At 40.4% G+C, this 42,627-nt stretch carries 33 protein-coding genes and 1 pseudogene; 11 read left to right on the forward strand and 23 right to left on the reverse strand.

Features of this window, described 5'->3' with window-relative positions:
* Positions 1-106: 106 nt before the first annotated feature.
* The 4 genes from B4U84_RS11980 to B4U84_RS11995 all read right to left on the reverse strand — a co-directional run bounded on the left by B4U84_RS11980 (position 107) and on the right by B4U84_RS11995 (position 6,539).
* Positions 107-1,834 carry a diflavin flavoprotein gene (locus B4U84_RS11980; protein WP_131118070.1) on the reverse strand — a complete coding sequence of 576 codons (1,728 nt, stop codon included), beginning with the start codon at positions 1,832-1,834 and terminating at the stop codon, positions 107-109.
* 390 nt (positions 1,835-2,224) lie between these two features.
* Positions 2,225-3,907: an alpha/beta hydrolase gene (locus B4U84_RS11985; RefSeq protein WP_131118073.1), complete on the reverse strand. Its 1,683-nt coding sequence runs from the start codon at positions 3,905-3,907 to the stop codon at positions 2,225-2,227.
* 327 nt (positions 3,908-4,234) lie between these two features.
* Positions 4,235-5,227, reverse strand: coding sequence for a DMT family transporter (locus B4U84_RS11990; RefSeq protein ID WP_131118075.1), 993 nt, complete (start codon positions 5,225-5,227; stop codon positions 4,235-4,237).
* A gap of 136 nt (positions 5,228-5,363) precedes the next feature.
* Positions 5,364-6,539: a GNAT family N-acetyltransferase gene (locus tag B4U84_RS11995; protein ID WP_131118078.1), complete on the reverse strand. Its 1,176-nt coding sequence runs from the start codon at positions 6,537-6,539 to the stop codon at positions 5,364-5,366.
* Between the two features lie 218 nt (positions 6,540-6,757).
* Here B4U84_RS11995 and ligA point away from each other — a divergent pair, with 218 nt between their 5' ends.
* A complete protein-coding gene (gene ligA, locus B4U84_RS12000; protein WP_131118081.1) occupies positions 6,758-8,818 on the forward strand; it encodes an NAD-dependent DNA ligase LigA in 2,061 nt (686 codons plus the stop codon).
* A 343-nt stretch (positions 8,819-9,161) separates the two neighbouring features.
* Here ligA and B4U84_RS12005 read toward each other — a convergent pair.
* The 4 genes and pseudogenes from B4U84_RS12005 to kdpB form a co-directional block, all read right to left on the reverse strand.
* Positions 9,162-10,659 (reverse strand): annotated as a pseudogene (locus B4U84_RS12005) (hypothetical protein); the annotation flags it as partial.
* A gap of 319 nt (positions 10,660-10,978) precedes the next feature.
* The gene (locus B4U84_RS12010) at positions 10,979-12,088 is read right to left on the reverse strand and encodes a universal stress protein (protein ID WP_131118910.1); all 1,110 of its coding nucleotides are present in this window, start codon (positions 12,086-12,088) and stop codon (positions 10,979-10,981) included.
* A 90-nt stretch (positions 12,089-12,178) separates the two neighbouring features.
* Positions 12,179-12,781 (reverse strand): K(+)-transporting ATPase subunit C, encoded by a 603-nt coding sequence (gene kdpC / locus B4U84_RS12015; protein ID WP_131118084.1) that lies wholly within the window; start codon positions 12,779-12,781, stop codon positions 12,179-12,181.
* 186 nt (positions 12,782-12,967) lie between these two features.
* Entirely contained in the window at positions 12,968-15,076 is a 2,109-nt protein-coding gene (kdpB, locus tag B4U84_RS12025) for a potassium-transporting ATPase subunit KdpB (protein ID WP_017313088.1), read from the reverse strand.
* An 851-nt stretch (positions 15,077-15,927) separates the two neighbouring features.
* Here kdpB and B4U84_RS12030 point away from each other — a divergent pair.
* The gene (locus B4U84_RS12030; protein WP_017313086.1) at positions 15,928-16,152 is read left to right on the forward strand and encodes a Calvin cycle protein CP12; all 225 of its coding nucleotides are present in this window, start codon (positions 15,928-15,930) and stop codon (positions 16,150-16,152) included.
* Here the strand turns inward: B4U84_RS12030 and B4U84_RS12035 are convergent.
* From B4U84_RS12035 to apcB, 4 genes are all read right to left on the reverse strand, one after another.
* Positions 16,149-16,985 (reverse strand): TlyA family RNA methyltransferase, encoded by an 837-nt coding sequence (locus B4U84_RS12035; RefSeq protein WP_026082131.1) that lies wholly within the window; start codon positions 16,983-16,985, stop codon positions 16,149-16,151. The two genes, B4U84_RS12030 and B4U84_RS12035, sit on opposite strands and share 4 nt — an antisense overlap.
* Before the next feature lie 258 nt (positions 16,986-17,243).
* Positions 17,244-19,436, reverse strand: coding sequence for a Z1 domain-containing protein (locus B4U84_RS12040; RefSeq protein WP_131118090.1), 2,193 nt, complete (start codon positions 19,434-19,436; stop codon positions 17,244-17,246).
* Between the two features lie 8 nt (positions 19,437-19,444).
* Positions 19,445-19,909, reverse strand: a complete 465-nt coding sequence (locus B4U84_RS12045; RefSeq protein WP_017313083.1) for a hypothetical protein — start codon at positions 19,907-19,909, stop codon at positions 19,445-19,447.
* Between the two features lie 272 nt (positions 19,910-20,181).
* Positions 20,182-20,691 (reverse strand): allophycocyanin subunit beta, encoded by a 510-nt coding sequence (gene apcB, locus B4U84_RS12050; RefSeq protein ID WP_017313082.1) that lies wholly within the window; start codon positions 20,689-20,691, stop codon positions 20,182-20,184.
* Positions 20,692-21,054: 363 nt separating this feature from the next.
* Between apcB and glnA the strand changes: the two genes are divergently transcribed.
* Positions 21,055-22,470, forward strand: a complete 1,416-nt coding sequence (gene glnA, locus B4U84_RS12055; RefSeq protein ID WP_017313081.1) for a type I glutamate--ammonia ligase — start codon at positions 21,055-21,057, stop codon at positions 22,468-22,470.
* Between the two features lie 157 nt (positions 22,471-22,627).
* Here the strand turns inward: glnA and gifA are convergent, their stop codons facing one another.
* Positions 22,628-22,828 carry a glutamine synthetase inactivation factor IF7A gene (gene gifA / locus B4U84_RS12060; RefSeq protein ID WP_016859834.1) on the reverse strand — a complete coding sequence of 67 codons (201 nt, stop codon included), beginning with the start codon at positions 22,826-22,828 and terminating at the stop codon, positions 22,628-22,630.
* 350 nt (positions 22,829-23,178) lie between these two features.
* Here gifA and B4U84_RS12065 point away from each other — a divergent pair, with 350 nt between their 5' ends.
* Positions 23,179-24,234, forward strand: a complete 1,056-nt coding sequence (locus B4U84_RS12065; RefSeq protein ID WP_017313080.1) for a class I SAM-dependent methyltransferase — start codon at positions 23,179-23,181, stop codon at positions 24,232-24,234.
* A 921-nt stretch (positions 24,235-25,155) separates the two neighbouring features.
* Here B4U84_RS12065 and patX read toward each other — a convergent pair.
* Positions 25,156-25,461, reverse strand: coding sequence for a heterocyst-inhibiting protein PatX (gene patX, locus B4U84_RS12070; protein ID WP_131118093.1), 306 nt, complete (start codon positions 25,459-25,461; stop codon positions 25,156-25,158).
* Positions 25,462-25,570: 109 nt separating this feature from the next.
* Positions 25,571-27,355, reverse strand: coding sequence for an FAD-dependent oxidoreductase (locus B4U84_RS12075; RefSeq protein ID WP_131118096.1), 1,785 nt, complete (start codon positions 27,353-27,355; stop codon positions 25,571-25,573).
* A 345-nt stretch (positions 27,356-27,700) separates the two neighbouring features.
* Between B4U84_RS12075 and B4U84_RS12080 the strand changes: the two genes are divergently transcribed.
* Positions 27,701-28,096, forward strand: a complete 396-nt coding sequence (locus B4U84_RS12080; protein WP_131118099.1) for a VOC family protein — start codon at positions 27,701-27,703, stop codon at positions 28,094-28,096.
* Between the two features lie 39 nt (positions 28,097-28,135).
* On the opposite strand, the gene B4U84_RS12085 is transcribed toward B4U84_RS12080, so the two are convergent.
* The 3 genes from B4U84_RS12085 to yidD all read right to left on the reverse strand — a co-directional run bounded on the left by B4U84_RS12085 (position 28,136) and on the right by yidD (position 32,575).
* A complete protein-coding gene (locus B4U84_RS12085; protein ID WP_131118102.1) occupies positions 28,136-30,328 on the reverse strand; it encodes a lytic transglycosylase domain-containing protein in 2,193 nt (730 codons plus the stop codon).
* A gap of 260 nt (positions 30,329-30,588) precedes the next feature.
* Positions 30,589-31,632, reverse strand: a complete 1,044-nt coding sequence (locus tag B4U84_RS12090) for a DUF1350 family protein (RefSeq protein ID WP_242677612.1) — start codon at positions 31,630-31,632, stop codon at positions 30,589-30,591.
* Positions 31,633-32,275: 643 nt separating this feature from the next.
* The gene (gene yidD / locus B4U84_RS12100; RefSeq protein ID WP_165490297.1) at positions 32,276-32,575 is read right to left on the reverse strand and encodes a membrane protein insertion efficiency factor YidD; all 300 of its coding nucleotides are present in this window, start codon (positions 32,573-32,575) and stop codon (positions 32,276-32,278) included.
* A gap of 62 nt (positions 32,576-32,637) precedes the next feature.
* On the opposite strand from yidD, the gene B4U84_RS12105 reads away from it, so the two are divergent.
* Positions 32,638-33,354 carry a diacylglycerol/polyprenol kinase family protein gene (locus tag B4U84_RS12105; protein ID WP_131118108.1) on the forward strand — a complete coding sequence of 239 codons (717 nt, stop codon included), beginning with the start codon at positions 32,638-32,640 and terminating at the stop codon, positions 33,352-33,354.
* A 113-nt stretch (positions 33,355-33,467) separates the two neighbouring features.
* Here B4U84_RS12105 and B4U84_RS12110 read toward each other — a convergent pair whose 3' ends face one another.
* Positions 33,468-33,881 carry a hypothetical protein gene (locus B4U84_RS12110; RefSeq protein WP_044446871.1) on the reverse strand — a complete coding sequence of 138 codons (414 nt, stop codon included), beginning with the start codon at positions 33,879-33,881 and terminating at the stop codon, positions 33,468-33,470.
* A gap of 442 nt (positions 33,882-34,323) precedes the next feature.
* On the opposite strand from B4U84_RS12110, the gene B4U84_RS12115 reads away from it, so the two are divergent.
* Positions 34,324-35,019 (forward strand): hypothetical protein, encoded by a 696-nt coding sequence (locus B4U84_RS12115; RefSeq protein ID WP_044446869.1) that lies wholly within the window; start codon positions 34,324-34,326, stop codon positions 35,017-35,019.
* A gap of 121 nt (positions 35,020-35,140) precedes the next feature.
* Positions 35,141-35,290, forward strand: a complete 150-nt coding sequence (locus tag B4U84_RS30540) for a hypothetical protein (RefSeq protein ID WP_165490271.1) — start codon at positions 35,141-35,143, stop codon at positions 35,288-35,290.
* Positions 35,291-35,780: 490 nt separating this feature from the next.
* On the opposite strand, the gene B4U84_RS30545 is transcribed toward B4U84_RS30540, so the two are convergent.
* From B4U84_RS30545 to B4U84_RS12125, 3 genes are all read right to left on the reverse strand, one after another.
* Complete coding sequence (locus tag B4U84_RS30545; protein ID WP_017313070.1) at positions 35,781-35,918, reverse strand: hypothetical protein; 138 nt, start codon at positions 35,916-35,918, stop codon at positions 35,781-35,783.
* Positions 35,919-36,292: 374 nt separating this feature from the next.
* Positions 36,293-36,688 (reverse strand): RidA family protein, encoded by a 396-nt coding sequence (locus B4U84_RS12120; protein ID WP_017313069.1) that lies wholly within the window; start codon positions 36,686-36,688, stop codon positions 36,293-36,295.
* A gap of 146 nt (positions 36,689-36,834) precedes the next feature.
* Positions 36,835-37,260 carry an NUDIX domain-containing protein gene (locus B4U84_RS12125; protein ID WP_017313066.1) on the reverse strand — a complete coding sequence of 142 codons (426 nt, stop codon included), beginning with the start codon at positions 37,258-37,260 and terminating at the stop codon, positions 36,835-36,837.
* A 108-nt stretch (positions 37,261-37,368) separates the two neighbouring features.
* Between B4U84_RS12125 and malQ the strand changes: the two genes are divergently transcribed.
* Positions 37,369-38,868, forward strand: a complete 1,500-nt coding sequence (gene malQ, locus B4U84_RS12130) for a 4-alpha-glucanotransferase (protein WP_131118111.1) — start codon at positions 37,369-37,371, stop codon at positions 38,866-38,868.
* Positions 38,869-38,976: 108 nt separating this feature from the next.
* Complete coding sequence (locus tag B4U84_RS12135) at positions 38,977-40,146, forward strand: homocysteine biosynthesis protein (protein ID WP_017313064.1); 1,170 nt, start codon at positions 38,977-38,979, stop codon at positions 40,144-40,146.
* Between the two features lie 137 nt (positions 40,147-40,283).
* Here B4U84_RS12135 and patR read toward each other — a convergent pair whose 3' ends face one another.
* Positions 40,284-41,351 (reverse strand): heterocyst master regulator PatR, encoded by a 1,068-nt coding sequence (patR, locus tag B4U84_RS12140; RefSeq protein WP_242677613.1) that lies wholly within the window; start codon positions 41,349-41,351, stop codon positions 40,284-40,286.
* A gap of 382 nt (positions 41,352-41,733) precedes the next feature.
* Here patR and B4U84_RS12145 point away from each other — a divergent pair, with 382 nt between their 5' ends.
* On the forward strand, positions 41,734-42,588 hold the full coding sequence (locus B4U84_RS12145) for a tetratricopeptide repeat protein (RefSeq protein ID WP_131118114.1): 855 nt from the start codon (positions 41,734-41,736) through the stop codon (positions 42,586-42,588).
* The last annotated feature ends 39 nt before the right edge of the window (positions 42,589-42,627 follow it).

Here is a 42,627-nt window from a genome sequence, read left to right on the forward strand (position 1 = left end):
AAGGGGGACAAGGGGGACACGGGAGACAAGGGGGACAAGGAAGTAATTTTTCTCCCCACACCCAGACGCGATGAATCGCGTCTCTACATTACTCCCCATACCCCTGTTAATAATGATTTCCCACCTTACGATGATGAACAGCTGTGAGGGCGTCTAGTTTGGCAACTCTACCAGTGTGGACACTGCTGTAAATAATCCAGTGATCGCTGCACTCCATGCGGGTTGTAACTTCGCATTCCATGTATGCTAAAGCGTCTGCCAAAATGGGACAGCCATTGCTAGCGGCGTAAGTTTTGATATCTGCAAACCGGTCTGCACCAGGAGAAAAACGCTTGAGGAAGTGTTTCATTAAGCTTTGATAGTTGTCTTCCTCTAATACATTCAGAATAAAGCGATCGCCTATATGTAATAAAGATTCTATGGCGCGATCTTTAGCAACTGCAATAGCGACTCCTAAAGGATTCATGCTTGCTTGCATCACCCAAGAAGCTAACATGGCACTATTAACATCGCCTTTTTGGGCAGTAATAATATAGAGTCCACTACTAAGTCTTCCTAATGCCCTTTCTAAATCATTATCTAAAGTTTTAATTTGTTTAATCGTGCGATCGCGTGTTAACCATTGTCCAATATCAGTACCCGCTTCATCACACATTTGTTCAGTTACCTGAAGGGGCGGTTCTTTAATCAAAATCGGTGGAAAGGCTTCGGTAAGTCCAATTTCAGTAAATTTATTCCGCAAAGGATAAATTGGTTCATCTTCCCCAGCACCAGTTTCAAATAATCCTACTGCTTGTTTATTGTGAGCAGCTGCGAGAATAGTACTTAAAGCTGCATGGGCATTTTGATCAGATTGAGATGGCATTCCAATAACTATACCACTGGCTTGACTCACCAATTCTCGGACTTCCTGGGGTTCAGCAGTACTTAAATCTACCAGTTCAACTGCAACACCATTTCTGGTAATCCCGTGAGCGATCGCCCTTGCTAATTGGTCACTATATCCGTAATCTTCACAGTAAAACAGAGCCACAAAGGTATCTGCTTTTGCTTGTTCCTGGCTCCATTTTTGATAGGAATTTACCCAGTCTGACACATAATGTTGCAATAAAGGACCGTGTCCTGTGGCAATCATCCCCACATCTAATTTTTCCATCCGCTTGATTGCAGACAACACAGAACGAGCATTTGGCCCCATCAGGCAATCATAGTAATATCTAAAGTCTTTTTCTATAAGTTCTCGATCTTCGTCAAAAGTATAGTCATCACAATAGTGCATCCCAAAAGCATCACAAGTATAAAGGATGCGAGTTTTACTATCGTAGGTAAAAATGGTATCCGGCCAATGAAGATTGGGAGCCGAGACAAATTCTAACTGATGTCCATTGCCTAAATCCAAGCGATCGCCATTCTTGACGATTAGAGATTGGAATGGTTGATGTACCATGTTTTCCAAAAATTGGATGGCAACTTTTGCCCCAACTACTGTGACTTGAGGAGCTAACTGTAATACCTCTTTTACTAAGCCACTGTGGTCTGGTTCAGTATGGCTAATAATCAAGTAATCCAAGGTTGAGAGGTCGATTAAGCCTTTGATCGCTTCTAGATATAATTCCTGGAACTTACGGTGGGAAGTATCAATTAATGCATTTTTTTCACCTTGAATCAGAAACGAATTATAAGTTGTGCCATTCTGCAATCCAAACTCAATATCAAAGCGATCGCGATCCCAGTCAAGAGAACGAATCGCGGTTGTTTGCGATCCAATCTCAATCGTTTGTGTGGTCAAGCGACCAGGCGATTTTATATTCTCGCGATCAGTTAGTGCAACCATACGCTGCTGCCTCCAACACTTTTGTGGTGTAATTATGCTTACTTATTAATATTTATCTGGACGCACTAGATTTGTAAAATGTCAATTTTTAAAGTTTGTGATTAGTTATTTTAAATTGTTAAAGTCTATTAATTAATTTATGCTTATCATAAGGTTTGTGCGAATCACAAGCTATAAAATTTTGCGATAAACCACTAGTACTTCGCCACGCAAATTTTGACAGGTTGCGAGGGGTTAGATCCCCGACTTTTTTGAAAAGTCGGGGATCTAGCTCACCTATCAAAATCAATTTGGTGAACTACTAGTACTCTGTCACACAAACTTTAAAGGGTTCGTAGTGAGCGCTGTCTTCGCTCAAAAAGGACTAAAGTCCTCACTACGAACCTCAAATTACTTTGCTGTAGCTCTTGCCAATTCATTAGGAGTCAAAGACTCAATTAGACTCAAACTCATGTTCTGATCAGAAATAGATTTAGCATAGGCAGCATTTAGATAGGGAGAGTATTTTGACATGCCACCCACATAAGTTTGCAAGAAAGGTACACTCAAAATACTGAGATAACGACGTGCTTGTCTGAGATTTTCTCCTACTAAGTTTGATGGTAATGGTATTTGTTTAGAAGGATTACTACTCTCGCCAATAGCAGAAAAATGTGTACCACCAGTAAGCACAACTAGATACTTTTGAGAATTGGTAATCCAGGAGAAGGGTCGTATTTGTTCATATAAAGCTGGTGCAACTGTATCATTACTCCCAGCAACTATCATGACCGGAATTTTAATTTCACTGAAGCCTGCTTCACCAAATATGCTGCTACTAATTGGATTAATGGCGATCGCAGCTTTGACTCGCTCATCCCGCAAGTTATAGTTAATACCATATTTCTTGCCATTTAATTCTAAAGCGCGACACTGGAATATCAAAGATATATTCCAAGTTTGCTGGAGTCTTTTGGGATTGCAATCTTTGTTTAGTTGTTCAAAGTTAATCTTGGCGCCAGCTAAAGCCAAAGCTGTATAACCACCAAAGGATTGTCCAATGACACCGACTTGTTGTAAGTTAAGTCGATTCTTAAATTCAGGATCATTCTCTAGGCGGTCTAGTATATATTTTATATCTAGGGGACGGTTGTAAAATTCGTCTGCTTGTACTAAATCTTTGGTACTGCCATTAAGTAGCGATCGCAATTGTTGAGTGTCACTACCTGGATGATTGGGAACGATGACAGCAAAACCGTGGGAGGCTAGATACTCTGCTAAATATTGAAAGTTGCTGCTGTCTGTCCCTAATCCATGAGAAATGACGATTACGGGAACTTTGGTGCGAGTCTTGGGAAGATAAACATCGCTTAACAAAAGTCTTTCTCGCCCTCTTGCACCACCTATTTTATTAAACGGCTTTGGCTTTGATTGCACTACAAATTTTCCCTGACGCCGTATATCTGGTAATCCGGAGAGATTAAATGGTGGCGCAATACTAGCAGCTTCTATTGCTGATTTTTGAGAAACTGCTTCTACAGCGCGCTTGCTGTCATTCACCATTTTTTCCAATTCTGCTGCCATACCAAGGGTACCCGCTAAGTCAACGTGAATACTGGGGTTGGGATACTTCCGTACCAAATTTAATAGCGTTAAACCCTCTGGTTCATTTGCAGCTAAAATCAACGCTGCACGCAAAGCATGAAATCCTGGTTCTGGTTGGCGAGATTCGGTTCTGATGACTTCTCCCAACCGTTTGAGCAAAAATTCTCCCTGCGGTGTATAAAGAAACTGTGACACTGCTACGGGATGAATTTTAATCGGACTAACCAATGTTTGACGCAATTCCTGAAGCTGTTCCGGTTTCAAAAATTGCGTGTAAGCTGCTAGTTCTTCGTCTGCTACGCCATTGGTGGCGAAGTTTTCTAAAGCTCTCACAGACACAGAACGTTCTATAGCCGAATAAGAACCATAAATCCGTTCTGCGCTTGAGGCTGAATAACTCAGGCCAAATGTTTGTAGCACTGTCGAGAGAACCAGCAACAGCCAATATTTTTTTAGGGTGCTGACCCACTCACCAAACAAGCTATTCATCGTTCGATGATACACAATAATGTTGTTGATAAGGCGCGTAGTGTGGTATTCATTTCTACACCCTGATTTTAGTTTTTGTGATGCGCCTCTGAAGATATTAGATTTTTGCAGTTCGTGGAATTTTGAAATTCAAAATTGAAATTTTGTCAAGTCTAATGGGCAAGTTTAGTTACTTACCTAGTCGTCAATCGAAGCAGTTAACTGACCCTAGCCATGTGATCATATCAAAGAACAAAAACATCTGCTTGCGTTATCCAAATCATTATTATTAGAATGCTAATAACTTGATTTACGCAACAGTAAAAGTACTTAATAAATAAAATTTAACTAGCGTTTATTCGAGGCGATCGCTACTGAACTAGTGACTACTAAAACTGCTCCTAATATGCCTACCAAAGTTAATTGTTCAGAAGCGATTAAATTAGGCGCAATTCCCGATACAAATCTGACTGACAATAAAGTGACAATCGGCGTACAAGCCAAGACAGCACTGACTCTTGAAGCTTCCCAGTGTTCCAAAGCTTCCGAAAAAGCACCATAGGCAATGAGAGTGTTTAAAGCGCAAAAAAATAATATTCCAAAATTCAAACCGTCAAGTAGCAAAATTGTTTTTGGTTTGGCAAATATCAAAAAAAATAAACTACATCCTCCATAAATAATCAACATGATATTGGCAGAAGATAAGTATTTTAATAATTGTTTTTGGGCTAAGGCATAAACTGCCCAAGTAGCTGCTGCTAATAGAATAAAACTAGTGCCAATTAAATATTTTTGATAAGAATGAAGAATAATCTTATAGCCGTTAAATTCTAGATATAGCTGAGAGGAATTAGTGTATTGGGAAATACCTATAAATGATTGCAAAAGTTGTTCGTGAAAAAACAAAATAAAACCTAAACTGAGAGTTCCTAAAGCAAGCCATTGCGCCAGTGTATATTGTTCTCGGAAAATCACTAAACCTCCCAAACCCATGAGCAAAGGGGCTAATTGGATGAGTACTTGGGCGTTGGAAGGTGAAGTTAACATCAAACCTTGTAGGAAAAAAATGTAATTACTAGCTAAGAAAATAGTTGCAATGGCTAACAGTTTCCAAGAAGTAGAACGTAGTCGTGTAAGTGTAGGTAAATTCCCTTGTACACCTAAATAAATTGCTAGCAAAACAAACGCGATCAAAAAACGAAACCAAGTGATTGTATATACATCTAATTTTTGTAATGCTACTGATAAAGTGATCGGTAGAATTCCCCACAAAAAAACAGTCACTAGCGACAATGTTAGCCCTAAACGCCAGCGACCAGATATTTGATGAATTTTAGTCATGGGTTATTAGACGCGATTTATCGCGTCTTTACAATAGTTATTGGTTATTGGTACAGACGCGATTTATCGCGTCTGTACTTAGTTTATCTCCGTGTTCCCTATCCACTGACAAATGACAAATGACAAATGACAAACTTCAAAAGAAATCTGGTATCCAAGGAAATGGGCTTGTAAATATTTGTGTAGCTGCTAGAAGTGCTGATTCTGTTGCAGTCAATTTTCCGGCTAGTTGTAACTGCTGGGGTGTAAATAAGCCTGTGTAGAGGGGTGCTAGTCCTTTAATCTCTAACTGTAACTCGCCTTTACCGCCACTCGTTACTTCCCCACGCCCATTAGAGACAGCAAGAATAAATTTACCGTTATTTTCAGCAAACAAATCATCTTGAATTTCCAGATGCAGTTCAGCTTCTATTCCCGGTGGATAACCTCGCATCTCTAGCGCTTTCACAACATCGATTACCCGCAGCATCCAGCGCATTGTTGATTTGATCTTGGCTGTTTGCTCTGGTAGCCCTAATCCTAGATCATCAATAATAGAACTGCGCCATCGTAGTTTGTCTATTTGCGATCGATGGCTGGCTATAAAATTCCAGAAAGATTGTATAGCCGCAGTTGTCAGCAATACCCAATCTTTAATTCTCAAAATCGAACCTTCTTCTGTCCGGTGTTGGCTGAAAATTATGTAACCCTCAGGTTGATTGATTGAACCTATTAAATAAGTGTAGACTGCTTCGTTTTCATCTGGTTCGCCTAACCTATCCCAAATTGCTTGATATCGGTCTAGATGTCCATTAATTAATCTGGCTTTTTGCTGATACAGTTCATCCAAGACTTTCATCTCAAATTCAACCCGTATAACTGGAAGTGGTTGTTTTGTGGTTGGGATAGTCTCACAAGCAATTTCCCAAGTACAAAAGCTTCCTGCTTGTTCATATCCTGCTTTGCGATAGAGGCGTTGAGTGGCAGGATAAAGAACAGAAATAGGTACACTCCTTGTATGGAGTTCTTTGAGAGTCTGTTGGATCATCGTGATGGCTGCTCCCGTTCCACGATATTCTGGAGCAATACCAACAGCAGCAATTCCCCCCATCGGTACACGCTGACTACCCCACCATTGTCCCATCGGAAGGATTGCCAGTCCACCAGCAATTTGTTCTTTTTGATGGAGGATACGGAAATTGTCTACACCAATAATATTAATGTAACTTTCTTGATCTTCTAGCGTGCCAATAAAACACTGACCAAGGATTTCCCCTAATCTTTTCACATCTTCTGCATTGGCAAGCTTGCTGTATTCATATACAGATGTCATACTAACTACCGCCTAGCATCAACAAACTACAAGCATACTACAAAAGAGGTTAGTATGAGCGCATCATCCTATAGCAATTTTGGATTTTGGATTTTGGATTTTGGATTTTGGATTTAAAAGGTAAAAAAGATAAAGGGTAAAGAGAAAAATCAATCCTTTAACCCTTTGGCGACTTCTGCAAGAAGTTTATAGTTTGGGTGAGAAAGGAGATACGTTTGGTGGAACCAATAAAAGCGGAAGTAAAACAAAGAGTCCAGGAATTGCGACAGCTATTACAACAGGCTAGTTATGCTTACTACGTCCTTGATTCTCCTATGATGGAGGATGCAGTTTATGACCAGTTGTATCGAGAACTGCAAGACTTGGAAACCCAGTATCCAGAATTGGTGACACCGGATAGTCCGACTCAACGTGTGGGTGAAAAACCTGCTACGCAGTTTACTTCGGTTCGCCACAACATTCCACTTTACAGTTTAGAAAATGCGTTTAATGTCGATGAGTTACAGGCTTGGGATCAGCGCTGGCGACGACAAGTACCTCCACAAACAGTAGCAGAGTACGTTTGTGAATTAAAGATAGATGGTAATGCTTTGGCTTTAACTTATGAAAATGGTGTTCTCACCAGAGGTGCAACTAGAGGTGATGGAGTCATGGGTGAAGACATCACCCAAAATGTGCGGACAATTCGTTCAATTCCCTTACGGTTAAATGTAGAGACGTTACATGTAGAGACGTTACATGTAACGTCTCTACCAGAACGGGTGGAAGTGCGGGGCGAAACTTTCTTACCCTTGGATGTATTTAAACAAATTAACGAAGAAAGGCAAAAAGCCGGCGAGTCGTCATTTGCTAATCCTCGGAACGCCGCCGCTGGTACACTCAGACAGTTAGATTCTCGCATTGTGGCGCAAAGAAGATTAGATTTTTTTGCCTATACGCTGCATATTCCTGGTATGGACGACGCGAGTATTGCTAGTAGTCAGTGGGAAGCTTTGGCGTTACTGCAAAAAATGGGTTTTCGCGTTAACCCTAATCAAAAATTATGTGCTTCTTTGGCAGAAGTAGCAGAATATTACCAACACTGGGATACGGAACGGCTGAATTTACCCTACATGACAGATGGGGTAGTGGTAAAGATCAATTCTTTTAAATTGCAAGAACAGCTAGGGTTTACACAAAAGTTTCCTCGGTGGGCGATCGCACTCAAGTATGCTGCCGAAGAAGCACCCACCCGTGTAGAAAATATTGCCGTCAACGTCGGACGTACAGGCGCACTCACTCCCCTAGCAGAAATGCGTCCTGTACAATTAGCAGGAACAACTGTATCTCGTGCTACTCTCCACAATGCCGATCGCATCGCTCAATTAGATATCCGCATCGGTGATACTGTAATTGTCCGCAAAGCTGGAGAAATCATTCCCGAAGTTCTGCGTGTCCTCAAAGAACTCCGTCCCCCAGACACAGAACCCTTTGTCATGCCTAGCCATTGTCCAGTATGCGGTCAACCGGTGGTGCGGGAAAAGGGAGAAGCCGTAATTCGCTGCGTCAATACTTCCTGTGCTGCAATTCTCAAAGGAGCAATTGAACATTGGGTAAGCCGTGATGCTTTGGATATTCGCGGTATCGGCGAAAAGCTGGTACATCAACTCGTTGATAAAGGATTAGTACATTCCGTTGCCGACTTATATAACTTGACAAGTGAGAAGTTACATGCGTTAGAAAGAATGGGAAAAAAATCGGCAGATAAAATCATAGATGCGATCGCTCAATCGAAAAACCAACCTTGGTCAAGAGTATTATATGGTTTAGGCATTCGTCATGTTGGTAATGTCACAGCCCAATTATTAACCGAGAAATTCCAGAGTGTTGAACAGATACAAACAGCACGAGTTTCTGATATCGAAGGTATTTATGGTATTGGTGCAGAAATCGCCGATAGTATCTACCAATGGTTTCATATCAGCGCCAATCAAACATTAATTCAACGCTTGCAAGCAGCAGGGTTACAATTTACCACTACAGCAGACACCACAGTTACAGGTGATGGTGACAATCAAAAATTAGCAGGTAAAACTTTCGTGATTACTGGTACTCTTCCCACTTTGAAACGCGATGAAGCCAAGGCGTTAATTCAAAAAGCAGGTGGAAAAGTTACTGAGTCAGTTAGTAAAAAAACAGACTATGTAGTTGTAGGAGAAGACGCAGGTTCTAAATTAGCAAAAGCAGAAGCACTGGGAATTACACAGTTGAGCGAAGCGCAGTTATTGGAACTTTTGTAACCCAGCTTCCGCCTTTGCGCTTTACTTTAGTTAGAGTAGTATTTGTAGAATTTGACCATCAATACATCTTGTACCAGACGATTGTAAATCGTCGGGCTAGATGCAGAAGAGTTAGGACTAGTCCTTTCAAGGTGACTCATAAAATCTCTTTTTTCCTCTCTGCGCTCTCTCTCTTGAAAAGCTTTGATCGGAGGAAACCTCCGCTCAAACTTTTCGCTGCGTTCTCTGCGGTTTAAAAGTTATTTATTTAACCGCAGAGGCACAGAGAACACAGAGATAAGAACTTACAGAGGAGTTGATTGTCGAGAATTTTGCTCCACCTTGAAAGGGCTAGTCCTATGAGTTAAAATGCCCTGCAACCGGCAGAATTTTGGCGCAGATACTGACGCTGAAACTCTATGCTATTAACATCGTAGGCAGTCAGAACAACTTCTCCTTTCTCATTGAAAATCCATCCGCGAGCAGGGACAATCTCTTTAGTCGTAGCAGAGGCTTTTGGCTGGTTGCTTGTCACAGCTTGCGAACTACTACTATTGCTAGCTGGTTGAGCTAAATCAATACGCACATTGTCACTAGTAAAACTATCATTGGGACTAGAAGGTACACCACCCCGTCCGGTGACAGTAAATGAACTACCAGTACCTTTTTGACAAGGATTTTGAGCAATTTGATTACTTGGATCGGTTGGATTCTCTGGTAATTGCATTAATCCTTGACTGGGGTCAACATCTGTATTATTAATTTGTGCGGTGCCACTAAAGTCTGTGCCAAGGTCAGAAGTAGCGGTGATATTACTGTCTGGGCTACTGAACCGATAAGCCGCTTTGATAAATATATTGCCTCCAAACCCTTTTTCAGCATTTGCACTAATGTTACTGTTTTCTAAAGCAACAAAGTTACCAGTCACAATCCTGATGTTTCCACCTGTGGCTGTATCAGCGGCTTGAGTGGTGATGATGCTATTGCGACGTAAAATTAAGTCACGGGAGTTAAGGGTAATATTACCTTGACCGCCTGTAGTAGTGGCAGTAATTGATGCTCGATTGTCTAGCCGGATGTCTTTTACTGTTGTGACTTCGATGTTACCTGCTGGGGCAATTTCTACACTATCTGTAGACAATCTACCACCATTAGAAAGGGAAAGCGATCGCGCATTAATTTTAATCCCACCAGCATTGCCCACACCTGATGGTGCAACAGCGCTAAAAATACCACTTATGGCTCCATTTTTAACCTCGCCGGAAGCAGAGATATCACCAGTCGCATTAATGTTCACACTGCCAGCATTTCCTTTTCCAAGGATGCTGGCACTAATTCGTCCACTATTAACCAGAGAGAGATTGTTGGTATTAATTTCGATACCACCAGCATCGCCCACACCTGACAATTCAACGACGCTAAAAATACCACTGTAATAATTCTGACTCTGACCCGAAGCAGAGATGTTACCAGTGGCATTAATGATAACTCTACCAGCATTTACCACCAGCATCTCCCTGTGCGTTTTCGTTGACTTCGCTAAAAATTCCACTTAGCAACCCTTGCTTATCCTCACCGGAAGCAGAGATATTGCTTATATCTAACCCTACTGTCCCTGCGGTTGCTAATCCTCCTAATTCAATGCTGCCTCCTGATGCTGTTAATCTACCCCCATCTGATACAGTAATATTGCCACCTACTAGCGCTAACGAGTTTCCTGGTTGCACCTGAAGTCCAAGCAAGTTGTTGTTTGTATCGCGGAATGTCGATTGACTGGCTATACTTCCAGGGTTGTCCCGAAACCGCAAACCAATGGGAATATTTACACTTAACAGTGGTACTGCTTGGGGATTTGTCGCACTTATGACGCATGTCGTAAATTTTCTTAAGAATAGAAAGATAAATAATACTTTCATTCGTATTTTGGGGAGCATCCCAAATCTTCAAAAATCGCCTGCGATTGAAATCGCAGTACCAAACGCGATATATCGCGTCTCTACAGGGTCTGTATTTGTATCAGATTTTTTGTGAAATGGTATAACACATAGTTAATTATCACTAGATGTCTATTGAGTGATCAGCCCAAAATCTTTTGTACCAGACGCGAAATTACCCTACGGGATCTTGCTACGTGTCTCTAAATACCCGTTTTTTAAGCACTAAAGTGCTTACTACAAACCGTTAATTATTTTTTTTATCCGTAGCGATAATATGCAAATCGGTATTTTTTAGTAATCGCAGTAGTTTATGGGTGAGAGAACCTTTGAGGAGAATTTGCCAACGCGATCGCTGACTAGCACCAATGACTATTTGAGTAATATGATATTGCTCGGCTACTTGTGCGATCGCTTCCGCAATATCATTACTAGAAACGCGAATAAAATTACCTTCAAATTCCTTACACAGCTTTTCACACATATCTATGTGCAAACTTTCTTCTTTAGTGAGAAAGCGGTCAGGAGCAGCGACAAATAAAGCAAAGAAAGGGGCATTCATATAATTCGCTATTCTCGCACCCCGACGTAATAGTTGCAACGAATTCGGGTAAGTTGAAATACATACTAATACCCGTTCTTGAATATTACAGAATTGACCTTGCGGATTCACACCGTTTGTCAACCCTGCACTCATTTCTCTGGCTTCTTCTTCAACGTTGTCTGCAATCTCTCGCAACGCTAATTCCCTTAAAGCAACTAAGTTGCGACGTTGGAAAAAGTTATCGAGTGCTTGTTGAATTTTTTGTGACTCGTAGATTTTACCTTCTACCAACCGCTCCTGCAAGGTTTCTGGTGTAACATCTACTACTACAACTTCATTAGCATCATCTAAAACCCTATCAGGGACTCGTTCTCGGACTACAACCCCAGTAATTCTTGCTACTAAATCATTGAGACTCTCCAGATGTTGAATATTCATCGTCGAGTAAACATCAATGCCATTTTGCAAAATAATTTCTACATCTTGGTAACGTTTTTCGCGGATTGAACCGGGGACATTGGTATGAGCGAGTTCATCAATTAAGACTAATTGAGGCGATCGCGCCAAAATTGCGTCGGTGTCCATCTCTGTCAACATCAAATTACCCCGCGGAATTTGTTTGCGGGGTAATATTTCCAATCCCTGAGCCATCTGTGCTGTTTCTTTGCGTCCGTGGGTTTCCAACAACCCAACCACAACATCAATTCCTTCTTCTTTAAGCGCATGACCTTCTTCGAGCATCCGGTAAGTTTTACCTACACCAGGAGCCATACCAATAAAGATTTTGTGTTTACCACGACGTGCTGGATACATGGGGAAGGGGATCGGGGATCGGGGATCGGGGATCGGGAAGAGTGTAGGAAGTGTGAGGAGAATAACCAATGCCCCATGCCCCATGCCCAATTATTGATTTTGCCTACGGTTAATTTCTTGGAGGTCGAGGGCGTAATTTAATTTCAAGATATTTACTCCAGGTTCGCCGAAAATACCTAAAAATCTTCCCTCTGTATATTGTTTAATAAACGGCAGAATCTCTTCTCTGGTAAGATTACGCGCACGAGCTACCCTTTCTAGCTGTTCTTGTGCTGTTCTGACAGAAATATGTGGGTCTAAACCAGAACCAGAAGTGTAAACAATATCAGCGAAGGGTTGAATACTTTCATCATTAAGTTCATTAGACTTCTCAACCACACGCTGAAGCAAGTCTGGATTACTAGGAGCTAGGTTGCTTGCACCTGATATACCGTTCGGTCTACCCAATTTTCCTTGACTATATCTGACAGCACTGGGACGACCTTGAAAATACCTTTCAGAACGAAACTGTTGACCAATCAAAGCTGATCCAATAGCTTCTCCTTGGATATTTTGCATAATACTGCCGTCTGCTTTTTCTTTAAAAAAAGCTTGACCAACTCCCAAAACTGCAACAGGATAAATAACGGCTGTCACCAACCACAGTAATATAGTTATACGAATTGCTCTAGTAATTTCTCGAATAATAAACATAATAATTTAAGTCAATTTGTCATAGGTCATTTGTTATTGGTCATTGGTCATTGGGCATTGGGCATTGGGCATTGGTTATTCTCCCCACACTCCCCACACTCCCAGACGCGATGAATCGCGTCTCTACATTACTCCCCACACTTCCCACACTCCCCACACTCTCCCCGCCGATCCCCGATCCCCTCCCTACGCTAATCCTATAGCGGTAATGATTAAGTCAATTAATTTAATCGCAATAAAAGGTGCAATCACACCACCTAAGCCATAAATCAATATATTGCGTTGTAATAACTTATTAGAAGTTAAAGGTCGAAATTTTACGCCTTTGAGTGCTAGAGGAATTAAGACAGGAATAATTAATGCATTGTAAATTAGCGCTGACAGCACAGCAGAATTGGTGCTGGTTAGCTTCATGATATTTAAATTTTGTAGGTTTGCAGCAGCAAATAATACTGGAATAATTGCAAAATACTTAGCAATATCATTGGCGATCGAAAATGTTGTTAATGCTCCTCTAGTGATTAATAATTGCTTACCAATGCCAACTATATCGATGAGCTTTGTCGGATCGGAATCTAAATCCACCATGTTTGCTGCATCTTTGGCAGCTTGAGTACCTGTATTCATTGCTACTCCGACGTTAGCTTGAGCCAGGGCTGGTGCGTCGTTTGTACCGTCTCCGGTCATTGCTACTATTTTGCCTTTTTCCTGTTCTCCTTGAATTACAGAGATTTTGTCTTCTGGGGTTGCTTCGGCAATAAAATCATCAACTCCTGCTTCTTTGGCAATCACAGAAGCAGTAATGTGGTTATCGCCCGTTAACATGACCGTACGCACTCCCATGCGTCGCAACTGATCAAAGCGATCGCGTATTCCTGGCTTAACTATATCTTTGAGATAAATTACGCCGTAGATATCCCCATCCAAGCATACTGCTAGGGGTGTGCCGCCTTGCTGGGAAACCATTTCGTAAGCAGCATCTAATTCTGGTGTGTCTTGACCGTTGCGTGTACGCACAAATCCTTTAATTGCATTTACTGCACCTTTTCGCGCCTCTTGACCATTCGGTAAATTTGTGCCACTCATGCGAGTTCTAGCGGAAAATTCTACCGCTTCGGCTTTTTGCGGATCAAAATCAATTTTTGCCCCTAATTTTTCCGCTAGTCTGAATATGGATTTCCCCTCTGGAGTTTCATCAAATATACTAGCTGCCAAAGCCACGTAAGCAATTTGTTCCATGGAGTGACCATTGACAGGAATCAACCCTTCTGCTAAACGATTGCCTAAAGTAATCGTACCTGTTTTATCCAGAACCAGCGTGTTAACATCACCACAAGCTTCCACCGCTCGTCCAGAGGTAGCAATCACGTTAAATTGAGCAACCCTATCCATCCCAGCAATCCCGATCGCACTGAGCAACCCGCCGATAGTTGTGGGGATCAATGCTACCAATAGCGCGACTAAAATTGCCACACTAACTTGAATTTGCACATAATGAGCAATAAACGGCAGAGTTGCCACTACAAACAGAAATACTAAACTCAGAACAGCAAGTAATACCGTCAGAGCAATTTCATTAGGTGTTTTGCTGCGTTCTGCTCCTTCTACCAAAGCAATCATTCGGTCAATAAAACCTTTACCTGGTTCAGCAGTTATCCTGATAATTAGTTCATCAGAGATAATCCGCGTCCCACCAGTGACAGAACTTGCAACATCAGAACCAGTTTCTTTTAGTACCGGAGCAGATTCGCCAGTAATTGCTGATTCATCTACACTCGCAGTACCCATAATTACTTCACCGTCAGCGGGAATCGTGTCACCAGCAACCACGTAGACAGTATCGCCCTTTTGCAAACTTGTGGAAGAAACTTCCGTAATTGCACCATCAGGAAAAAGTTTTTTGGCGATCGTTTCTGACTTAGTTGAACGCAAAGCATCAGCTTGAGCTTTACCTCTACCTTCAGCAATTGCTTCGGCAAAATTAGCAAACCAAACGGTAAAGAATAAAATTGCCGTGATGATCCCGTTGAATAATCGCGGGTTTTTCTCAGTAACTTGTCCAAATAAATCAGGTTCAATTGTCACCGCAAGCGTGATCAGTGTCCCAACCCAGACTAAAAACATAACTGGGTTTTTCACTGCTTGTTGAGGATTGAGCTTGACAAAAGCATCTTTGATCGCTCTCAAATAAATACTAGAGGTATTTATCCGTGACTGTTTGCGTTTATGACGGCGATCGCTCGAACGGGGACGTCCAGGTTTGGGAGGTTTAGGGGTAGTAGCAGCTGGATTCATAGATATCGGGGATTGGGGATTGGGGATCGGGGATCGGGGAAGGTGAGGCCTTTCAAGGGTAGGTTTTTTAGCAGAGCGAAAATAGTTGAGAATTTTCTCAACTGTTTAACGTGGTTTGGTCATTTAAGGATTTTTAAATCGGCTGAAATAATCAAAATACCTACCCTTGAGAGGAAGGTGGGTCCCCCTCTGGGAAACTCCGAACCCCCACTCCCCAAGGGAGTGGGGATTAGGGGCGAAGGGGTAACGGGGATTAGGGAGCAGGGAGACAAATGATAAATGACAAATAACAAATGATAAATGACAAATGACAAATAGTCATAAGCTGATGTGCGCTTAGATTAAATATTCTTGCGTTAGGACTGTCCAGGGTCAACAGTCCAAAGTCCAAGTTAGTCTTTGACTCTGGACTGTTGACTTTTGACAACCTGATCGCAAAATATACAATTTAAATGCATAACAGCTTAAAATTTACCCATCGAAAAAATCTGTAGAGACATTACAATGTAACGTCTCTACATAACCAGAAAACCATACCAATAACCTTAACTGAAACGTATTAATTTATAAATCTGTTAAAAGTTTCTTAATTTTAATTAATAAACTACGTCTACGTTGAGAACCGTAGTTTTTTTGTGATTAGGGTAAAGCATATAACTCAGGCTAGAAGCAAATTATAAGCCCTTATATAAAACTCCAGCTTTCAAAGTGGACGAGGTTTAGTATAACTTTTTATATAGTGAAAATTATTACCCCTGCACTTTTTTATTTTTTCTATCTACGCTATAAATAAAGGCTCAAGCATCAACAAAACTTTGAGTCCATTTTGTGCAGTCCAAAAAGGGTAAACTATGACATCACAAACTTTAGACGTGTTGCAAGCTCTAGATGAAGCTCGGACGATTTGTGAGCAAAAAGGCAGTAATTCCAATGAATGTATTTTAGCCTGGGCAACAGTTGAAAAACTACGAATTGAGCAATCTCAACAACAGCAAATCACAAAACGCAAAACAGATTTAGAACGTTATTGTGAAATTCATCCAGAAGCAATTGAATGTCGTATTTATGACGTTTAATTATCTCGAAAATCAGTAGTAGCAGATTTCGTAATTTGTTGAATAGTTTCTAAATTTGGCGGTGCTATCTCACTATCCATTCTTAACCACAAAAGGTACTCAATATTTCCAGCTGGACCAGTCACAGGCGACCAAGTTAGACCTTTGTAATTCCATCCTAATTCAATAGCTGCTTGTAACACCTGAGCGATCGCATCAGCATGATCTTTTGAATCACGTACCACTCCTTTTTTCCCGACACGACTTTTCCCGACTTCAAATTGAGGTTTCACCAACAAAATCGCTTCACGTTGAGGTTGAGTTAATCGCCACAAAGCAGGTAAAACTTTCGTTAACGAAATAAACGAAACATCTACCACCACTAAATCAGCATAATTCCCCCCCGTCTCTGCTAGGGGGGACACACCATACAATTCATCAGGGGTTAGATAGCGTAAATTCGTGCGTTCTTTCAAAATTACCCGTGGGTCGTTACGTAACTTCCAGTCAACTTGTCCATAACCAACATCCACACCATAAACTAACTTTGCTCCAGCTTGCAGGAGACAATCAGTAAAACCGCCTGTAGAAATACCACCATCCAAACAGATACGGTTTTCTATAGCGATCGCAAACTCTTGTAGCGCCTTTGCGAGTTTTTCACCTCCACGAGAAACAAAACGCGATCGCTCCTTAATTTTAACCTCAGCTGCAACCTCAACCTCTGTCCCCGCCTTATCAACAAGCTTACCATCAACACTCACTTCCCCAGCTTGAATCAGCCGTTGCGCTTGCTGACGAGACACACACAACCCCAAATCTACTAACAAAGTATCTAATCGTTGCTTCACCAAAATTCTAAATCCTTATTTATTACCTTTTTTCTAACCCTATTTACAACTGCTACTTTTCCTTAATTTTCACCAAGAAGGATCTACTTTTATAAATTCTGTAGGGTGCGTTACGGCGTTTGTGATGTATAGTTTTTAGCGATAAATTACATGTTACGCCGTAACGCACCACATTAGCTTGATGCATAATACTACATTAACTTACCTATTTTTATTTAAAAATTACTTTATAAATCGTTTATAAAATTTTATTCTTAAACCTTATTCATCCTCATCATAATTAAACATTAAAACAAATTTTTGTTTAGGTAAAATCAACATAGGTAGATATATAGGATGCTCATCCCATCCTTTACTTTTCTCTCCTTTTTGATAGCAAATAATTAAAGTTGGAACATCAGGATATTTCTTTTTTGCTTCTATTGACCACTCACCTGATCCAAAACCAAATCTCCATTGAAAAGGATCTTTTCTTGGCATATCTAATCCTTTACTTTTATTCTTTTTACCTCTACGAACATTTAAACGCCCTTTTGTTATACCCTTTGATTTTAGATCTGTTAATCCTTTAACGATACGTTTAGATTCCCATTCTTCACCGGGAATATAATAACTCTTTGTGTAACTGATAACTTGAATTATAAACTCTATATCCACCTCATAATAGCGATCGTCATCCTGATAATCAATTAAAATATTTTCGATATTGTGAAAATTCTCCTTAATTTCTTCTTTCTTATAAGCTGGATATTGAGGAAAAATCAATTTTCCTGGTGCTAATACACCAATAACTGTGGGGTCTAAAACATTAGAGCGAGTTGGTTTTAGAGCTCCTCCTACCCAAACAGGCTGAAGTTGAATATTATCAATATCATCTCCAATCGCTTGACGCATTGCTTCATCCGCTTCATGGATAGAACGAAAAGTGTATAGTATATGTTCCGGTAAAAAGAGACGAGTAACATCTTTTAAATGTGGCCGATAACCATACATTCGAGCGTGTTGATGAACTGTATCCACTACTTTTTGTTTGGCATCACGTCCATAATAAGTTACCATTAGCCCATCAATCGTTACACCCCTACCTAATCTATTTCCTCCGATTAATATATTCATACCAGGATTATAGTTAGGCTCTTTATCTGAATTCTTTGCATTAATTATTTTAGGGGTGATTACGCTCCCTAATTGAATTTTTAACTCATCTACTAATTCATGAAGCGTAGGTAAATTATCCGCAGTTTTATTTAACTCATTGTAAGCTTGTTCTAGCCATTTTCGGGCTTGTTTATTTTCCGTTTCTGAACTTTTTTCTCGAATTGCTTTATCTAAATTAATTACAAATTGACTAATAACTTGATCCAAGACACTATGAATATCTTGTTTATAACAAATATGAGCGAGAAAAGAATATTTCGCATCTTCTTGTTCCGAAGATAACATTTTGTATGTTGAACCTATAAAAAAGCAACACAGCGCAAACCTTAGTCCTTCAGGAATTACCCATTTATTACCCGGATTACCCGGATTAATTGCACCTTTTTGTTTCTTTAATTGCTTAATTTCTTCAGCATCTACAATACAACAATAGTTACTGTTTTCTGAAAAGAACAGTTCTCCTCCCATATAACTATTTCCCGGTTCTGGTAGTGCTGCACAAAATTGTGGTTTACAAGGATGAGAGAGATTTTGTAGTAATAGACTTTGGGGAGTTGCTGTGATTTGAATATAAATATGATTAGCAACTTCTTGACGAATTTTACCTATTTTCTCAAAAATTGTGCTATCAGGAATAATATCTTTTCCTTGTTTAGCCTGTTTAGATTCATTCGTATTTAAACTAGCGTTATCAGCTTCATCATCAAAAATTAAGGTAGGAACATATTTGACTTTAGCTGCTTTTAAAACCTTTAGTAAATTGTCCAAATGATGAACATTTTTTGTAGAGATTAATACAACGCCTCTATCTTTTATATAGGGTGTAACTTTATTTTCTGCAAAATCAATGGGGTCTTGTTTCCATGCTTCCCAATCAAAAAAAGCAGGACCACTTTCTCCTTTCACTTGATTATTAAAACGATTAGCTGTTTGTTTTCCTAACCAAGTATTATCAGAAGTTAATATAATAAAACAACGAAAATTATTTTCATGAGCCAGTGCTAAGGTTGCAATAGTGGTGTTAGTTTTCCCACTTTGAACTCGACCATAAATCAATCCAGTTGTACCATTGGGAATAGGTTCTTGTCCCTTATAAGGTTTACTCACTAAACCTTTACTGTTTTCTCCTACATCACCATAGCCAAAATTTTCTGAATAAACATTGACACAGTTTTGGACGATGTCAATAGCAGTTCCTTTAAGTTGATTGGCTTCTTTGAGTCCAATTTGTTTCTCTAATTTAGAAATTAATCTATCAATACAGGAACCATTAATGTTAATAGGAGTATTTGTCATAAATTATTTCATACTGATAAAATTACGTCCGGCCAATTATTTTGGGGTATTGTCCGCTCTAAGGGAACTCTTCCCGTACCTTTAACATAATAACTACCTCTTAGTTCTCTTTTTACAGAAATACGCTGCTTGGCTAAACCTTCACTAGGATTAAGAATTGTCCATAGTTGTTCTTCTGATATACAACAAACACCATCTCGATGACAAATCAATACTATAAATACTTTGACATCAGGATAAGTTTGATGAAATATTGTTAGTGCAATTTCTTCTTGTGAACTAAAGCTAAATGACCAGGAAGAAGTGGGTTTTCTTGATATTTTAAATAAGACAGCTGATTCTTGATTTGTGTTTTTTACAAGATAAAGGCATGGATGAATAGAAGATAAATAACTTATAGATATATAAGATGTTCCTTTGAGGAGTCGAAGAAAAGCCGCGCCGTGCAAAAATTCTAGATCATTAATACTCATGGAACTACTGCCAACAATCATCCATCTAAGTAATATATTTTACAAATTTTTTAAGTAGTCATCCAGTGAAAAGTAATCAATTTTTAGTATTAAAAAAAGTGAACGCACCTTGCCAATAAAGGCAAAGTGCGATAAACACAGCTTTTTATATGTGGAACTAGCTAGTAGATAGCAGAAATAACTAAACAGAAAAAACTAGACAAAAAACACAGATTGTCTAAGTCTAAGCATGACAATTTCCTGTCTCTTGCCTTCTGCCTTATGCTGAATTACTAAATATCCTTCTCGCTCAACTCTCTGGTCATGTAGTCAAACGGCTCATCTACGAAGCTAGTATTAGTAACACCAGCATCTGCTAATTGCAGCTTGACAATATCCTTCATAAGCTGGATACCGCGAACTGTAGGGCCAATGGGAACACCCAAAGAATTATAAGTTTCCCGCAAACCTTGCAGCACGCGCTCATCCAACACATCCATACTGCCAGCTACAATAGCATAAGTAGCATAACGCAGGTAGTAATCCATATCCCGTAGACAAGCCGCATACCGCCGAGTAGTATAAGCATTGCCGCCGGGACGAATCAACTCTGGCTGTTCATCAAATAATTGAGAGCCAGCCTGCTTGACAATTGCTGCTGCATTTGCATTAATAGCTCCTGCGGCTTGTACTCGTGCCGTCCCGCTTTCAAAATAGGACTTGAGACTGTCGATCGCATTCCGGTCAAAATACCGCCCAGCAACGTCATAATTCTTAATTAAACTTGTGACTGCATCCCTCATTCCTTTATCTCCCAATCATTGCTATTTATGGTTTGATATTTATTTGACTGCTTTTGCAAGCGGCTAATTTTTGTGCCAATGAATATTAAAAGAAGCTCAAGCACAAAAACAATAAATGCGCTACTTAAAGGATTCTATGCCAAAGTTGACCCCAACAGATGAACTGTCAAGTTTTGTAGAGTTAGTTCGGCAAAAGTAAACATAACCTATAAACATGATATTCTGTAACAAAAAATACAAAATATCTCAAATTTATATCATTAGGATATTCCAGGTGTCTTTAATGATTTGGGTTCATCAAGCAAGGTCAGCGTGCATTACACTAGTGGTTTACTGTACTAAATTGGCGGAGAAGGAGTAACCATGACAACCCCACAAGAAGTCCTGAATATGATTCGGGACAACAACATTCAGATGATCGATCTGAAATTCATCGATACGCCAGGAACTTGGCAGCACCTGACAGTGTTTCATAACCAAATCGATGAAAGTAGCTTCACAGACGGCGTACCGTTCGATGGTTCTAGTATTCGGGGTTGGAAAGCAATCAACGAATCAGACATGGCAATGGTACTTGATCCAAACACTGCCTGGATCGATCCATTCATGAAAGAACCGACCCTCAGCATTATCTGTAGCATTAAAGAACCCCGGACCGGTGAGCCTTATAATCGTTGTCCTCGCGTCATTGCTCAAAAAGCAGTTGACTACGTAATTTCTTCTGGACTTGGCGACACAGTATACTTTGGTCCGGAAGCTGAATTCTTCATCTTTGATGATGTCCGTTTTGACCAAACTGCTAGTTCAGGCTATTATTACGTAGACTCAGTTGAAGGTCGTTGGAACTCTGGTAGAGAAGAAGGGCCTAACCTGGGTTACAAACCCCGCTTCAAAGAGGGTTATTTCCCAGTCCCTCCCACTGATACCTTCCAGGATATTCGTACAGAAATGCTACTGACAATGGCAGAGTGTGGTGTGCCGATTGAAAAGCAGCACCACGAAGTAGCTACAGGTGGTCAGTGCGAACTCGGTTTCCGCTTTGGTAAATTGATTGAAGCTGCCGATTGGCTGATGACTTACAAGTACGTCATCAAGAATGTTGCTAAGAAATATGGTAAAACCGTTACTTTCATGCCTAAGCCTATCTTTGGCGACAATGGTTCTGGTATGCACTGTCACCAGTCCATTTGGAAAGACGGTCAACCTTTGTTTGCTGGCGATAAATACGCTGGCTTGAGTGAAATGGCACTACATTATATTGGTGGCATTCTTAAGCACGCGCCAGCACTATTGGCTATTACCAACCCCACCACCAACTCTTACAAGCGCCTAGTACCTGGTTACGAAGCACCTGTGAACTTGGCTTACTCCCAGGGAAACCGTTCTGCTTCGATTCGGATTCCTCTGTCTGGTACTAACCCCAAAGCCAAGCGCTTAGAGTTCCGTTGTCCTGATGCAACTTCTAACCCCTACTTGGCATTTGCTGCTATGCTGTGTGCTGGTTTAGATGGCATCAAAAACAAAATTGATCCTGGTGAACCTCTGGATAAAAATATTTATGAACTCTCTCCAGAAGAACTGGCGAAAGTTCCTTCTACTCCAGGTTCTCTAGAATTAGCATTGGAAGCACTAGAGAAAGATCATGCTTTCTTGACCGAACCTGGTGTCTTCACCGAAGACTTCATTGAAACTTGGATTTCCTACAAACTGGATACCGAAGTTAACCCAATGCGTCTACGTCCTCATCCCTACGAATTTGCTCTTTACTACGATTGTTAATTTCAAAGGGTTAGTGGTTGGTAGTTAGTGGTTTATAAATAACTACTAGCGATTCTCCATAAAACCAGACGTATTATTTAAAAGCATAAATGCAGCCACCCAAACTGGGTGGCTTTTTTTAGCTTTCTCTAGCACTGTAGGGGCGTAGACACGAGTTTTAACTCATCGCAGCATTACTGCGGTCATAGTTCATACGAGCATTATGGTCTATTTTCCCCTGAGTCGGGTTCCAGTAATGAGATATTTCTCCAGGAAGACCCAATTCTTCCCCTGCACGTTCTAGCATCGATTGTTGCCGATTTTTGATCAGCTGATAATGACGCATCATTAAAGCACGAGCTTTGTCTTGGGTAGACATACCAGAGTCCTCCCTGTAGTTTTAATTTGATTTATTTGTTTGTCTCTATTAATAAGATAGCAGGGTAATTCTGTATCAGAAGTTACGGAATGATACACTTTAACAAAAATTAATATTTTATGAACTAGTACTCTGTCACATTGAAGGGTTTGTAGTGAGCGCTTAAGCGCTCAATTCAGCACTAAAGCGCTCACTACAAACTCCTCAATTTTTATTTTTGTTGCTTCTTCTTAGTTACCTTCATTGGTTTGACTTGCTTAATCAACAGATCATTCTTAAGAATCATGAATTAAGAGTTACAATTATTTAAGTTAAATAAATAAAAATCAAGACAAGCTTAAGCCATTCACATGTCCGACACATTAACGAAGCTGACTTATCAAACATTTCAGCAGGGTAAAAACTATTTTGGTTTAGCTCATAAAACATTAAGCCTACGGTTGTTGAATTTCATCTCTCCTTTTGAGCAGCAAACCAAACCCATCCCTATGGAAGTTTTACTCAACTTTCAAAAAAAACTAGATAATTTACTAGAAAGTGACTGGCAAGATGCAGAGCAGGGTGTATATCCTACGAGCTTGCTGTTTGATAATCCTTGGCAAGAGTTTTTCCAGTACTATCCACTAGTGTGCCTAGATTTATTACAAACGTGGGAGCGGGCTAAACAGAAGAAGTATCAAGACTTTCCCGCAGATGTGGAAACTTCTGGTTATCCGAGTTATTACGTACAGAACTTTCATCATCAAACTGATGGGTATTTGAGCGACTGGTCAGCCAATCTCTACGATTTACAGGTCGAAATTCTGTTTGGTGGTACAGCTGACCCAATGCGACGAAGAATTCTTGCACCTCTTAAGAAAGGGCTAACATTTTTTGCTGATTTACCACACCGCCAAATACGCATCTTAGATGTAGCTTGTGGAACGGGTCGGACTTTAAAAATGATTCGTGCAGCTTTCCCGCAATCATCACTGTTTGGTACGGATTTGTCACCAGCTTATTTGCGAAAAGCAAATGAGTTATTGAGCCAAATTCCAGGAGACTTACCACAATTATTGCAGGCTAACGCTGAAGAGTTACCCTACCTGGATAATTATTTTCACGCAGTGACTTCTGTGTTTCTTTTCCATGAATTACCTGCGGGAGTACGCCAGCGAGTCATTGAACAATGTTACCGAGTCACAAAACCCGGAGGAGTGTTCATTATTTGTGACTCTGTGCAAATGAGTGATTCTCCAGAAATGGAACCATTCATGGAAAACTTTCACCAAATGTACCATGAACCCTACTATAAACATTACATGACTGATGATTTAGTAGAGCGTTTGGAAAAAGCAGGTTTTGAGAATGTTGAAATACAAGTGCATTTGATGAGCAAGTATTTGATTGCTCACAAGCCAGTTTGAATACTTTAGGATGGGTGTAATACCATTTCACAAAAAATCTGATACAAATACAGACCCGTAGAGACGCGATATATCGCGTCTGGTACAAAATTTATATGTATCGCGATTAACGTGAAATGGTATAAGGGTGTTCCGGGTGTGGAGGTGTCAGGGGAAGAACTAGCTGTTTTCTTTTCCCTACACTCCTAAACCCCTATCCCCCTACACCCCCATGTGTTATTTTTTGGTACAAAGCAAAATAGTTTTGCGAAATGATGGTAGCGGAACCAAGATGACTAGCACTTGTTGAAATATTTCTGAGCAAGCACAGGTTTTGATTAGCTAAAAGTAATGTTGTTTGCAACCTCAACAAAGTTATTTTTTTCCCCGATGCAAGATACCAGTAGTAGTTCACCACATTGATTTTGACAACTTGGCCAGATCCCCGACGTTTTAAAAAAGTCGGAGATCTAACCCCTCGCAAAGAGTCAAAATTTGCCTGGCGAAGTAGTAGCTCAACACAGAAAAAAGCCTGAGTAAGATATCAGGGAGTTGCTTTTTTGCCCATTTCCCTAATAATCGAGATATATCAGCAAATATATGTGCTGACGCTGCACTGGTAGACGAAGTGACACCCTTTTCATAATTATTTGAGGTTTGCGGTCGGGATACACTTACTTCTTTGAAGAGTGATGCTGTTTGCACTACGGATTTTGATTGATTTTGCCTTCTGTTCGCAACGGTGGAAGACCCTTTATTTGGACGGAGATTACAGAATTGATACAGAGCGATTACCTGAGTTAGTTGTGTTTCAACTGTTATATACTTGCTAGAGAAGGTGTGTAACAGATGTTTACGCAAAACATCGTGTTGGGGTGTAATCTGAATTCCTTGCTACCAACAAAACTACTAGCCTAAAAGATTATCTTCAGTATGTCGTTGTTAAGCAACAACATGCTTGTTACCAGGATGTTGCATTAAATCTCTACGTGAACCACCCCTAGCAGGACGGTTCTTGGGAGTAGTCTTTGCAGATAGCAAAAGATAAGACACTCTTTGTCTGTCTCTATCGCGTCCGCTACCCCGATAAGGGGAGGACTTTTGAGGTTTAGATTTTGCCGACATTAACAAACCCGAATTCGAGTCAGATGTCAACATATCGGATAGGGAACTAGTTACTGTTTGGCTGTGAACAGCGAAACTGCTCAGTAACAGACCTGTAACTAAAAGTGAAATGGCAGCACGCATAACAAGTGTCTATTTTAGAACTCTTCATTTACTTGATACTGAGTTTGTTTTACTGCTTCCGGACAATTTCGTCAAAAAAGTATTGTTTTTAACTGAAAAAATATTTGAATCATTCATGAGTACTTTCTATTAGTAACCAACGACCAGCGTGATTGAGATAACCCCAAAGATTGATCTGTTGCCCATGGGATGCGGTTTTTAGCAGTTCGTTGATTGGCGATCGCAAAGTCACAAGCTGCCAAATTTGGCCTTTGTATGAAGCTGGGATCGCAATTGTGAAGTTGTAATCTTGTTGGTTTAGGCGGTGAAAAATACCTTGAAAACAGTTAAAATTTTCTTCTATTCCAGTTTTTTTACTGCCGTGATAGTACTGATAAGCAGAGTCATCAGGACAATAGCCACTACATTGATATGCTTCAGGATTATCTAAGTAATATTGTTGCCAATGTAGCCAATTAATACTAGTAGGCGAGAGATTGAATAACGGAATTACTGCTGTAGGTGCTATTTGATCTAGCAGTAAAGCTGTTTGCAGAACTCTAACGGGTAATTCTCTGGGTTGACAATTCAACTCTACGCAAATAGCAGCAGCCATCCCCGCTGCTTGACCAATACCCATAACAACAGGTTGCAATCTAGTTGCACCATTGGCAATATGAGACACAGAAATATTCTTTTCACAGACTAATAAACCATCAGTCTCTACCGGAATCAGACAACCATAAGGAATAGTGAAGGGAGTTCCCGTCCAGCGACCTCCCCAACGAATTGATTTTGGTTGTAAGTCAAAGTTCACACCAGGATAATGATGATCGTTGGCGTAGTTACCAATGGCGATCGCATCTATATTTAATGCTGCTACCATACCCCCTGGTACTGGCAAAATATCCTGTTCTGTTATAGTAGTTAGCCCTACTAGACGGCGACTTTCTCGGTAATAAGGATGTAATGCATAACCAGCTGTGCGATTTTGGCTTTTTGGGATTTGGGGAAAGATACCATCTGCTAAACCATAACGACGACCAAGCTGATTTTGAATAAAATGGGCAAAATTTTGACTATGCCAAAAACATTCTTGGTGAAATTCTTGCTTTGCTGCTTCAGACTGAATCAATCTACCCACACCTTCACCATAATCGTTACCGTGAATCGGCCAATTGATCATGAACCTATTTCCTGGTAAGCGCCCGTAGTGCAAAAAATTCTCAACCCCATAGTCATCCCAAGCACCAGTAAATAGCGATGGATCGTAGTTTGGTGCAGATGGAATTTCTGGAGCAATGGCTTCACCGTAATCTTGCATCACTACTACCCAAGTAGGGGCTTGCACAGGATATTTTGCTATGAGAGAATTAAGATCAGCTGGGGCGCTAGTTTCTCCAAACTCCGACTGCAACTCCCAACCCCAGCGATGAGATATTTCAGCCAAAGCTAATAAATCTCCTAATTCTGTAGCGTCGAGAGTTACCTTGGCTTTAACAGTAAAATCTGTAAATCTAGCGCCACTTATACAATCTCCTTCTCGCAAAACCTCCAAAGGCACATATCCAGGAATCCAAAGCAGATTTGGTAATTCACTCACCCAATCTGCAAAAATCTCCGCACCTATACGCGGATCATAACTAAAAAAGCTGACCCAACTATTATTCAATCCTCCTGGTTGTCGCTGCTGCAATTCTTGTAAAAACGCCCCCCACAAACCTGTTTGAAACGCTTCTAATTCATTCCCATCCGGTGCAGATACACCCGCAGACGTCAGCATTCCTCCTAACCAAGAAAATTCGCTGACGAGAATAGTTTTTACTCCCCGTCGCGCTGCTTGGATAGCAGCTGCGGTTCCACCTGTTCCACCACCGACGACTAATACATCAGCTTGATATGTCTGATTCACCATCTTCTAACCTCATTAGATTTCCGAATATATTTTCACCAATTGCTTGGGAATTAGACACTTGCAAAACAAACTCATAACGATTATGATTTATTTACAAGAGCTAGATTAAAAATCCCAGATATGGAAAACCTTGTTATCGGTGCGATCGCCAGTTTAGGCGCAGGACTTGCTCAGAAAGTTAGGAATTAGTTCTTGAAGCAAAATGTTTGGAGAATTAATTAATAGCGGGACTTAAACAAAATTTCTGACATATTCTTTAACCTGTTTCCTGTTTCCTATTATTGTCTTTTCTCTATAAATAAATTTAATTTTGCCTAATCACTTCTCAAATCACTGGAGTCAAATATGAGCTTGATTCGCTTTGAACACGTTAACATTTCTTGTAAAAATCTAGACGCCAGCCGCAATTTTTACCAGAATTTATTTCCTGATTGGTATGTACGTGCAGAAGGTGTATTTAATGGTCGGCGTTGGATGCATTTTGGCGATCGCCAATTTTATTTAGCATTAAATGATCAGCATGGTCAAGAACGTGTACATACTTCCTATGAAAATATTGGTATCAACCACGTTGGTTTTGTGATTAAAGATGGCGAAAGCATGAAAAATTTGCTTGAGGATAAAGGTATTGAATATTACACAATGTCATCACCAGAAACAAAGCATAGAATTTATGTTAATGATCCTGATGGTAACGAGATTGAGCTAGTGGAATATAACCAAGACTATGCTTTGAAATAATTGTTTTTGAGTGTGCCTGATCGCTCAGACACACTCTCGTTACTGTTGTGGTAATGGTGGATGTTTGGCTGAATATTGTTTGACTAACCGAGAAATTTCGGGGTTGTAAAGTCGCAAATAATTCCAGTAATTACCAAATACTTGACGTACATAATTTTTAGTTTCATCAAATGGTATTTCTTCAACAAACTCATCTGGATCTTGTGTTGGTATAGTTTTCAACCACTTAGCGACGTTACCGGGGCCAGCATTATAACTTGCGATCGCCAGCAACGAGTTATTACCATATTGCTCATGAGTATGATCCAAATACCAAGTACCCAACATGATATTGTCGTTGGGGTCTTCGAGGTTAATTTTTTTACTATCCTCTTTAATTTGAGGAGCAATCCACTTAGCCGTATCTGGTAATACCTGCATTAAACCAGTCGCATTCGCCACAGACTTAATTTTTGGTTGAAATCGTGACTCTTGGCGAATCAATGCTGTTACCAATAAAGGATTTAGCTGGCGTTGTTTTGACCAATATTCTATTTCTTTAAGATAAGGAAAAGGATAACGAGCTTGCCAGTAAGTGATTTGTTTACTTAAATTTTCATATTCAGTTTTTTCTTCTGGTTTTTCTCGGTCTTCCAATTTAGAGATGGCGTCAATTCCCCGTAAATTTTCTCCTTGAGTCAGCAGCATCAACCCTTCAGTAAATTGTTGTGCTACCGTAGGTTGGGCTTTGTTGTTAAATTCAGCTTGCCATTGCAACCAAGCATCACGGTCTTGACCAAGCAAATATAATTCTTTGAAGGTTTCAGAACCAGCTGTGGGTACAGGGCGCACAAGAGGAACTACTTCTGGTATCAACTGACGAACGTTGTTGAAGTTGCCGACATTTAATCCCAGAGTCACTGCCGATCGCCATGCATAATAAGACTGGGGAAAATTGCTAATTACATACTCATAAGCTTGTGTAGCTTCCTGCATTTTCCCTAAATTTGTTGCCCATCTCCCGATCCAAAAACCTGCTCTCGGAGCCAAAATACTATTAGGGTTACTACTAGGAATTGGTTCTGCCCATTGCCATGCAGCTTGGTAATCCTTGGCTTCAGCTTTTTCTAATGCCATTTTCCAACGGTATTGTGCTGCTTCTTCAGTATTACCGTACTTGCTCATCAGTAATTGCAGCGCTGTATTTGCTCCGTTGGTGTCATTTTGGGCTTGTAAAATTTTGACTTTTGCTACCAGTGCTTCTCCTGCTAAATCAGGAAATTTGCTGATAATTTGGTCAAGATAAGATAGAGCATTTTGACGTGGTTTGCTCAGTTCTGCCAAACGCAGCAAAGCTGTACCTGTTTCTTGGGTTTCTGGGGAAGCACTAATTAGTTGTTTGTAGATCGCGATCGCTTGATCTCGTTTACCATCTATTTGTAATCCCCGCGCCAGACGATAAAGGTTACGCGGTGTCTTTGCTGATTTAGTGTAGACATCTGCTGCTTTGGCAAATTGATTATTTTCCCAATAGGCGTGAGCAACAATTTCCCATTCTTCTGGCTTCAAAGTCGCATTTTTAACTAGTTCATCTAAGACTGGTATAATTCCTGGTTGGTCATAGGCGTGTTTTGCCAAAATTAGTTGTAATTGTGGCTGATTGGGATTTGTTGCCAAGCGTTTGTTAATAATATCCCAAGTTAGGGGATGGGAAGGAAAAGAGGCGATCGCTTTTTGGTGATATTCGGGTAACGCTATTAAATAAAGTGCTTTCACACTGGCTGGATGTGTAGGGTAATTTTTTACCACAGTCTGTCTATCATCAGAAGCTTTACCCGCTTCTCCTAAAATGTCATAGGTCTGGGCCCTTTTGAGCAAAATATAAGGCGCTAGTTGTGGATAGTCTTTTTCCAGACCTTCCAGGAGACTTAACGCCTGTTTACCCTCATTGCGTTCCACTAAATCACTGGCTAGCAAATAACGAGCGCGGTTCCGATCTCGTGACGGAAACCCTTTGGCTAATTCCTCAAGTTTTTCTGCTCTGTCAGGAGCAGATTGGAGTACCAAAGAGAAAACAGCTGACTCAGCTTTAGTTGCTTCTGTCAGTTGTTCAGACTGATTATTAAATTGCTTGAGCCATTGTCCGACATACCTTCCCATCTGAGGGGCTGAAACCATAGCCCCAGCGAGAAAGGCACATATTCCTGCACCCACAATCAGAGAGATTTGTTTTTTCTGTAGCTTCTTCAGCATTGAGACCCGCTGAAAGTTTGACATTAATTTCTTGCCACTTTAGCATTACTAATGCAGTGGAGAACCATTTTTGCCTTTCAATTTTTTATTGAACAGGAAAAATTTGCGATCGCTATTTTTTTACTTCTGTCAAGAAAAAAATATCAACATAATTTGAGATTCAGCATCATCCAATAGGCATATTTTTTTGTTTGTTCTGAACTCTCTACCTTCGCGATACATCAACCAAAAGCGATCGCATATTCAACAGACCAAGCTAATTAACTTACTTTACTTGTAACTACAGGTGTCGTCTCTTGGGATGGTGTTACTACCGATGCAGTCGATTTTGCTGAACTCAGTAGCTGTTCTTTTTGTCTAAGATCATGTAAAAATTGCAACGCCACACCTTCTAGTTGTCTATATTTGATCGGTTCAATAAATTTGTCCAGTGGGTTGAAATCAACAACATATTCACCGATTTTATTACCAATAGGTTCTAAGTGCTTACAATGTCTACCTTGTACAGTTCGTGTATCTGGTAATTCTTGATGAATGATTTTCTTTAAGTTTTGCAAGAACCATAATACATCACTATTTTCTTGAGTTTTCTGATCTTTGTCTTTGTCAGTCTCACTACCAGCAATTGTATCTCGGTCAAAAGAAATGATTCCTGTTAATTTAAATAACTCACTTTCTTGAATAAAAAATTGAGTTTGTTTTCTAGTAGGTAGAACACCGAGTCCCAATCTGTCTAGCAAATGGGCGATAAACGCCAAAGGTTGGGGAACTGCACTTTCTGTATCACTGATATCTGGTGCAACGAGTAAAGATGGTTGACCTTTAATATTGCGTCTTTCCACAGGAATTTGACTGAGATACTTTTTAATTCTTTGTATTTGACCTTGACAAGTTTTTCCCGAACATTTATTTAAAATAGGTTCCCAATCGTTACTCAAAAACTCTAAAAGAGTAATATATTTACAGCCCAAGCTATGAGCAAGCCAATAGTATTTTTTCTTATCCTGATATATTTCGGATTGATAATTCAGTGATTTAGCGATTTGAGTAATAGCGTCTGCTAGTACCCCTTGTTCTTGTAACAAACTAATCGCAATCGGCCAATGGCGAAAACTGAAACGAAACGGTAACGCAATGACTGTATAACCTTCTTCAAAAATCTTTCTTAAAAAGTATCGATAAAATATTGTTGGGAAAGTTCCAAAAAAAGCTCCACCAATAAATTGAACTACACCTTTTGGTTCATGGTGAATTGCAACCCAACTATGAGAAACAGGATAAAATTTAAATTTTGCATTGCTCATTATATATGCTCCATCAGTATAAAAAAATAGTGAGTATAGTAATTTAACCCATACTTGCAAGATGATTTGCACAGAATATTGTCTTAAAAATTTACAAAATCTGAGTATGGATTATCTGATTTAGTTATCTCTTGAACTACAAAATAGAACTATTTAATTCCGGATTTTGGCTAATATTTTATGAATAAAAATAATTTTGGGCATGTAGAGACGTGCCATGGCACGTCTGGTACAAGGTTTTAGATGTCAATCGATTTGTCTTATCTGAACCGTATTGGGGGTATGGGGGTGTAAGGGTTACGAGGAGACAGATCCCCGACTTTTTTCAAAAGTCGGGGATCTTGCAGTCGGGCGCTCACAGGCGAGAGAGTTAAACCCCAACATTCAAGCGTTAAGACTTAATGTTCAAGCTTTAAGACTTAATGTTCAAGCTTTAAGACTTAATGTTCAAGCTTTAAGACTTAACGTTCAAGCTTTAAGACTTAACGTTCAAGCGTTAAGACTTAACGTTCAAGCTTTAAGACTTAACGTTCAAGCTTTAAGACTTAACGTTCAAGCTTTAAGACTTAACGTTCAAGCGTTAAGACTTAACGTTCAAGCGTTAAGACTTAATGTTCAAGCATTAAGACTTAACGTTCAAGCTTTAAGGCAATTTCTTCTCCCTTGTCTCCCTTCCCATGTCTTCCTTGTCTCCCTTGTTTCCCTTCCCGTGTCCCCGCTCCCCATTTTCCACCTCTGGTACAGGGTCGTAACCACCTGGATGAAACGGATGACAACGTAGTATACGTCGAATTGCTAACCAAGAACCACGCCAGGGACCAAAACTTTCAATGGCTTGAATAGCATACATAGAACAAGTCGGTTGGAAGCGACAGGTAGGGAGAAATAAAGGTGAAATGAACACTCGGTAGAACCGAATCAGCCAAATCAATAATAGTTTCATCAAGACCACGTTTTTCTAATAAATTGATATGGTAACAAAGGTCAAGTTTTTTATTTAAATCTTTGCTGTTGTTAAGTTTGTTTTCCGATCAAGTGTTTATTCCTTCTTTAGGACTCCAACTTGCTAGCGTTGTAGCTTGGTTGTCCCTCGTGATGTTAACTGCATGGGGGGTTAATCGTTTTGCGAAACCAGATTCAGAAATTGTGCGAAAGATTGTACATATCGGAACTGGTAATGTGATTTTGCTAGCTTGGTGGCTAAAAATTCCCGCGATCGCAGGAATTACAGCCTCAGTTTTAGCCAGTGCTGTGACTTTATTGTCTTACCGTTTTCCTATTCTTCCCGGTATTAATAGTGTAGGACGTCGAAGTTTTGGGACTTTCTTTTATTCTATGAGTATCGGTGTTTTGGTTGCTTGGTTTTGGTCTGTGCAACAACCTCATTATGCAGCACTAGGTATTTTAACAATGGCTTGGGGAGATGGACTGGCTGCTATCATCGGACAGCGATTTGGTAAACATAAATATCAACTCTTTGGAGGACAAAAAAGCTGGGAAGGTTCTTTGACAATGGCGAGTGTCAGTTTTATTATCTGTAGCTTGATTTTGTTGAGTGTACAAGGTAACTCTTGGCAGGTTTGGATAATATCTGTGGTAGTCGCTTTAGTAAGTACTGGCTTAGAAACTATTTCTTTTGCTGGGGTTGATAATTTGACAGTTCCCTTAGGTAGTGCGGCCCTGGCTTTTGTGTTAACGAAACTATTGGTTAGTGGTCATTAGTCAATGGTCATTAGTCATTGGTCATTGGTCTAGAGACGCGATGAATCGCGTCTGTACAATGATCATTGGTCATTTCTCCCTTGTCTCCCCACTCTCCCTTGTCTCCCTTGTCCTCAATATCTACGGTAAAAGGTTTTTTGTGGAAAATTGACTCCGTGACGATAAGTTCTACGGTAGTTTACTCTTGGATGATAATAATAAACCCTTTGATAATGAGGTCTATAGTGATAGCGTCTGTTATAACGCTGTCTATAATAAGGTTGTCTATAATGACGACCTCTATAATGGGGATTTCGTCTGTAGTGACGATTTTGTCTGTAGTGGCGTGTTCTTCTGTAGCGATAGTGTCTGTGTCGTTGACTAATTTTGTAATCTTGATTATGTGTTGTTTGTTCTAGTTCTACTGCATCAACTTCTTGTTGTGAAATGATGGGTGTTTGAGTGGCTGATAAGGTATGTGCTGCGGCTACTTCTAATCCCAAGCTGATAGGCAATACTAAAGTACTGACTAGGAACTTCCAAAACATTATTTTACGCTCCTAATTTTTGTGTTTTTGGCTCAACCTTTCTCAATCCTTGGTTTACTCCCAATACGGTTCGGATAAGACAAATCGATTGGTATCTAAACCCTGTAGAGACGTGCCATGGCACGTCTCTACATGCCCAAATCATGACGAAAAATTCTTAACCGAACCGTATTGGGTTTACTCCTCAGTGACAAGGTTGAAAGGTTAATTTTTATGCTTGGTGATTCACGCAGTTCTTGTTTACTACCAATAAATGGCTAGTTTGAGATTCCATACAGTTTTCAAGACCAAGTTTTGGTCTAGGAAACGATTATCATCAAATGTTTTTACAAAAATAGTTCGTGGTGAACTGACATCTAAAACAATTTTATTTATTGTTAAAACTTTACAAAAATATATAAACTAATAGAAGCGATTAAACAATGACAGCAATAAAACTTAAATGACTTTTTTGCCATTATCTCAACCACTCCTACGTGAGAAACAAGAAGAGTTAGATATTCAAGATTTAGAAGGTTTATTACGCCTTGATTGGAAATTTGGTAAATTTAGTCTTTGGTCAGGTTTTTATACCCGAATAGATCAAGTATTTATCCTTTGGGGTTTGATTTGTGCTGGTATTTTTCTCACAGCTCAATTTTTACCTGTTAGCTGGTATACACAAGCGATTTTGTGGTCAGTACTTACCTTTGTCGCTAGTATAAGCATGATAGTTTTGACATGGTTTTGGGTAAGTGTAGAAAGGCTACGTTGGCTGTTATATGGTTGGGTAATCTTAATGGTTGCAGGTGTTACCCTGACTGATTTGGGAATTTTTTGTGGTTGGGGTACAGTCTTGATGCACCTCTGTCCTTTGTGGTTAACAATAAGTGCTGCTGGTTACTTATTGACAGCTTGGGGTGTGCGATCGCGTACCTTTTTAATCATGGCTATAATTCACCTTACTAGTATTGCTGTTTTACCCTTATGTAGTGGTTGGCAATTTTTCGCTACTGGAATTGTTATGGCAGCAAGTTTACTAGTATTAGCAGAATGGCAATGGGATATGCACCAAGCACTCAAAGATTACGCTATCTTAACCCCAGAACAAAAGCTATTTAATCAACAACAACATGAACTTCGGATGACCAAAAAATAAAAAGTTTAATTTTTCTGTACTTTACACTACAGATACTAGATTTTATTTCAAAATAAAGATATGCAGCATATATAAAAAAAGTAGAGTGCTTATAAAAATCACTTTTGCAAGAACTCTAATAATGAATATGTTGCATGGTCGGCGCAGGATTTATGCTGTTTGTCCTGTTCATCGCTACCCGAAGGAGAACGGCGTCAGGGTAGTGAGCGATCGCCTATGTGCAAATAAAAATCAACAGTCAACACAACCCGTTTATTTACTCACTTTTTAGGTGTGTGGAGAAATTTAATCAAGAAGTATGAAAGACTTATAAGTCTGTTTTCCTTGATGCTTGGTAGACTTCTTGCACTCATGAAAGAAGTACAAGAGTTAGAATGCATGTTTTAGGGTAAAGAGGAAAAGGAAAGGATTTTTCAATCCCTTTAGACCTTTCCCTTTAGTTCTTTCCGAACTAATGCAAGAAGTCCAGTTTGTGGTGTAGGGTTTTTGCCGTTTCCCCTGCTTTGCAGTCACCAGAGGGATGCTAAAACATCTATAAAAACAGCCTGAGGTTTCTGACACTAATCAGAAAAAACTTTAAAATCGGGGTGTTGATTTATAACAAAATTCTTGTAATTGATAAGAATTTACCCCGCTTGGTTGATTTATTCACAAGCGGGTTTATTCATAACATAAAAAATATCGGTGGATTTCATTTTTTCCACCGATGTTGAACTGATTGACTCATCTTAATCTTTTACTAACTACTGATTAATTTTTATTTACTCAGAATAAACATCTCCTGTATATGGTTGGATGCCAATATTCGGATAAGCATCATCATTCGGGCCAAATATCCGTACTGCTGCTTCAGTAATATAGCGAGTTATACTAGCGATGATATTGGAGATAGCCTTCATAATTAGACTCCCTCTTTTGATTAGTTTTATTGGAATATTTCTACTCTAATCGAGACTTTTTGATTTGCTCATATATTCAATATATTGACATTGAAGGAAATATTACTTGATAAATATTTTCATAGCTTTAGCAATAAAAATAGTAATACTTTATTGGTCTAACTATGAATGTAAACCAAAATAGTTTAAAAGCGAAAAATAAAAAAAATAAAATATATGTGAATTAATTTGTCTGTTGACCAAAAACAGCGATCGCACTAGTAACAGTTATCAGTTATTAAATTAAACTGTTAACTGATTCATGCCCAATGACCAATGACAAATGACAAATGACAAATGACAAATGACAAATGACATTGATCATTGACCAACCACTAATCACCAACCACTGCAATACAATCAATCTCTACCAACACATCCTTGGGTAAACGCGATACCTGTACACAGGCTCTTGCTGGTGCTGTCGCTTCGTCAAAATACTTTGCATATACTGCATTCACCGCCGCAAAATCATTCATATCAGCTAAAAACACAGTTGTTCTCACCACATCAGCAAAACTAGCTCCTCCAGCTACCAAAATCGCCTCTAAATTTGCCATTACCTGCTCAGTTTGTTTTTTGACATCCCCCTCACCGACAATTGCAGCAGTCTTTGGATCAAGCGCAATCTGTCCCGCTACAAACAGCATCTTTCCAGCAGCAGCGATCGCCTGATTATAAGGGCCTACTGGTGCTGGTGCGTTCTCAGTACGAATAATCTCTTTACTCATGGTTTTTATGTTGTTTGTCATTTGTCATTGGTCATTATAGAGACGCGATGAATCGCGTCTGTACAATAGTTATTTGTCAATTGTCAATGGTCAATCGCCATTGATCATTGAGAGAAATTCTTCCTTGTTTCCCCGATCCCCGATCCCTACCTCGGACGTATTCCATAATGTCGATATCGCCAATAATCTCGCAAAATTGTATCGTGATCGAAACACAAATTATCAGGTACACGCCAAGATTCAAAAATTTCTATTCCTTTGGCATCATCTCCCGCATGGGGTTCTCCTTTTGCAGTTGCTAAAAATACAATACTGATAGTGTGCTTGCGGCGATCGCGTGCTGGATCAGAATAAACATGAAATTGTTCAATTAACTCTACCTCTAAACCAGTTTCTTCCAGGGCTTCGCGCCGCGCTGCTGCTTCTGCTGTTTCTCCATAATCGACAAAACCACCAGGTATGGCCCAACCTAACGGTGGATTATGTCTCTCAATTAACACTATTGGTCGATGAGGTCGGTCAAGCAATTCGATGATGATATCAACAGTCGGAATAGGATTTTGATAACTCATAAAACATCAATTGTGACATCAAATCTGGTTTTCAGATAGCTGAAAGTCAACAACTGTTCCATGTTAAATTCAGTGCATATCTTTGCTTTTGTATAGTTCAGGATATTTATGCCTTTTCCCAGAACCAGTGGTATTTTACTACATCCAACTAGTTTCCCCGGTCGCTACGGAATTGGGGATTTGGGGTTGGAGGCTTATGAGTTTGTAGATTTTTTGGCTCGCAGTGGTCAGCGTTTGTGGCAGATATTGCCCTTGGGACCTACAGGCTTTGGCAATTCACCCTATATGTGTTTTTCTGCTATGGCAGGAAATCCTCTGTTGATTAGCCTGGATGTACTCAAAGATCAAGGCTTTTTGAGCGAAGATGACCTGCGTGATGTGCCAGACTTCCCATTAGATCACATAGATTTTGAGCGAGTGATTGCTTGGAAAATGCCTCTATTGCGGAAAGCTTGTGAAAATTTTAAGCAAAGAGCTAGTCAAATTCAGCACAAAGAGTTTGAGGGTTTTTGCCGAGGAAAAGCCGATTGGCTGGAAGATTATGCACTGTTTATGGCATTGATAGATACCCAGGAAGCTACAACTTGGACTGACTGGCCTGAAGAACTGCGTCATCGCAAACCAGAAGTAGTTGAACACTGGCGTCTGCAATTGACAGACCAGATATTTTTTCACCAATTCCTACAGTTCGAGTTTTTTCGCCAGTGGTCTGAGCTTAAACTCTACGCTAATCAACAAAATATTCAGATTATTGGCGATATTCCTATCTACGTTGCTCACAATAGTGCTGATGTGTGGGCGCATCCACAGAATTTTATGCTTGACCCCGAAACAGGAGAAGCTACTGAAATCGCAGGAGTACCACCAGATTATTTCTCAGTCACAGGTCAACTTTGGGGGAATCCGATTTACAACTGGAAATACCTAGAATCAACTCGTTTTCATTGGTGGGTCTGGCGTGTACGTGAAATCCTCGCTCACGCTGATATGATCCGTATTGACCACTTCCGAGGTTTAGAGTCTTATTGGTCGGTTCCAGCAGGAGAACTAACGGCAGTAAATGGAAAATGGGTAAAGGCTCCAGGTTATGCTCTATTTGAAACAATTCGTGAAGAATTAGGTACCCTACCAATTATTGCTGAAGACTTAGGTTACATCGATCAGCCAGTGTTAGATCTCAGGGACAATTTTGGTTTTCCAGGGATGAAGATTCTGCATTTTGCTTTTGGTAGCGATGGTCATAATGCTTACTTGCCATACAATGTGCTTCCCAACAGCGTCATCTATACCGGAACTCACGACAACAACACAACAATTGGCTGGTATCATCATGATGCTTCTGATTATGAACGCGATCGCGTCCAAAAATACCTTGGTTGCAATGGTTCCCAGGGAATTGCTTGGGATCTAATCCGATTAACTATGAGTTCTGTTGCCCATCAGGCGATTATTCCTCTTCAAGATGTTTTTAGTTTGGGGGCTGATGCTCGGATGAACACCCCTAGCAAAGCTGATGGCAATTGGGGTTGGCGCTATCGAAACGAAGCCTTGACGGACGATTACAGTAATCGTCTCAAGGAGATGGCTATAATTTATGGACGCTATTAGTGGTCTGTCACATTCATTATGAGGAGTTATAAATCCCCAACTTTTTAAAAAAGTTGGGGATCTGAACACCCACAACTGATCAAAATTAATGTGCTGTTCACCTTTAATATGCGAACCATTGGGGAAATTAACGAAAAAATTAGCCGTAAACGTGCGGTGGTTTTAACTGTTGAAGAATTAAAGACCAGAGTTGAGGAAGTTGGTGTTACAAAAGTTGCCAAGGAAGTTGATGTGATCAGTACTGGCACTTTTGAACCCATGGAATCTAGTGGTGCAATAATTAACTTAGGGCATACTGATCCACCAATCAAAATTCGTCGCTGTTGGTTGGATGGTGTGCCAGTCTATCCTGGTTTTGGTGCTGTAGATTTATACCTGGGCGCAAGTTCTGCTGTAGAGGTTCTCGAAGGAGAAGAAGTCCGGGAAAGGGGCGGCGGTCATGTGATTGAAGATTTGATTGCTGGTAAGCCAGTACACGTACGCGCTCAAGGACAAGTTACAGATTGCTATCCCAGAGCTACCTTTGAAACAACAATTACCCGTGACACTATTAATCAGTTTTATTTATTTAATCCCAGAAATCTTTATCAAAATTTTATTGTGGGAGTGAACGGAGGCGATCGCCCACTTTTTACTTATTTAGGCCCCTTACAGCCACGTTTGAGTAATGCAGTTTATTCCAACACAGGTGCTATTTCTCCTCTCCTCAACGACCCCGACCTCCAACTAGTCGGTATTGGTACACGAATTTTCTTAGGTGGGGGTATTGGCTACGTAGCATGGGAAGGGACACAGCATTTTCCTCTACAAAAACGTTTGCCTAATCGTACACCCATTGGTCCAGCTGCTACTTTGGCTTTAATTGGTGACGCCAAACAAATGAATGCTCATTGGGTGCGGGGTTGTTACTTTAAAAACTATGGTCCTTCTCTAATGTTGGGTGTGGGTGTACCACTTCCAGTATTAAACGAAGAAGTAGTAGCCAGATGTGCAGTGAATGATCAAGACTTAGTCGCACCCATCGTAGACTTTTCCATTCCCCGACGGGTGCGTCCCACCTTTGGCTTAGTGAGTTACGCTCAACTCAAGTCTGGACGCATCATCATTGAAGGTAAAACAGTACGAGTCGCACCCGTTGTCAGTATTTTCCTCTCTCGACAAGTTGCCCAAGAGTTAAAACAATGGATTCAAGCAGGTACTTTTACCCTCACTGAACCAGTCGCCCAAATCCCAATGGAACGCTCTTTTCTCCCCCAGGATAGGTGGACGGAGTTTTAGTCGGAAGACACGGGGACATTAGGACAAGGGAGACAAGGGAGAGGGGGGAGACAAGGAAGCTCTTAGCAGGGAGCTCTTAGCAGGGAGACAAAGGAGAATAACCAATGCCCGATGCCCAATGCCCCATGCCCCATGCTCTATTCCTGCGGTGGCTTTGGTCGCTTCACCGGCTTGGGAACAGAACTTTTGGGTATAGGTCGTGATGGTGGTGATGGCGGCGATGATGATGAAGAATCACCCACTTTTTTCGTTGGACGTGGTGGTCCTTCTCCAGTTCTTCTGGGGGGATATGGTTTTCTACCACCAGGGCCTGGACGACGACCTCCCCCACCTCCACCTCCACGTTTAAATGGTGGTCTACTGCTGCGTTTTCTAGGCAATTCGGCGATGACTGTCGCCTTCTCTATGACCAAATATTCACCTTCTCGTTGGACTTGCAAATCCCAAAACTTACCTACTGCTTTGGTTTCTAGCTTACCCTTGAGTTTCAATTTGAAATACTTAGGTTTATCATTTGGCTTGCGGGCAGATTGCTTAATTTTGATTACCAAGTTCTCTGTATCATATGACTGGTAAACTATTTCACCACGAACAGAGAAACTACCATCTGTAATTTGTGATGATGTTGGTTCTGTTGAGGTCTGTTGGTCTTTTTCCTCTAAATTCTCGGATAAATCAGGATTGGGTGTTTCCTCCTCTGGTGAGGTCAAATCTTGCTGCTGTTCGGTTATGGAACTTTTAGCCAGTTTTTCTGGCTCCCATACCCCCACAATTTGAAGATGCAAATTGTCATTTTCTTGGCGTGTCCGTGGATAAACAACCCATAGATGCTCTTGCTCTAAGTCGAGATGATTTTTGACTAAACTCATGATTCGACCAAGTAGCACAGCTTCTAATTTGGTGCCATCTGGGGTTAACATTACACCTTGGGTAAATTGTTCGCTACTAGCAAAGTAACGACCCCGGACTAGGCCAATCGCTCGATACTGCATGGGTTCGCTGGGAGCTGGAATCGGTTGCTGTCGATTCACTAAGTTCCCATCATTAGCAGTTTCGTCGCTTGACGTTACAGACGAAGCCTCGCTTTGCGACGCTCCAGCTGGTGCTACTACATCAGTAGTTTCAGTTTCTTCTTGGATCAGTTTAGCTTCATCAGAAGCTGTTGAATTTGATGATTCAGGGGACGGCATCAGGTCGGAATTCATGGCAACTCCTTGCGGCGGAGACACATCCCATTGTGGGATTTTATTAACGCAACAGGGAAGAGCGTTTGTGCGGCTGCTCAAAGTATATTTACTTTCAAAACAACCACCATCGTTTGCCCTGTTATGATACTGAAAGATGCAATTTTTCGCATACACACTAAATGTGTAATTTAGCGTCTTTCTACTAGTTTCGGAAGCATAGCATAGCTACTATTTAAGCGTCTCCTCTTAAATTCATCTCTTTCTTAAGCATCAAAAAATGGCTATTTGTTATAAAGTTCACAATTCGTTAGTGGTATTCCGCAAACTTTTTCAATTTTTTAATTTTCTCAATTTTGTGTAAACGATAAACAATAGTGTTATTAGAGTTAAGGACGGTTTTGTGTCTCAGCCGCGTAATCGATGGTTAGTTAAGGTAGTGTTAGTGCTGGTGGTGATCGCTTTTGTTGGGGTGTCTATGGTTCCGATCATAGCCGCGTTTAATGATACGCAACAGTCCAGCCCAAATTCCACTAGCGGCAGAGGAAATTCGTCTTCCTCAGATCTAAAGTCAAAACTGGAAGATGCAGCAAGAGGTTATGAACAAGTTTTGCAGCGAGAACCCGAAAATCAAACAGCCCTGCGAGGTTTGTTAGAAACTCGTTTGCAATTGTTAAGTTTAGGTGCAGGTAATATTCAAGAAGTTATTGAACCTCTAGAAAAATTAACCAAGCTCAATCCAGAACAAACTAAATACGGCGTACTTTTGGCGCAAGCCAAGCAACAAATCGGTGACAAAGAAGGTGCAGCTGAGGCTTATCGCTCTGTTTTGGAGACTAAACCAGGCGACGTTAATGCTTTGCAAGGAATGGTGGCTTTGTTACTCAATCAAAAGCGCCCGGAAGCAGCAATTGGATTATTACAAGATACTCTTGCTAAATCCGCTCAAGCAAATAAGATTGAACCTGGTAGCGTAGATAATGTTGCTGTGCAAGTGATGCTGGGTAATGTTCATGCTACCCAAAAACGCTATCCACAGGCCTTATCTGTATACGATCAAGCAATTAGTAGCGCTCCTAATGATTTTCGTCCTGTTTTGGCAAAAGCAATGGTTGTCAAAGAGCAGGGAAAAACTGATGAAGCCAAACCTTTGTTTGATAAGGCTGCATCTTTAGCACCAGCTCAGTACAAAGACGAAATTAATAAAAGAAGTTCTGAAACTCTGACTCCTACTCCTACTGCGACGCCTGTACCGTAGAAGAGGGCATGGGGCATTGGGCATTGGGCATTGGGCATT

This window comes from Westiellopsis prolifica IICB1 (assembly GCF_004323185.1).
Classification (GTDB): Bacteria; Cyanobacteriota; Cyanobacteriia; order Cyanobacteriales; family Nostocaceae; genus Pelatocladus; species Pelatocladus prolificus_A.

Excerpts from the sequence above, each read along its gene's own strand:
- B4U84_RS12075 (WP_131118096.1), bottom strand. The coding sequence starts at position 27,355 with ATGGTGAATCAGACATATCAAGCTGATGTATTAGTCGTCGGTGGTGGA.
- gifA (WP_016859834.1), bottom strand. The coding sequence starts at position 22,828 with ATGTCTACCCAAGACAAAGCTCGTGCTTTAATGATGCGTCATTATCAG.
- malQ (WP_131118111.1), top strand. The coding sequence starts at position 37,369 with ATGCCTTTTCCCAGAACCAGTGGTATTTTACTACATCCAACTAGTTTC.
- apcB (WP_017313082.1), bottom strand. The coding sequence starts at position 20,691 with ATGAGGGATGCAGTCACAAGTTTAATTAAGAATTATGACGTTGCTGGG.
- B4U84_RS11995 (WP_131118078.1), bottom strand. The coding sequence starts at position 6,539 with ATGACATCTGTATATGAATACAGCAAGCTTGCCAATGCAGAAGATGTG.
- B4U84_RS12085 (WP_131118102.1), bottom strand. The coding sequence starts at position 30,328 with ATGCTGAAGAAGCTACAGAAAAAACAAATCTCTCTGATTGTGGGTGCA.
- B4U84_RS11980 (WP_131118070.1), bottom strand. The coding sequence starts at position 1,834 with ATGGTTGCACTAACTGATCGCGAGAATATAAAATCGCCTGGTCGCTTG.
- B4U84_RS12080 (WP_131118099.1), top strand. The coding sequence starts at position 27,701 with ATGAGCTTGATTCGCTTTGAACACGTTAACATTTCTTGTAAAAATCTA.
- B4U84_RS11985 (WP_131118073.1), bottom strand. The coding sequence starts at position 3,907 with ATGAATAGCTTGTTTGGTGAGTGGGTCAGCACCCTAAAAAAATATTGG.
- B4U84_RS12115 (WP_044446869.1), top strand. The coding sequence starts at position 34,324 with ATGACTTTTTTGCCATTATCTCAACCACTCCTACGTGAGAAACAAGAA.
- B4U84_RS12065 (WP_017313080.1), top strand. The coding sequence starts at position 23,179 with ATGTCCGACACATTAACGAAGCTGACTTATCAAACATTTCAGCAGGGT.
- B4U84_RS12110 (WP_044446871.1), bottom strand. The coding sequence starts at position 33,881 with ATGTTTTGGAAGTTCCTAGTCAGTACTTTAGTATTGCCTATCAGCTTG.
- B4U84_RS12090 (WP_242677612.1), bottom strand. The coding sequence starts at position 31,632 with ATGAGCAATGCAAAATTTAAATTTTATCCTGTTTCTCATAGTTGGGTT.
- B4U84_RS12010 (WP_131118910.1), bottom strand. The coding sequence starts at position 12,088 with ATGTATCCAGCACGTCGTGGTAAACACAAAATCTTTATTGGTATGGCT.
- B4U84_RS12125 (WP_017313066.1), bottom strand. The coding sequence starts at position 37,260 with ATGAGTTATCAAAATCCTATTCCGACTGTTGATATCATCATCGAATTG.
- B4U84_RS12120 (WP_017313069.1), bottom strand. The coding sequence starts at position 36,688 with ATGAGTAAAGAGATTATTCGTACTGAGAACGCACCAGCACCAGTAGGC.
- kdpC (WP_131118084.1), bottom strand. The coding sequence starts at position 12,781 with ATGTTTATTATTCGAGAAATTACTAGAGCAATTCGTATAACTATATTA.
- B4U84_RS12030 (WP_017313086.1), top strand. The coding sequence starts at position 15,928 with ATGACATCACAAACTTTAGACGTGTTGCAAGCTCTAGATGAAGCTCGG.
- B4U84_RS12135 (WP_017313064.1), top strand. The coding sequence starts at position 38,977 with ATGCGAACCATTGGGGAAATTAACGAAAAAATTAGCCGTAAACGTGCG.
- kdpB (WP_017313088.1), bottom strand. The coding sequence starts at position 15,076 with ATGAATCCAGCTGCTACTACCCCTAAACCTCCCAAACCTGGACGTCCC.
- B4U84_RS30545 (WP_017313070.1), bottom strand. The coding sequence starts at position 35,918 with ATGAAGGCTATCTCCAATATCATCGCTAGTATAACTCGCTATATTACT.
- glnA (WP_017313081.1), top strand. The coding sequence starts at position 21,055 with ATGACAACCCCACAAGAAGTCCTGAATATGATTCGGGACAACAACATT.
- B4U84_RS12040 (WP_131118090.1), bottom strand. The coding sequence starts at position 19,436 with ATGACAAATACTCCTATTAACATTAATGGTTCCTGTATTGATAGATTA.
- B4U84_RS30540 (WP_165490271.1), top strand. The coding sequence starts at position 35,141 with ATGAATATGTTGCATGGTCGGCGCAGGATTTATGCTGTTTGTCCTGTT.
- patR (WP_242677613.1), bottom strand. The coding sequence starts at position 41,351 with ATGAATTCCGACCTGATGCCGTCCCCTGAATCATCAAATTCAACAGCT.
- yidD (WP_165490297.1), bottom strand. The coding sequence starts at position 32,575 with ATGAAACTATTATTGATTTGGCTGATTCGGTTCTACCGAGTGTTCATT.
- B4U84_RS11990 (WP_131118075.1), bottom strand. The coding sequence starts at position 5,227 with ATGACTAAAATTCATCAAATATCTGGTCGCTGGCGTTTAGGGCTAACA.
- patX (WP_131118093.1), bottom strand. The coding sequence starts at position 25,461 with ATGCGTGCTGCCATTTCACTTTTAGTTACAGGTCTGTTACTGAGCAGT.
- B4U84_RS12045 (WP_017313083.1), bottom strand. The coding sequence starts at position 19,909 with ATGAGTATTAATGATCTAGAATTTTTGCACGGCGCGGCTTTTCTTCGA.